The organism is Limnohabitans sp. DM1 (assembly GCF_001269385.1).
Classification (GTDB): Bacteria; Pseudomonadota; Gammaproteobacteria; order Burkholderiales; family Burkholderiaceae_C; genus Limnohabitans_A.
The window spans coordinates 113115-170785 of the sequence record NZ_CXOO01000014.1 but is presented as its reverse complement, the minus strand read 5'-3'; the positions used below and the strand labels follow the sequence as shown (position 1 = coordinate 170785).

Annotated in this window: 13 protein-coding genes (2 of these 13 cut by a window edge); 6 read left to right on the top strand and 7 right to left on the bottom strand. The window is 62.0% G+C overall.

Translation table 11 applies throughout. The features are described from left to right. Positions 1-10194 carry the 3' portion of an Ig-like domain-containing protein gene (locus AMM33_RS05590; protein ID WP_090139389.1) on the top strand. It extends 3162 nt beyond the left edge of the window, so only the last 10194 of its 13356 coding nucleotides appear in the window; its start codon lies beyond the left edge, outside the window; it ends in the stop codon at positions 10192-10194. A gap of 18 nt (positions 10195-10212) precedes the next feature. On the opposite strand, the gene AMM33_RS05585 is transcribed toward AMM33_RS05590, so the two are convergent. Continuing rightward, complete coding sequence (locus AMM33_RS05585; RefSeq protein WP_090139388.1) at positions 10213-11142, bottom strand: LysR family transcriptional regulator; 930 nt, start codon at positions 11140-11142, stop codon at positions 10213-10215. Between the two features lie 132 nt (positions 11143-11274). On the opposite strand from AMM33_RS05585, the gene AMM33_RS05580 reads away from it, so the two are divergent. Beyond that, positions 11275-11988 carry a pirin family protein gene (locus AMM33_RS05580; protein WP_090139387.1) on the top strand — a complete coding sequence of 238 codons (714 nt, stop codon included), beginning with the start codon at positions 11275-11277 and terminating at the stop codon, positions 11986-11988. 40 nt (positions 11989-12028) lie between these two features. Then, positions 12029-12562, top strand: coding sequence for a flavodoxin family protein (locus AMM33_RS05575; protein WP_090139571.1), 534 nt, complete (start codon positions 12029-12031; stop codon positions 12560-12562). A gap of 18 nt (positions 12563-12580) precedes the next feature. Here the strand turns inward: AMM33_RS05575 and AMM33_RS05570 are convergent, their stop codons facing one another. Continuing rightward, positions 12581-14185 carry a trypsin-like serine peptidase gene (locus AMM33_RS05570; RefSeq protein ID WP_090139386.1) on the bottom strand — a complete coding sequence of 535 codons (1605 nt, stop codon included), beginning with the start codon at positions 14183-14185 and terminating at the stop codon, positions 12581-12583. Between the two features lie 137 nt (positions 14186-14322). Here AMM33_RS05570 and AMM33_RS05565 point away from each other — a divergent pair, with 137 nt between their 5' ends. Together AMM33_RS05565 and AMM33_RS05560 are read left to right on the top strand one after the other, a co-directional pair. Continuing rightward, on the top strand, positions 14323-15018 hold the full coding sequence (locus AMM33_RS05565; protein ID WP_090139385.1) for a DUF599 domain-containing protein: 696 nt from the start codon (positions 14323-14325) through the stop codon (positions 15016-15018). Between the two features lie 308 nt (positions 15019-15326). After that, the gene (locus AMM33_RS05560; protein ID WP_194945258.1) at positions 15327-47450 is read left to right on the top strand and encodes an Ig-like domain-containing protein; all 32124 of its coding nucleotides are present in this window, start codon (positions 15327-15329) and stop codon (positions 47448-47450) included. 119 nt (positions 47451-47569) lie between these two features. Here the strand turns inward: AMM33_RS05560 and AMM33_RS05555 are convergent, their stop codons facing one another. Genes AMM33_RS05555 through AMM33_RS05535 form a run of 5 tightly spaced genes read right to left on the bottom strand, consistent with a single transcriptional unit; the run spans position 47570 to position 56700 of the window. Continuing rightward, a complete protein-coding gene (locus AMM33_RS05555) occupies positions 47570-51724 on the bottom strand; it encodes an O-linked N-acetylglucosamine transferase family protein (protein ID WP_194945257.1) in 4155 nt (1384 codons plus the stop codon). 29 nt (positions 51725-51753) lie between these two features. Next, positions 51754-52977 carry a glycosyltransferase family 4 protein gene (locus AMM33_RS05550; protein ID WP_090139382.1) on the bottom strand — a complete coding sequence of 408 codons (1224 nt, stop codon included), beginning with the start codon at positions 52975-52977 and terminating at the stop codon, positions 51754-51756. Positions 52978-53004: 27 nt separating this feature from the next. After that, entirely contained in the window at positions 53005-53736 is a 732-nt protein-coding gene (locus AMM33_RS05545) for a class I SAM-dependent methyltransferase (RefSeq protein ID WP_090139381.1), read from the bottom strand. Continuing rightward, positions 53733-54539, bottom strand: a complete 807-nt coding sequence (locus tag AMM33_RS05540; RefSeq protein WP_194945256.1) for a glycosyltransferase — start codon at positions 54537-54539, stop codon at positions 53733-53735. The genes AMM33_RS05545 and AMM33_RS05540 overlap by 4 nt, the downstream gene beginning before the upstream one ends. After that, entirely contained in the window at positions 54532-56700 is a 2169-nt protein-coding gene (locus AMM33_RS05535) for a glycosyltransferase family 4 protein (RefSeq protein ID WP_090139379.1), read from the bottom strand. Before AMM33_RS05535 ends, AMM33_RS05540 begins: the two co-directional genes overlap by 8 nt. A gap of 186 nt (positions 56701-56886) precedes the next feature. Here AMM33_RS05535 and dnaE point away from each other — a divergent pair, with 186 nt between their 5' ends. Continuing rightward, a protein-coding gene (gene dnaE / locus AMM33_RS05530; RefSeq protein WP_090139378.1) for a DNA polymerase III subunit alpha crosses the window boundary here: on the top strand, positions 56887-57671 show its 5' portion. The gene runs 2782 nt beyond the window's last position; the window shows 785 of its 3567 coding nt (coding positions 1-785); its start codon is at positions 56887-56889; its stop codon lies off the right edge, out of view.

The window sequence follows — 57671 nt, the reverse complement described above, 5'->3', positions numbered from 1 at the left end:
GGCGTCAACGTCAGCGGCAAGGGTGAAGCCTTGGCCGATCTCGCGCTGGTGTTCAAGGATGCGGGCAACCAAGACTTGTTCACTGCCACGGGCAGGGTCGATGCACAAGGCAATTGGTCGGTGACCCTGAGCGCCGCACAGATTGGCCTGCTGGGACAAGGCACGGTGCGTGTCGAGGTCACGCAGACTGATGCAGCGGGCAACAGGTCTGCGGTGCAAACGCACGACTTTTTTGTGGACACCGTACCGCCCGATGCGCCCGCTTCGGGCCGGCTCCAAGCTGCGCAGGAATTGAACGCCCAAAGCGAGCTCGAAGGCGGCCTCCAATGGCAAGAGTTGGCAGATGGCACCACAGTGGCCGTGGCCTTGCCTGCCAATTTGGGGGCAGACGGTGTGGTGGTCTTGACCTGGGGCAACCAGGTGCTGCGTTACCAGGTCACGCCGGACGATTTGGCGGCCGGTGTGGCCCAAGTGGCGGTGCCAGCGCAAGTCATTGTGGCGGCGGGGGACAACGTCGTTTTGAGTGTGAGCGCCGTGTTTGAAGATTCGGTGGGCAACCTCGGCCCTTGGACGGGCAGTCAGGTTCAACCCTTGCAGGTGCTCAGTGGCCTGGCGGTCAGTTTTTCCGAGCGCCCACCGGGTTTGGATCCATTGGTCGATGACTATGGCCGCATCATGGGTGGCACTTATTACACCCGGAAGACACAAGATTTTCGGGTGCAGCTGTCAGGCGCAGCGGGCAGCATTGTGGTCATTTATGAAGACACCAATGGCAACGCACAGTTTGACAACGATGAGCGTTTGGCCCGTGTGCAGCTGGACAGTTCAGGCCAGGGTCTGGCCATTCTCGCTTTGACCGAGGGGCGCCATCGGCTGCAGAGTTTTGCCACCTTGCAAGGGGTGGAAAACCCCACGTTTCAAACCGAGCTGCTGGTGGTGGTGGATACCGCCGTGCCTGCACAGCCCCGCGTGACGAGCTATGAGGACAAGATCAACGCTTCCAAGCGTGACGCCGGTGTCTTGGTCAGTGGAACTGCCGAGGCCCATGCCGAGTTGAAGATCAGCCTGTTCAACACGCGCACCGGTGTTGCAGGTCAGACCTTTACCGTGTTGGCCGACCGTGAGGGGCAGTGGTCAAGCCGCATCTCGCTGGGACAATGGGCAGAAGTGGGCGATGGCCCCTTGCAGCTGTCGCTCACGCAAACCGACCTGGCGGGCAACACCAGTGCGGCCCAGGCGGTGTCCATTTCTCTGGACACCACCGTCTTGGCGCCTACGCTCCACAGCGTGTCGACCAATGACTGGGTCAACGCCCAGGAAATCAGCGATGGCATGGTCTCGCTCAGCGGCGGCGCTGAAGCCCTGGCTTGGGTATCGGTCACGGCGGTGGGCTCATTGGGCACCTATGGCACATCCGTGCAGGCCGATGCCAATGGCTTTTGGTCCCTGCCCTTGAGCCCCACCGTGTTGCGCACCCAATTGGGCGAAGGAACGGTGGCCGTGAGTGCCAGCCAGACCGATGCGGCGGGCAATGTGTCCGAGTCGGTGAGCCACATTTTCAAAATTGACACCCAGGTGGATGCGCCTGTGCTGGACGCCATCAGTGGCAACAACAGGGTCAACGCTGTCGAGGCTGACCAAGGCGTGCAGCTGACCGGCTCAGGAGAGCCCGGCGCCACGGTGGTGGTGGTGTGCACCTTGGGCACTCAGTCCCTGGCCCCCCACACGGCGGTGGTGGGCAGTGGCGGCCGCTGGCAATTGAGCCTGAGCAGCGAAGCCTTTGAAACTTTGGGCGACGGCAAATGGGATGTGTCGGTGTCGGAAATTGATCAGGCTGGCAATGTCTCGACGGCCACCGTGGGCGCTCTGACGGTGGACCGCAGCCCCATTGCAGGTTCGGTTCGCGTCAACCCGCTGAGCACCGACGATGTGGTGAGCTTTGCCGAACAAGGCAGTCAGCTGGTGATCACGGGCACCGGCCCCATGGGCACGCAGGTGTCTTTAAGTTTGCAAGGCAGTTTGGGCAGTGTGAAGCTGCAATCCTTGGCGGTGGTCGATGCCCAGGGCCAATGGCAAGCCACGCTCACAAGTGTGCAGATGCGCGCCATTTTGGGCAGCGGCACCGTGCAGGTTCAGGCCTGGGCGGTAGACCCGGTGAGCGACCGATCCACCGCCGTCAATACTGTGGTGGAACGCAGCTTTGAGCTTGAAGCCGCTGTGCCTGCGCCCACCCTGAATCAGACGGGGGGTGATGGTTTCATCAATGCCGTGGAAGCGGCCAAAGGCGCTGTCGTCTTCGGCACGGGCGTGGCGGGCCACTTTGTCACCCTGAGCTTGACCGGGACAGCAGGCAGCATCACCCGCGAGGTGCAGGTGGGGCAAGACAACAGCTGGCAAATCAGTCTGGCTTTTGCGGACGTGCAGTCCCTGGGTCAAGGGGCTGTTCAGGTGCAGGCGATTCAGCGCAATGGTTTGAGCGCTTCAGCCATCAGCTCTGTGGCCGCTGCGCAGCAGTTCATCATCGACACCGAGTTCCCCAGTGCTGCGCTGCCCAGCGATCAAAGCGCTGCCGAAAGATACAACACCAGTCATGAACTGGTCGCTGGCGTCACCCCTGAAGAGGCCGCCGCAGGCGTCAAGGTGGCCGTGCCTTTGCCTGCCAATGCCCGTGCGGGTGACACCCTGGAGTTGTTCTGGGGCGATCAGCGGGTGGTGCATGTGCTCACGGCCGCACAACTGGCGGCCTTCTCCGGCAATGATGCCCGGCTGATGGTCATCACCGTGCCGGGTAACACCATTGCCCGCCAGGGCGATGGCACGGTCGATGTGCGCGTGCGGGTCACCGACCTGGCGGGCAACGTGGGTGAGCCATTTGCGCTGGTCTCGGGTGTGGCGGTGGATGCGCCGCCTTTGGCGCCGCAACTGGATACCGTGATGACCGATGGTTATGTGAACCTGGCGGAATTCAACGCAGACCAGGCCACACTTGGCAGTATCTCGATTTCCGGCACCTCATCGGTCGATGGGGATGTGACCGTGGTATTGAGTCGCACCGGGACGTCCAACAAAACCACCCTCCCAGTAGTGAAAGCAGTTGGCGGCATATGGACCGTGTATGTCAGCCACACTGATCTCAATACGCTCGGAGAAGGCACCATTGACATTGCCGCTCAACTAAAGGATGCGGGAAATGTCCAGTCAGCATGGAGCAACGGCAGCTTTGTGTTCGACAAAACCTTGCCCGAATTGGTGACCAGTGCAAATGCCCAAGCCGCTGACGCCCAAAATGCCAGGGGAGAGTTGGCCGGTGGTTTGATTGTCATGCCCGACAACCGCAACCTGACCGAAGCCACCGATGGCACCGTGGTGCATGTGGGCTTGGCGGCAGATGCGCAATCTGGCGATGAAGTCCTCTTGTACTGGGGCAGCGCCACGGGCAGCGGCGGTGTCGAAGTGCGCACCCGCCTGACGCAAAACGATGTGAACCAGGGCTTTGTGGCGGTGACCGTGGCCGAATCGGTCATCACCCAAGTGGGCGATTCCAGCAGCCTGCGCGTGGAGGCGCGGTCGGTGGACCGGGCGGGTAACGAGGGTGCGCGCTTTTTGGTTTGGCAGGGCACGGTCGATGCCTTGCCAGAGGCGCCCACGATTGTGGCCGTGTCTGCCGATGGGCAAGTCAATCTGCTGGAAAGCAAGGCCAATGTGCTCATCGAAGGTGCTGCCACTTTGGGTCAAGTCGTCACGGTCAAGATTTTGGTGGGGAATGTCACCAAGTTTGAGAAGACTGCGACCACCTCTGAGCGCAATGGTCAGCCCCACTGGTCGGTGTCCTTGACGCCCTCTGAGCTGGACACATTGGGCCAGGGCACAGTCGATATCCAGGCCTTTCAGACGGACCGCACAGGCAACCCTTCCCGCTTGGCCAGCAGCCGTTTTGTGATCGACACCGTGCCGCCAGCAGCGCCGACCGTGGATGCGGTCACGGCCGACAACCGCGTCAGCTACGCCGAGTCACAGGCCGGGGTGAGGGTCAGCGGTGCGGGAGAGCCGGGGGCTTCGGTCAGTTGGGTGCTGAAAGACGGATCCGGTCACCTCGTCAGCAAAACCAGCATTCCGGTCAACCCGCAAGGCGTCTGGTCGGTGCCTGTGCTGGCGGCCGATTTTGCGCAGCTGGTGCAGGGCACACTGACAGTGACCGTGCAGCAAACTGACGCAGCCGGCAACGTGTCGCCACCCACGGCAAAGACCTTCACCTACGTGTCCGAGCCCGTGAGCATGCCCACCATCACCAGTGTCAGTGGCGTCAGTGGCAGTGATATTTATTTCAATGCCCAGGATCAAATCACTTCGGACGGTGAATTGGTGGTGAGCGGCTCGGGCGTATCGGGCCATCAGTTGCGTCTGGATGTGCGCGTGGCCGGTGTGTCTTATGACATTCCTGCCGTGACTGTAGGCGCCAATGGCAGCTGGACAGTCACCCTGAAGGCTGAAGACTTGAGCCGCATCGGTCAAGGCGTGACGCAAATCCAGGCGGTGCAGATCAATGCGGCAGGGGATGAATCCTTGCCCCAGCTTTTTGACACATTTGTCATCGACACGGTTTTGCCTCAGCTCAATGTGGCGCAGCTGTCTGCCAATGGCCTCAACGGCAACGCCAAAGAAGGGGATGTCATCACCGTGACGGTGCAACTGTCCGAGACGGTGAACGTGGCCTTGAACGGTGCTGCCTTGCCCAAAGTGGGTCTGGTATTGGGTAGCCAGACGGTTTACGCCGAGTACAACGCCTCCGCCAGCCAGCTGGCGGGCGGCAACCGGGCGGTGTTCACCTACACCGTTCAGCCGGGCGATACCGACAGTGCGGGCGGTGTGGCCCTGATGACCTCTGCCGCTCAGGTGGCCGTGGACTGGAACGGTGCGGTGGTTCAGGACGCTGCAGGCAATGCTGCGGGGTCCGTGATTGCCCAGGTCCTGTCCAACACGGTGCTTGTGGACACCTTGGCGCCCAGTGCGCCCAGCATCGACAGCTTGGTGACGCCCTCGGGTGGGGCCGCAGGCGCGGTGGCCGCTTCTTCTTTGGGGGGCGACTACATCAACAAAGTGGAGGCCAACCAGAATCAGGTGGTGGTCAAGGTCAATCTGACTGGCACCGGGGCTTTGGTGGGGGACAGCTTGGTGCTGTCTTGGGGTAGCCAGCAACTCAGCCCGAAAGCCTTGTCAGACGCCGAAATCACGCAGGGGTTTGCTTCGGTCACGGTGCCTGCCAGCGCCATTGGCAATGTGGAGGGCAACATCGCCATCACCGCCAAACTGGTGGATGCCGCAGGCAACGTTTCGCCCAATTCTTCTTTTCTTGAGGTGAAGGTGGACACCATCGCTCCCCCGGCCTTGTCCATAGACGCGGTGCTGGCAGACGACCGGGTGTCCGCTGCAGAAGCGCAAACATTGCTGGCCTTGGGGGCCGGCGTGTCTTCGGCGCTGGATGTGAAGGGCGCGGGGGTGGTGGCAGGGGCCACGCTGCATGTGGTGATTCGCCAGGCGGACCCGGCCAGCGACATCGTGTTGACTCCGGTGATCAGCGGCGCCTCATGGTCCATCAAGGCGGGCGACTTGGGACAGGCCCTGGCTAAGCTGGAAGATGGTTCCTGGGACTTGGTGGTGTACCAGACCGATGCCGCAGGCAACGACAGCGCGCAAACGGTGCGCAGTGTGTTGCTGGACCGCGATGAGCCCGCAGCGCCCACCATCTTGAGCCTGCCCCAGGCGGGCGACGGCTGGATCAATCTGGCCGATGCCACCCAAGGGGTGACCGTGAACGTGTCCCTGGCAGGAACGCGGGCCAAGGCGGGTGATGCCTTGGTGGTGACGGGCTTTCTCGCCGAGCATCGCGTGATCTTGAAAACGGCGGATTTGGTGGCGCAAACGATGGCCGTGGTGGTGCCCAAGGCATTGATGCTGCAAACGGCGGGGGCAGCGCCCCAGAAACTGAACATCGCGACCTCCATTGAGGATTCCGGGGGCAACAAATCCCAGCCCTCCAATGTCATCGCGGTCGAGCTCGACACCATCATTGCGTCGCCGGTGGTGGTGGCGACAACCTTTGCAGATGGCATCAATTCGGTGGAGGCCAGTTTGGCCACGGGGCAGGTGTTCACGGGCTCGGGTGTCGAAGCGCGCGCTTCGGTGGTCGTGGTCATGCAGGGCGCTTTGGGCGACAGCCTGCGGTTTCCCACCACAGGACGGGACGATGGCAAGTTTGGCATCACCGTCATGCCTTCGGATTTCCGCATCCTGGGCTCGGGCACGGTGGCCTACACCGTGATCCAGACCGACAAGGCGGGCAACGTGTCGACCGCGACCACGGGCTCCTTCAATGTGGCGCTGACCTTGTCGCCCCCAAGCCTTTTTGACCTGACAGGCGACAACCTGATCAATGCAGTCGAAGCCGCGAGCACCCAAACGGTGTCTGGCTTGGCCATGCCCGGGGCACAGGTCAAGGTTCGATTTAGGGATGCCGTGACCCAAGCTGAGTCTGTGCCCGAGAAGACCGTGACGGCAACATCGACAGGGGCCTGGTCTGTGTCATTGACCGTGCAAGAAATCCAAAACCTGTCGCCTTCTGGCACCGCCACCATTTTGGTCACGGCGCAACAGGTTTTCAATGATCAGGAGTCTGACCCCACCAGCTTGAGTTTCCTGATCGATCGTGTTCCTCCTGCGGTCTCGGGTGCGGTCACCTTGTTTGATGCGAACCTGGATGGCGCCAAAAACGATGGCCTGGTGCTGACCTTCACTGAACCTGTGCGTTTCAGTGCATTGAATGCCTTGACGAATTTCACCTTGCCTTCCGGGCGCACCTGGGGCACCGGGGCGCGCATTGAGGCCAGTCAATCGCAAACCCTCAATGGCGCTGAATACACCTCCACCCTGAAGATTTTCCTGGGCACAGGGGCCAATCTGGTGGCGGGAGATACCCTCACATTGGCCAGAGCCCAGGTGATGGATGTGGTGGGTAATTTGGCGTCCGCCAATGCTGTGTTCACCTTGCCCAGTCTGACGATTCCAGACACGCCCATCCCACCGGTGACGATTGCCAGGGACAACCGCATCAATGCCACCGAGTTGACCCAAACCACGGCGGTGGCGTTCACCCATGCTGCCGCCACAGCGGGGACGCAGTTGGTGGTGTATCTGGACGGTGCTGAGATCCAGCGTGTGAACATGAGCACCAATGCCACCAGCACATCGGTTTCCCTGACTGCGGCACAGTGGGGGGCGTTGTCGGGTCAGAAGTCTTTGGTGGCTCAAATTGTCAACCCGGCCACCGGCGCCACAGGCGCCTATTCCGCGCCCAAACCCATTGCGCTGGATTTCGCGGTGGAGAGCGCCGTGCAATTGGCGGTGACCTCCGACACGGGCACGGTCGGCGTGTTTGACAGCGGGGACAAGGTCAGCCTGGTCTTCAAAGAGGCTGTGAGTCTGACCACAGCCGCCTTGCCCGCAGGACTGAAAGCAAGCGGCCTTGCGGCGGTGGACGGCATCAAGCAAGTGGGCGATACCAACACCTATGCCACGACCTGGCAGGTGACGCTGGGTGCGGGTACGACTTTGCAGGCCGGTCAGCTTGTGAACCTCAGTGCCGTGCGGGACATGGCGGGCAACACGGCCAACCTCAGCACCACCGTCAGGGCGGATGTGTTCACGCCCAACCCCACGCTGGTGATTGACACCGTGGCGAGTAACAACGTGTTGGACGCCAGCAAAAAGGCGGCCGGTGTGGCGGTGAACATTCAGTTGACGGGCGCCCAGGCAGGAGATGTCATTCAATTGACCATGGATGGCGAGGTGGTGGGCACCACCACGGTTCAGACCACGGGCCAGAACAGCGCGTCCTTTAACTTGTCAGCGAGCAACTGGGGTGGAGATGGTGAGCGTGTGCTGCACGCCAATCTGCTGCGTGCAGGGCAAACCACCAGTTCATTGAACCGCTCGGTGTATGTGGCTGCAGATCAAAAGCACTGGTCAACCGTCTATGCCGACACTTTGTGGTTTGACCCGGACACCTTGATGAGCGTCAAGGATGGCAGTCAGGTCACGACCTGGACATCCAGCGACGGGACCGTGACCGTGGTGCCACGCATGGGATCTGTGCCTAAGCTCACAGATGCTTCGGGGCATGTGGCTTTGTATTTCAATGGTGGATCGTCTTTGTATACGACGCAAAAGACGGCGGCCCCCCGACTGGATGTGACGGGTTATTCGGACTTTTCCGTGCTCAAATTGTTGGGCTACCCCCCAGCTTGGGGTTACACCATGAGTCGTGAATTGGACGGTGCTGTCAACGGGACGGTTTATGGATTCAGGCACCATTTTGGTGGTGTCCAAACATCCTTGTCTTCCCACTTTTCGGGCAAGGGTGTGAATGTGGTTTCCAATGCTGCGACCGTGAGTTCTTGGATGGTCATGAATGGATTCAACGACACCACAGCGGGTTCAGTGGCCGTCAACAACAGGGTTTTGAGTTCGACCGCCAACACCACCATGATGTCGACTGCAAGCAAGTTTGCCTTGGGGGATGCAGGGACGCTGGCCATTGGCGCCTCTGGTGGCCAGTCCTCGGGCGGCAGAGAATTCGTCACGGGTGTGATGGGCGACCAAATCGCGTTCAACTATGCCTTGACTGCGGCCATGAGGGGCGAGGTCTCGACCTATTTGGCCGCCAAATACCAAAGCGTGGGACGACTGGTGGCGGCCACAGGGACGGCGCAGACCTATGATTTGTCCCTCAGTCAGAATGCCACGCCCATTCTGGATGATCTGTTGCAACTCAACGCTTCCGATTGGGGCGCTGGCAAGGACCGTGTGATCACGTCTGGCGCAGACTATGTCAACACCAGCGCGGGTGATGACACCATTGAAATCAAGGATGCCTTGTTCCGCCACATTGATGGCGGCAAGGGCTTTGACACCTTGGTCTGGTCGAATGCCTACAGTGGCAGCTCCAAACTTAATTTGTCGGATTTTGTGTCCAATTTCCGGGGGGACTCGGGAACTTCGGCGGACAACACCCGTGTCAATGCGGCTGGCTATCACCATTTGCTGGGCATTGAGCGTCTCGATTTGACGCAGTCTGCCCTGGCTGCGGGGGCTTCGGGCAAGCAAGTGCTGACCATAGCGGCGGCAGATGTTGGCCAATTGTCTGAAACCAATTCCCTGGAGGCCGTGTTGGGTGGCCAGGATGTTTTGCTGACGAATGGCTTCACAAGCAGGGTGGCAGGCAATTTCCTGATCAATGGCGTTCACTTTGACACGCGTTATCTCAGCAGCGTCAACGGTGAAGATGTGAGCTTGTATGTCAAGGGCGGCTCGGGCGATCCCGATCCGGCTGATGTGACCCTGTTGGGCAGTGCGTTTCAGCTTAATTTTTCTGCAGCCATGTATGGGGCTGCGCCAGTGGTCGGTGATTTTTCGATCAAGGCCTGGTCCAATGCATCACTGCCTGGTCTTGTCTCGGTCGAGTCGGTCAATGTCAGGCAAGGCTTGTATTTCGGCTTCAACGCCGAGGTCGCTCAAGCGATGCGCATCGACTATTCAGGCACGCTGCTCGACGAAACCGGGCGAGGCTTCTTGCATCGAAGCTGGGGCTTGGGAACAGATGGTAACGATACCCTGGATGCCAGCTCCTGGACGGTGGCTGCGGCCATTTTGGGTGGAGGCGGCAACGACGCCATCACCGGGACGGCCAATGCCGATTTGCTGATTGGCGGGCTGGGGGCCGACCGCTTGACAGGCGGTCAGGGCGCAGACCGGTTTGTGTATAAAACCGTTTACCAAGGCGTGGGCGGTGCCGGGGGCTTGGGTGGTCTCACCGGGGATGTCATCACCGACTTCAACACTTCCTTGGGCAAAGATGCCGATGTGCTGGACATGTCGGACCTGTTCGCCAGCAGTTTGGGCGCTACGGGGCAAGCCGTAAGCGATGCCGGCAAACTCATCCAAGGCGGCTACATCGATTTGGTCAAAACCAATGCCGGCAAGGACTTGCAGGTCTTTGTGGACCGTGACGGCGGCGGTGCCATGGGTTTGCTGGTCACGCTGCAAAACGTGGACAGCTACATGACCGTTCCGGGCGAAACCACCGAGCAGCTGCTGCAACGCTTGTTGACCGAGGGGCGCATGCAGGTCACACACGCCTGATGGCGGGCCTTCCGGGGCTTATGGGGCGTCCAGCAAGGCCTGGCGTGTGGCCGGTTTGTCCAGTTGCTCGGTCCACCACAGCAGGGCGTGGCCTGCGGGGCTCAGGCGGCTGTCGCGCCAGGCGGCATGCACCGTGCTGGTGCGCGGTCGGTCGGTGCGCTTGACCACCAGCTGGCCTTGCTGCACAGGCGCCTGGGCCAGGCTTTGCGGCAAAAAACCGACCCCCAAACCGCGCAGCTGTGCCGCCAGCTTGCTGGGCATATCGGGCACGGTGAACACGTCCTGACCGCCTTGCAGGCCAATCGTCATGCCGCTGCCGCGCTGCACCGAATCGGCCACGGCCACCATGCGGTGCTGCACCAGCTGCGCATCGCTCAGGGGTTCGGGGGCTGCGGCCAGCGGGTGGTGAGGCGCCACGGCAAACACAAAGGGCACTTCACCCAAGATGCGGTGCTGAATATCGGCGCTCAAGTGCTGTTCGATGACCACGCCCAAGGCCAGATCGGCCTGACCTGAAGTCAAGGCCGCCATCGTGCCTGACAGGGTTTCGTGGCGCACGCGCAAGCGGGTGGGGCTGTTCAGGCCCAGAAATGCCGCACACAAATCCATGACCACCGTGCGCGAGATGATGCTGTCCACCGCAATCGTCAGCACCGCCTCCCAGCCCGTGGCCACGCGCTTGACCCGGTTGGCCACGGCGTCCATGTCTTGCAGCAGGCGACCCGCCTCGCGCAGCAACTCTTGGCCCGCAGCCGTGGGGCGTGCCTGGCGCGAGCTGCGGTCAAACAGCAGCACATCCAGCGCATCTTCCAGTTGCCGCACCCGATAGGTCAGGGCGCTGGGCACCAGGTTCAGGTCACGCGCAGCCGCTGCAAAGCTGCCTCTGTCTTCAATGGTTTGCAGCATGTGCAGCGTCTCGGGCGTGAGCCAATCGCGTGGAGTTTGCATGGTGGTGGCCTGATCGTTGAAATGGTTTGAATGATGCCAGCAAAGCGCAGCAACGATTCGGGCCGGGGTGAGGGTTAAAGTTCGGGCGTCGTTTGCAGCCCTTGCCGCAAACCGCTGACCAGGAGAAAACCCATGCTCACCCTGCGCAAATCTGCCGAACGCGGCTATGCCGACCACGGCTGGCTCAAGTCGTTTCACAGCTTTTCTTTTGCCAACTACTTCGACCCGGCCCATGTGGGCTTTGGCAACCTGCGCGTCATCAACGAAGACCGCATCGCGCCCGGCACCGGCTTTGGCACACACGGCCACCGCGACATGGAAATCATCAGCTACGTGCTGTCGGGCAATCTGGCCCACCAGGACAGCATGGGCAATGTCAAGGGCATTCCGCCGGGCGACGTGCAGCGCATGAGCGCGGGCTCTGGCGTGCGCCACAGCGAGTTCAACCATGCCCAGGGCGAGCAGACGCACTTTTTGCAAATCTGGATCGAGCCGAACGTGACGGGCATTGACCCTGGCTACGAGCAAAAAACCGTGCCGGGCAACGCCAAACGCGGACAACTGGCTTTGGTGGCCGCACCCCCCGCCGACCCGCAAGCGGCCGAGCACACGGTGCAAATTCATGCCGATGCCCGCATGTACGCGGGTCTGTTTGAAGGCGCAGAAACAGCCCATTTGAGTTTGGACCCGGCGCGCAAGGCCTATGTGTTTTTGGTGCGTGGCCGCCTGCAGGCCAATGGCCAGTCGCTCCAGGCTGGTGACGCGGCCCTGCTGCAAGGCGAGTCGGCTTTGAGCCTGAGCCAAGGCGAGGATGCCGAAGTGCTGGTGTTCGATCTGGCCCCCTGATTTTTTTCAACCTTTTTTTCATCGCTTCCAGGAGTTTTTCATGACCCAAACCGTTGTTGTTTTCCATTCCGGCTACGGCCACACCCAGCGCGTGGCCCAGTTTGTGGCCCAAGGCGCGAACGCCCAAAGCATCGCCATCGACGCCGACGGCAACATCTCAGACGCCGATTGGGCAGCCTTGGACGCGGCCGACGCCATCATCTTTGGCTCGCCCACCTATATGGGCATGGCCTCGTGGCAGTTCAAGAAGTTTGCCGACGCCTCGTCCAGGCGCTGGTTCACCAGCGCCTGGAAAGACAAGGTCGCGGGCGGCTTCACCATCTCGGCCAGCCCCAGCGGTGACAAGCTGTCGACCATCCAGTACTTCATCACCTTGGCCATGCAGCAAGGCATGGTCTGGGTCGGTCAGCCGTCCATGAACGACGGCAGCATCAACCGCATCGGCTCCAACTCCGGTGTGATGGCGCAAGTGGGCCCCACCAGCCCCGCCGAAGACATCCCCCAAGGCGATCTGGACACCGCCAAAGCCTACGGCGAGCGCGTGGCTGCGGTGGCGGCCAAGCTGCGCGCCTGATTGCGCCTTTCCAGCCCTTTAAGGGATGGCCTGCGCCCAGACGCGGCCTGTATTGCCTGCCCGGTCACTGACTTTGATGCACAGGTGAACCGGCGCGTCCAGCACCAAGGGCACCCGGAAATAGGGCGTGAATGCCGAGTTGGGCAAGGCCCTGCAACCGGCCTCGGTGGCTGAGGTCGCGGTGTCGTAGCCCGAGATTTCGGGGGGCTTGAACGACAAGCTCACCCGGCGGGCTTGGCCATCCAGTGGGGCCACTTCCACGATGGGCGCAGCGGAAGGGGCGCTGTTGTCCACCTCGATCGGATGCACTGTCAGGCGCTGGCCTTCGCGCACGCAAGCCAGGTGCACGCCTTCTTGTGTGGGCAAAAACGGCAAACGGTTGGCCTGGTAAGTCTGGTAGCCCGTGTCGGTGTTGCAACGGTCCAGGCCCGCCGTGATGAACTTCACTTGCGTGGCGGCGCTGCTGGGGCCCTCCAATTGCCAGCGTCTGCTGCTGCTGGGGGGTTGCATGGGGCTGAACAGGCCTTGCGGCAGCAACGCCGGGCCGGATGCCAAGGGCAGGGGGCACACCCCGGCTTGCGGTGCCCATTGGCCTTGCACAAAGCAGGCGGCCAAGCCGTCAATGGGCACGGCGTAGCTGGTTTGAGCCCGGGGCCGGGTGCCTTGGGCGCTGATCTCGCAGGGCGAGCCCAGGTAACAGTTGCGGGTCTCGGACATGCCCACGGTGGTGGTGTTGATCACGCCCACGGCTTTGCGGCTGACGGGGTCAAAAACGGGTGAGCCGGACATGCCCGGGTAAATCTGGGCGCAGTCGTTCGATTGCAGTTGTGACCAGACCCAGACAAACTCGGTCACGTCCACTCGCGGGCCTTGTTGGCAGGCCACTTGGCGCAAAAATTCACTGCTGGGTGCGCCGATCACCTGAATCGGGCTGCCGCTGGCCAGCGGGCTGCCGTGAATCTGAATGGGCTCAATCCCCTGCGCCCTCAGTTGGCCCACGGTGGCGTTGAGCCTCAACACCGCCAGGTCGGTCTGGTTCATGCTGCTGTAGGTGATTTCCGAAACTTGAACGGTTTTCTGGGCTGCTTGTGTGCTGGCGGTGTAGAAAAACACCAAGCGGTCTGAGGTGGCGGCGCGGTCGCGCCACACGGCATAAGGTGTGTCGGGATCCGAAAAGTTTTGCGCGCAGTGCCCGTTGGTCAATGCGTAGGCCGGTGCGGCGTCGTTGCGCAGGTCCAGCACAAAAGCGGTGCAGTCAGACTGACCGTGGTAGCGGGCCACCCCGGTTTGGTCGGTGAGGGTGATGGGCTTGCCGGTGGTTTGGCCACCCGTTTGACCGCCCGTTTGACCGCCCGTTTGGCCGCCCGTTTGACCGCCCGTTTGACCGCCCGTTTGGCCGCCCGTTTGACCACCCGTTTGACCACCCGTTTGACCACCCGTTTGACCACCCGTTTGACCACCCGTTTGACCGCCAGTTTGGCCACCCGTTTGACCGCCAGTTTGGCCACCGGTCTGGCTACCGGTTTGACCACCGGTTTGACCACCGGTTGGTTCTGGGGTGCCCGCGCCGCCGCCGCAGGCATTCAGGAGGGCCAGCAGGGCCAAGGGGGCAATGAATTTCATGGGCACATCATGAGGGAAAGAGCGTGATCGTAATTCAAAAGAAACCATTTGAATTCAAAAATTCCCCTGGCCCTTGCAGGCTGGTGTCGTGTGGTAGAGCTGGCGTCTTGAGCAGAACCCTTGTTACGATCAGGCGCATGAAAATCATCACCATGTTGCCCTGGCTCGATTGGCTGGCGCTGTTTTCTTTCTTCGGTTTGTGGGTGGGTTATGCCTGGCTTGCCAAGGTACGCGGCCTGCGCGACCAGAGCCTGATCGTCACCACCAACCGTTACCGTCAGATGTGGATGCTGCAGGCCACCGCACGCGACCCGCGCATGCTGGACGGCCTGATCACCCAGAACCTGTCGCAAACCCCGGCGTTTTTCTCGTCCACCACCATCATCATCATCGGCGGCTTGTTTGCCCTGCTGGGCACGACCGACAAGGCGGCAGAACTGGTGCGCGAGATTCCGTTTGCCCAAGCGACGCCCATGCTGGTATTTGAGTTCAAGGTGTTGGTGCTGGTGGGTATCTTTGTTTATGCGTTTTTTCGCTTCTCATGGTCCATGCGCCAGTACACCTTCGTGGCCTTGGTGATCGGGGCCATGCCACCGCCTGAGGAGTTCGATGCCGGGCGACAGGATCGTCAGTCGGTGGCGCAGCGGGCGGGCCACTTGGTGGGCGCTGCCGCAGAAACCTTCAACGATGGTTTGCGTGCGTATTACTTTTCGTTTGCAGCTATGGCCTGGTTTTTTTCGCCTTTGGCCTTGGTCTTGGCAACGGCCTTGGTGGTCCTGATTCTTTATGGCCGCGAGTTCCGCTCGGATGTGCTGCTTATCCTGAGGGACTGAGTTCTTGATGGTGCATGACTCTTTGTCATTGGCCTCTTGGTGCATTCAGCTTCGACGATGAGCAAAATCAGATGTCGAGTCCATTCATGGAGACCTTGCAGTGCACACCTGATTTTTGTAATTTTCCCTGAATAATTTTTTGTTTTTAGTTTTTTTGTAACTTTTTCACCAGGAGTACCCCAATTAGAGGTTTTTGATTTTCACGTTTTATTGAATAATTTTTAACAAAATTTTCATTTAATTCGAAAAAATTCAATAAAAAGTAAATTGTTTACTTTTGATTTAATTTTTTGAAAATCAAAAAAATCATGAAGTCAATCAAAATGTTGGATGCCCAAGGGCGCGTGGTTCAAAGTGCGGAGACGATCAACCGCAATGTGCGAGCCAGCAAGTCCAGCCCCGTCAGTCTTGACGCTGTAGCTTCAACCAAATTGATGGTGCTGACTTTGAGCGACAAGGTCTTGCCGGAAGTCTCGCCTCCTCAGAAGATCCATGTTCGGCGCGTTGCCAAAAATCTGGAATTGGTGCTGGATGGCGATTTCTCTGAAGGCGCAGATTTCATCATCAACAATTATTTTGATGTTTGCAAATCCAATGATTGCCGGATTTATGGTTACGACCAAGCCGGAAAGATCCTGGAGTACCAAGTGGTTGGGGGTGCTTCATCCAGTTCCTGGACTGCGGATTTGTACGGACAGGCGCAAGTGCATTCAGTGGCTTTGGTGCCTGGTGCCGTGGCTGCCGGAGGGGGGGGGATTTTTGGACTGTGGGGGCTGGTGGGCGCTGGCGGTTTGTTGGCTGCAGCAGGGCTGGCGTCCAAAGGCAAGTCTGAACCGGTAGCGCCAAGTGATACCAAGCGCCCGGATGCCACCATCACGATGGATAAGTCCGTGTTGAAGGTGGGTGACACAGCCACCGTCACCATCACATTCAGCGAAAAAGTCACAGGGTTCAGCAAAGACGATGTCATTGCGCAGCATGGCAGTCTGAGTGATTTTGTGTCTGATGAAACTGGGCTGGTCTGGAAGGCGACATTCACGCCAGAGGCTGGCTCCGACAATCGCGGTCTGAGCTTGAGTCTGCAATCGACTTACACCGATCAAGCAGGGAATGCGGGTTCTGCGGTTTCAACGACTTATGCCGTGGACACCAAAGTGCCCAGCTTCACGGTCAAACTCGATGCCTCCAGCGACAGTGGCGTTGTGGGTGATGCAGGCACCAACGATGACACGCCGACCATCAGCGGCACGGGCACGGCAGGTGACATCATCCGCGTGACCATGCCCGGCACACTCGAAGTGCTCAGCACCACCGTGGCGGCAGACGGCACATGGAGCGTCACGCCCACCCAGTCGATCGCCAGCGGCAGCGTGAGCGTGATCGCCACCGATTCGTCAGGCAACACCAGTTCAGCGAAAACTTTGCAAGTGACGATTGACCAGAGCATCTCTGTGCCTGTGGTGAGCCTGATCTGTGACAGCGGATTGAGTAAGACAGACAAGATCACCAACAGCAGCGCCTTGAGCATCCTGGCTGAGGACGGCGCTCAGTTTGAATACAGCACTGACGGCAGCAGCTGGGCGAGCACTTTCACCGCCGCAGAAGGGGTCAACACCGTCTATGTGCGCGCCATCGATGCCGCAGGCAACAAGGCCATCTCGCTGCCGCTGACGTTCAATTTGGACACCTTGGTCCCCGTGTATCAAGTGGCATTGAAATGTGACACCGCTGTGCCTACAGACAAGATCACGCAAGAAGCTTCTTTGATGTTGGCAGATGTCGAGACATCGTCTGCTTTGAGCTTCAGTTCAGATGGCGGTAAGACCTGGGTGAGCACATTTGTGCCGACCGAAGGTCACAACTTGGTGACTGTGCGTGTTGTGGATGTCGCGGGGAATGCGCGTCCCCAGGACTTTTCTTTCACGCTGGACAGCCAGCGCCCTTCTGCGCCCGTCATCAGTTTGGTCAATGACAGTGGATGGCGCGACAACGATCAGATCACGGTGGATGGGCGGATCAATATTGCTTTCGATGCGGGCACCACGGTGGAGTTAAGTCTGGATGGTCAGACTTGGGTCACCACGTTCACTGCACAAGAGGGGTTCAATACGGTCTCTGCCCGTGCCAGAGATGCCGCTGGCAACGTCAGTGAAACCAGCAGTCTGAATTTTTGGATGGACACCCAGGCGCCTGATGCTCCCCTTGTGAGTTTGGTCTGTGACACAGGCAGCGATATCCCTGATCGACTGACCTCTGAGGGTTTGTTGCGCCTCAATACGCAAGATGTTGACAGTCAAATCCAGTACAGCACCAATGGTGGCATTTGGACCACCACGTTCACTGCGCATGAAGGCTTGAATCAGGTCCAGATCCGGGTCGTGGACGGCGCAGGGAATGTGGGTGCTACGACCTTTTTTGACTTCACCCTCGACACGCAAGGCCCTGACGCGCCCACCGTGTTTTTGGCTTGTGATTCGGGCATCTCTGAAACCGACAACATCAGTCAAGAGGGCGCTTTGCGTGTGGGCTCTGTCGAGCCCGGCAGCATTTTGCAGTACAGCACCGATGGCATTGGGTGGGCATCCACGTTCGCTGCTGGTGAAGGTCTCAACACCGTCAAAGTCCGCAGTGTGGATGCGGCAGGCAATTCAGGCTTGGTCGAAACACTGGTGTTCACGGTCAATAATCACATCAGCCAGCCGCTGCTGACCTTGGCTTGTGATAGCGCAGTTATTGGGGACGGCTTGACCCATCAGGGTGAGTTGATCGTTTCAGGGGCTGACAGTGATGCGCGGCTTGAGTACAGCACCAACGGTACAGCCTGGTTCAACAGTTTCATTGCGGTCGAAGGTGAAAACACCGTGCAAGTGCGCGCCACCGACGCCGCAGGCAACGTGGCCACCTCTGAGGCCATGGTGTTCACGCTGGACAGCCAAATCCGCGCTTTCACCGTTGCTTTGAATTGCGACAGCGGGCAATCGGCAGACCTTGTCAGTCGTGAGGGCACGTTGTTGCTCGGTGATGTCGATGCTGATGCAGAAATCAGCTACAGCACCAACGGCAGCACCTGGACCAGCACCTACACCGCCACCGAAGGCCTGAACAACGTCAAAGTGCGCGTGATGGACGCCGCAGGCAACCAGCGCACCCAAGACTACAGCTTCACCCTGGACAGCACAGCGCCCACCCCGGCCGTGCTCACCCTGGTGTGTGACAGCGGCAGCCAAGGCGCAGACCAACTCACGAACAACGGCGCCATCAATGTGGTCGCCGAAGTCGGCGCCGCCCTCGAATACAGCACCAACGGCACCACCTGGGGCAGCACCTTTGCACCGGCCGAAGGCGCTAACACGGTGAGCGTGCGCGTCACCGACCCAGCAGGCAACGTCAGCGAGCCATCGAGCCTGAGCTTCACGCTGGACAGCGCAGCACCCACAGCGCCCACCGTGGGCCTGGTGTGCGACAGCGGCAGCATCACAGGCGCGGGCACCGACAAACTCACCAACACAGGCACCCTGAGCCTGAGCAGCGTGGAAGCGGGGGGCCAGCTCGAATACAGCATCAACGGCGTGAGCTGGGCGACCACCTTTGCAGCGGCAGAGGGCGTCAACAACGTGCAAGTGCGCGTGACGGACGCGGCAGGCAACATCGGAGCCGTGGCCACCTACAGCTTCACCCTGGACACACGGGCACCCGATGCGCCGGTCCTTGGATTGGTGTGCGACAGCGGCCCGTTGGGCACAGACAAGATCACCAGCGATGGCCGCTACAGCGTCAGCACCTCGGAAGTGGGCGGCACGCTGCAATACAGCACAGACGGCGCAGCTTGGGGCACCACCTTCACCGCAGCCGAAGGCAGCAACACCGTCAAGGCCCGGGTCATTGACGCCGCAGGCAACGCGGGCGCAGCCAGCACCCTGAGCTTCACGCTGGACACCGGCATCTCCAAGCCCACCGTGGCCCTGAGCTGCGACAGCGGAGTCAGCAGCAGCGACGGCATCACCCGCAATGGTGCGCTGAACCTGAACAGCGTGGACAGCGACGCGCAGGTGCAGTACAGCACCGACGGTCAAACCTGGACCAGCAGCTTCACGGCCGTGGAGGGCACCAACAGCGTGACCCTCAAGGTCACAGACGCAGCGGGCAATGTGGCCACCTCAGACATCCTGAGCTTCACGCTGAACGCCGCTGAAGCGGTGTTCACCGCACAACTGGACTTGTCCAGCAACAGTGGCAGCCCAACAGACCTGCTGACCCAGGACCTGACGCCCACGATCAGTGGCACCGGCACAGAGGGCGACATCATTCGGGTGACCATGCCCGGCACAGGCGAGATCCTGAGCACCACGGTGGCCGCAGATGGCAAGTGGAGCGTGACCGCTGGCACCGATGTGGCCAGCGGCACCGTCAGCGTGACCGCGACCAATCCAGCAGGCGTGGTCAGTGTAGCCAAAACCTTGGCCCTGCAAATCGACGCCAGCATCACCACCCCCGTGATCAGCCTGATCAGCGACAGCGGATCGAGCGCCACAGACAAAGTCACCAGCAACGGTGCCTTCGCCGTCAGCGCTGACAGCGACAGCCAGCTGGAATACAGCACCAACGGCACGACCTGGACCACCACCTTCAATGCGACAGAAGGCGCCAACACGGTGCAGGTGCGCGCCACCGACGCCGCAGGCAACGTGGCCACCTCCAGCGCCTTCAGTTTCACCCTGGACAGCCAAACCAGCGCCTTCACCGTGGCGCTCAGCTGCGACAGCGGCACGGCCAGCGACAAAGTCAGCCGAAATGGCGCTTTGGTCATCACCGGCGCAGAAGCCGGAGCCGACATCAGCTACAGCACCAACGGCAGCACCTGGACCAGCACCTACACGGCCGCCGAAGGCCTGAACAACGTCAAAGTGCGCGTCATGGACACCGCAGGCAACCAGCGCACCCAAGACTACAGCTTCACCCTGGACAGCACAGCGCCCACCCCAGCGGTGCTCACCCTGGTGTGCGACAGCGGCAGCCAAGGCGCTGATCAACTCACGAACAACGGCACGGTCAACGTGGCCGCCGAAGCCGGTGCCACGCTGGAATACAGCACCAACGGCACCACCTGGGGCAGCACCTTTGCACCGGCCGAAGGGGCCAACACGGTGAGCGTGCGCGTCACCGACCCAGCAGGCAACGTCAGCGAGCCATCGAACCTGAGCTTCACCCTGGACAGCGCAGCCCCCGTGGCCCCCACCGTGGGCCTGGTGTGCGACAGCGGCAGCATCACAGGCGCAGGCACAGACAAGATCAGCAACACAGGCACCCTGAGCCTCAGCAGCGTGGAAGCGGGCGGCCAGCTCGAATACAGCACCAACGGCGTGAACTGGGCCACCACCTTTGCAGCCGCAGAGGGCGCCAACAACGTCCAAGTGCGCGTGACGGATGCCGCAGGCAATGCCGGTGCTGTGGCCACCTACAGCTTCACGCTTGACACCCAAGCACCCGATGCGCCCGTATTGGGCCTGGTGTGCGACAGCGGCAGCTCCGGCACCGACAAAATCAGTCAAAACGGCAGCCTCACCGCCACAAGCCTGGAAGCGGGCGCCACGCTCCAATACAGCAGCAACGGCACAGCCTGGGGCAGCACCTTTGCCGCAGGAGAAGGCAGCAACACCGTTTACGCACGCGTGGTCGATGCCGCAGGCAACACCGGCGCGGCCAGCCAACTGGTGTTCACTGTGGACACGCAAATCGTCAAACCGATCCTGACCCTCGCCTCCGACACCGGCACCCCGGGCGATCTGGTCACCATCGACGCCAGCTTGAACGCCCCCGGCAGCGCCGCCGGCTCGGCCATAGAAGCCGGTGCCGTGGTCGAATACAGCACCAACGCCAGCAGCTGGACCAACACCTACAGCGCCATAGAAGGCAGCAACACCGTCTACGCACGGGTCCGGGATGCGGCGGGCAACATCGCCGTCTCCGACGTCCTCCGATTTGTGCTCAACACCAAAGCAGGCACCTTCACCGCGGGCCTGGACAACAACAGCAACAGCGGCGCCCTGACGGACCTGAGCACTTATTACGACACCCCCACCATCACCGGCAGCGGCTCAGAAGGCGACCGCATCAAAGTGACCATGCCCGGCACAGGCGAAGTGCTCACCACCGTGGTCGACAACAACGGCCTGTGGTCCGTCACGCCCACGCTGGCCATGGCCTCGGGCAATGTGCAAATCGAACGCACCCTGCAAGCGGGCAACAGCGTGGATGCCACCATCAACCTGGCGGTGGTCATCGACCAAACCGTGGCCTCACCCTCCGTCAGCTTGCTGTGCGACACCGGGCGCAGCCAAAGCGACAAGATCAGCACCCTAGGCAACCTGAACATCGGGCAGATCGAAACAGACGCCTTGGTCGAATACAGCACCGACGGCAGCACCTGGAGCAGCACCTTCACGGCGCAAGAAGGCGCCAACACCGTGCAAGTGCGTCAAACCGACAAAGCCAACAACACCAGCACCCCCACCGTGTTCAGCTTCACGGTGGACACCGGCAAACCCGTGCCCACCGTCAGCATCACGCCCATTGGCGGCGACGATGCCGTGGGCCCGGCCGATGCGGCCAACCTGCAAACCACCATCACCGGCGCTGCGCTGGGGGCCAGCGAAGGCGATGTGGTGCAAATTGCCGTGAACGGCAACACCTTCAGCGGCACCGTCAACGCCGTGGGCAGCTACAACATCAGCATCGACACGGCCGACCTGGTGGCCGACTCGGACAAAACACTGGAAGTGCTGCTCAACGCCAGCGATGCCGCAGGCAACCAAGCCAGCACCTCGGCCAGCCGCAGCTACAGCGTGGACACCTCGGCGCCGCAAGTGCAAAGCATCGCGCTGGACAAAACACTGCTCAAAGCAGGCGACAGCGCCACCGTCACCATCCGCTTCTCGGAAAAAGTCATCGCCTTTGATGTGGGCGATCTGGTGGCCGACAACGCCAGCCTGAGCGGCCTGGCCACAGCCGACGACGGCCTGACCTGGACGGCCACGCTGGTGGCCAACAGCAGCATCGAAGACACCAGCAACCTGGTGCAACTGTCGGCCACCTACACCGACAATGCAGGCAACGTGGGCACCGCAGGCGCAAGCAACAACTACAGCCTGGACACCAAAGCGCCCACAGCCACGATCAAACTGGCCGACGAAGCCCTGCAAGCGGGCGAGACCACCACGCTGACCATCACCTTCAGCGAGAAAGTGGTCAACTTCAGCAACGACGACGTCACCGTGGCCAACGGCAGTCTGGGCACCCTGAGCAGCGCAGACGGCATCGTCTGGACCGGCACCTACACGCCCAGCATCAACCTCGAAGACAGCACCAACGTCATCACGCTGGCCAACACCTACAGCGACCTGATCGGCAACGCCGGAGCCGTGGGCACCAGCGGCAACTACAGCGTGGACACCAAGGCCCCCTCGGCCACCGTCGCCCTCAAAGACGCCCAAGGTGCACCGATGACCAGCCTCACGGCCGGACAAAGCGCACAGCTGACCATCACCTTCAGCGAAGCGGTCAAAGACTTCAGCAACGCGGACGTCACAGCGCCCAACGGCACGCTCAGCACCCTGGCCAGCACCGACGGCGGCACCACCTGGACAGCCACGTTTACGCCCAACGCCAACGTGGAAGTGGCGGCCAACAGCATCAGCGTCAACCCCAATACCTACAGCGACCTGGCAGGCAACTCAGGCTCAGCCGCATCGAGTGCCAACTACGCTGTGGACACCCAAGGCCCCACCGCCAGCATCACCCTGAGCGACAGCGCGCTCACGGCAGGCGAGAGCGCACAAGTGACCATCGTCTTCAGCGAAAAAGTCACCGGCTTTGGCAACAACGATGTGACCGTGGAGAACGGCACGCTGAGCACCCTGGCCACCACCGACGAGGGCAAGACCTGGGTGGGCACCTTCACGCCCACAGCGGGAACGGCCGATGCCAGCAACGTCATGAGCGTGGCCAACAGCTACACCGACGTGGCGGGCAACCCAGGCGCCAGCACCAGCAGCGCCAACTACGCGATAGACCTCAAAGCGCCCACGGCCAGCATCGCCTTGAGCGACAACGCCCTCAAAGCAGGCGAGAGCGCCACCGTCACGATCACCTTCAGCGAGAAAGTCAAAGACTTCAGCAACGCGGACATCACAGCGCCCAATGGGGCTCTGAGCACATTCACCGCCAGCGCAGACGGCCTGATCTGGACAGCCACCTTCACACCAGCAGTGGACACCGAAGCGGCCAGCAACACGCTGAGCCTGAGCACGGCCTACAGCGACGAAGCGGGCAACACCGGCACCACAGCGCAGGCCAGCTATGCGGTAGACACCAAGGCACCGAGCTTCACGGTCAAACTCGACGACGCGAGCAACAGCGGCGCCAAGTCAGACCGCCTGACCCACGACGACACGCCCACCATCAGCGGCACGGGCACCAAGGATGACATCATCCAAGTGACCATGCCCGGCACCCTTGAAGTGCTGAGCACCACGGTGGCCGCAGACGGCAAGTGGAGCGTCACACCGACCCTGGTGATCGCCAGCGGCAACGTGATCGTGATCGCCACCGATCCAGCAGGCAACACCAGTGCAGCGCAAACACTGGCCCTGGTGATTGACAAAACAGTGGGCACACCGACGCTCGTGCTGGCGTGCGACAGCGGATCGAGTGCCACAGACCTGATCAGCCAAACCGGCCAGATCACGGTGGGCAACCTGGAGGCAGGCGCCACCATCGAATACAGCACCAACGGCACAACCTGGAGCAGCACCTTCACAGCCACCGACGGCGCCAACACGGTGAGCGTGCGCCAGACAGACACCGCCGGCAACGTAAGCGCAACCAGCACGCTGAGCTTTGAGCTGGACACCACCGCCCCAGTGCCAACAGTCACCATCAACGGCATTGGCGGCGACGACGCCCTGAGCCCTGCTGACGCCGTGCAAACCCAGACCGGCATCACCGGCAGCGTGAGCGACGCCCGCGAAGGCGATGTGGTCAAAGTACTGGTCAACGGCCAAACCTTCAGCGGCACCGTAGACGCTTTGGGCAACTACAGCGTGAGCGTGGCCACGGCTGATTTGATTGCTGACTCAGGCAGCGCCATCGAAGTCGTGCTCATGGCCAGCGATGCAGCAGGCAACACCCAGATGGCATCTGCCAACCGGGCCTACGCCGTGGACATCACCGTGCCCACGGTGCAAAGCATCGTGCTGGACAAGAGCGCCGTCAAACTGGGCGACAGCGCCACCGTCACCATCAGCTTCAGCGAGAAAGTCAAAGCCTTTGACCTGTCGGACCTGAGCGCTGACAACGCCACACTGAGCAACCTGGCCACAGCCGATGGCGGCCTGACCTGGACCGCCACACTCACCCCGACTGCCAACATCGAAGACACCAGCAATGTGGTCCAAGTGCTGGCCAACTACACCGATCTGTCGGACAACCCAGGCACAGCAGGGGCAAGCAACAACTACAGCGTCGAGACCAAAGCCCCGACAGCCACGATCAAACTGACCGACGAAGCCCTGCAAGCCGGTGAAACCACCACACTCACCATCACCTTCAGCGAGAAGGTGCAAGACTTTGGCAACGCGGATGTCACGGTGCAAAACGGCACCCTGGGCACCTTGGTCAGCGCAGACGGCATCGTCTGGACGGGCACCTACACGCCCAGCGTCAACCTTGAAGACACCACCAACGTCATCACGCTGGCCAACACCTACAGCGACCTGATCGGCAACGCCGGGACCGTGGGCACCAGCGGCAACTACAGCGTGGACACCAAGGCCCCCTCGGCCACCGTCAGCCTCCAAGACGCCCAAGGTGCACCGATGACCAGCCTCACGGCAGGTCAAAGCGCCCAGCTGAGCATCACCTTCAGCGAAGCGGTCAAAGACTTCAGCAACGCCGACGTGACAGCGCCCAACGGCACGCTCAGCACCCTGGCCAGCACCGACGGCGGCACCACCTGGACCGCGACGTTCACGCCCAGCGCCAATGTGGAAGTGGCGGCCAACAGCATCAGCGTCAACCCTGGCACCTACAGCGACCTCGCGAACAACGCAGGCGCAGCTGCAGCCAGCGCGAACTACGCGGTAGACACCCAAGGCCCGACGGCCAGCATCACGCTGAGCGACAACGCGCTCACGGCAGGCGAGAGCGCGCAAGTGACCATCGTCTTCAGCGAAAAAGTCACCGACTTTGACAACACCGACGTCACTGTAGAAAACGGCACGCTCAGCACCCTGGCCACCACAGACGGCGGCAAGACCTGGGTGGGCAGCTTCACGCCCACCGCAGGCACGGCAGATGCCAGCAACGTCATGAGCGTGGCCAACAGCTACACCGACGTGGCGGGCAACCCAGGCGCCAGCACCAGCAGCGCCAACTACGCGATAGACCTCAAAGCGCCCACGGCCAGCATCGCCTTGAGCGACAACGCCCTCAAAGCAGGCGAGAGCGCCACCGTCACGATCACCTTCAGCGAGAAAGTCAAAGACTTCAGCAACGCGGACATCACGGCGCCCAATGGGGCTCTGAGCACCTTCACCGCCAGCGCAGACGGCCTGATCTGGACAGCCACCTTCACACCAGCAGTGGACACCGAAGCGGCCAGCAACACGCTGAGCCTGAGCACGGCCTACACCGACGAAGCGGGCAATGCGGGCACGGTGGCCACGGCCACGTACGCCGTGGACACCAAGGCACCGAGCTTCACGGTCAAACTCGACGACGCGAGCAACAGCGGCGCCAAGTCAGACCGCCTGACCCACGACGACACGCCCACCATCAGCGGCACGGGCACCAAGGATGACATCATCCAAGTGACCATGCCCGGCACCCTTGAAGTGCTGAGCACCACGGTGGCCGCAGACGGCAAGTGGAGCGTCACACCGACCCTGGTGATCGCCAGCGGCAACGTGATCGTGATCGCCACCGATCCAGCAGGCAACACCAGTGCAGCGCAAACACTGGCCCTGGTGATTGACAAAACGGTGGGCACACCGACGCTCGTGCTGGCGTGCGACAGCGGATCGAGTGCCACAGACCTGATCAGCCAAACCGGCCAGATCACGGTGAGCAACCTGGAGGCAGGCGCCACCATCGAATACAGCACCAACGGCACAACGTGGAGCAGCACCTTCACAGCCACTGACGGCGCCAACACGGTGAGCGTGCGCCAGACCGACGCCGCAGGCAACGTGAGCGCGGCCAGTACATTGAACTTCACACTGGACACCACCGCCCCAGTGCCAACGGTCAGCATCAACGCCATTGGCGGCGACGACGCCCTGAGCCCCGCTGACGCCGTGCAAACCCACACCGCCATCACCGGCAGCGTGAGCGACGCCCGCGAAGGCGACGAGGTCAAAGTGCTGGTCAACGGCCAAACCTTTACAGGCACCGTGGACGCTTTGAGCAACTACAGCGTGAGCGTGGCCACAGCCGACCTGATTGCCGACTCCGGCAGCACCCTTGAAGTCGTGCTCATGGCCAGCGATGCGGCAGGCAACACCCAGATGGCATCGACCACCCGAGCCTATGCAGTGGACATCACCGTACCCACGGTGCAAAGCATCGTGCTGGACAAGAGCGCCCTCAAAGTGGGTGAAACCGCCACCGTCACCATCGGCTTCAGCGAGAAAGTCAAAGCCTTTGACCTGTCGGACCTGAGCGCTGACAACGCCACACTGAGCGGCCTGGCCACAGCCGACAGCGGTCTGACCTGGACAGCCACACTCACCGCGACTGCCAACATCGAAGACACCAGCAATGTGGTCAAAGTGCTGGCCAACTACACCGACCTGTCGGACAACCCAGGCACAGCAGGCGTAAGCAACAACTACAGCCTGGACACCAAAGCCCCCACAGCCACGATCAAACTGGCCGACGAAGCCTTGCAAGCGGGCGAGACCACCACACTGACCATCACCTTCAGCGAGAAAGTGGTCAACTTCAGCAACGACGACGTCACCGTGGCCAACGGCAGTCTGGGCACCCTGAGCAGCGCAGACGGCATCGTCTGGACCGGCACCTACACGCCCAGCATCAACCTCGAAGACAGCACCAACGTCATCACGCTGGCCAATAGCTACAGCGACCTGATCGGCAACGCCGGGACCGTGGGCACCAGCGGCAACTACAGCGTGGACACCAAGGCCCCCTCGGCCACCGTCAGCCTCCAAGACGCCCAAGGTGCACCGATGACCAGCCTCACGGCCGGTCAAAGCGCCCAGCTGACCATCACCTTCAGCGAAGCGGTCAAAGACTTCAGCAACGCCGACGTGACAGCGCCCAACGGCACGCTCAGCACCCTGGCCAGCACCGACGGCGGCACCACCTGGACCGCGACGTTCACGCCCAACGCCAACGTGGAAGTCGCCGCCAACAGCATCAGCGTCAACCCCGGTGCCTACAGCGACCTGGCCGCTAACGCAGGCTCAGCCGCATCGAGTGCCAACTACGCTGTGGACACCCAAGGTCCGACAGCCAGCATCACCCTGAGCGACAGCGCGCTCACGGCAGGCGAGAGCGCACAAGTGACCATCGTCTTCAGTGAAAAAGTCACCGGCTTTGGCAACAACGATGTGACCGTGGAGAACGGCACGCTGAGCACCCTGGCCACCACCGACGAGGGCAAGACCTGGGTGGGCACCTTCACGCCCACAGCGGGCACGGCCGATGCCAGCAACGTCATGAGCGTGGCCAACAGCTACACCGACGTGGCGGGCAACCCAGGCGCCAGCACCAGCAGCGCCAACTACGCGATTGACCTCAAAGCGCCCACGGCCAGCATTGCCCTGAGCGACAACGCCCTCAAAGCAGGCGAGAGCGCCACGGTGACCATCACCTTCAGCGAGAAAGTCAAAGACTTCAGCAACGCGGACATCACGGCGCCCAATGGGGCTCTGAGCACATTCACCGCCAGCGCAGACGGCCTGATCTGGACAGCCACCTTCACACCAGCAGTGGACACCGAAGCGGCCAGCAACACGCTGAGCCTGAGCACGGCCTACACCGACGAAGCGGGCAATGCGGGCACGGTGGCCACGGCCACGTACGCCGTGGACACCAAGGCACCGAGCTTCACGGTCAAACTCGACGACGCCAGCAACAGCGGCACGCTGACCGATCTGATGACCTCTGACGCCACACCCACCATCAGCGGTTCGGGTGTGGAGGGGGACCTCATCCGTGTCACGATGCCCGGCACATTGGAAGTGATCAGCACCACCGTGGCTGCAGACGGCACTTGGACGGTGACGCCCAATCTGGCCATCAGCACGGGCACGGTCAGTGTGGTGGCCATTGACGTGGCGGGCAACACCAGCACCGCGCAGACGCTGAATGTGGTCATTGATCAAGTGATCGCAGTGCCCACGCTCACCCTCACTTGCGACAGCGGATCGAGCAGCACCGACAACGCCAGCCGCTTTGGTGCCTTGACACTCGCCGGCCTTGAGGCTGGCGCACAAGTGGACTACAGCACCGATGGCCTGCAATGGACCACCACGTTCAATGCGGCAGAGGGCCTCAACCGTGTCACTGTCAGAGTGACCGACGGGGCAGGCAACAGTGCCCTGTCTGTGCCGCTCAATTTCACCCTGGACACGACAGTGGCTGCCTTTGCCGTAGCGCTTGCCTGTGACAGTGGTACAGCCAGCGATCTGATCACCCACACCCCGAACTTGATTCTGTCCGGGGTTGAAGCGGGTGCCCATGTGCAATACAGCACCGATGGCACGAGCTGGGCCAATGATTTCCAGGCCAGCGAAGGCGCCAACGCCATCACCGTGCGCGTGACGGACTCGGCAGGTAATCAGAGAACGCAAAACCTGGCTTTCCAGCTTCAGAGTGTCAAACCCAGCGCGCCCGTGATCACCCTGGTTTGTGATGGCGGCTTGAGCAGCAGTGACCTGATTTCAGCCAAAGGGGGCATCAATGTGTCCCATGGGACAGGCACGGTCCTGGCTTACAGCACCGATGGCAGCACCTGGGGCACCACCTTTGTGGCCACAGAAGGCGTCAACAAGGTGTATGCCCGGGCCACCGATACGGCAGGCAATGTCAGTGATGCCAGCAGCCTGAGCTTCACCCTGGACACCACGACACCCGCCGCTGTGCTCACCACCCTGGTCTGCGACAGCGGCAGCAGTGGCAGCGACCGACTCAGCAAGCAGGCCCTGCTGCAAAGCGTGACCAGCGAAAGCGGTGGGCAAATTGAATACAGCACCAATGGCAGCACCTGGCTGACCACGTTCAGCGCCATGGAAGGCGCCAATGCTGTACAAATTCGTGTGACGGACGCCGCAGGCAATGTGGGTGCGGTCAGCACCTTCAATTTCACCCTGGACACGCTGGCGCCCACGGTGCCCACTTTGGCGCTGGTCTGTGACAGCGGCAGTTCGGGCACCGACAAAATCAGCCAGAGCGGCAGCATTTTGGCCACGACCCTGGAGTCAGGTGCCACCCTCCAATACAGCGTGGACGGACTGGCTTGGGGCAGCACCTTTGCTGCAGGCGAGGGCAGCAATACCGTGCAGGCACGGGTGGTGGATGCCGCAGGCAACGCAGGCCCTGCCACTACCTTGAGCTTCACGGTGGACACGTTCATCAGCAAGCCTACGTTGACGCTGGTGTCAGACACAGGAACACCGGGTGACAAAGTCACGATAGATGGCTCGCTCAATGTGCCCGGCAGCGCAGGCGGCTCTGCCATTGAAAGCGGTGCTGTGGTCGAATACAGCACCAATGGCACCAGCTGGACAAACACCTACAGCGCGGCCGAAGGCAACAACACCGTGTATGCCCGTGTCACGGATCAGGCTGGCAACAGCGCCGTGTCGGACATGCTGACCTTTGTGCTCAACACCAAGGCGGGCACATTCACTGCGGGCCTGGACAACCTCAGCAACAGTGGTTCACTCAACGATCTGATCACCCGTCAGGACACGCCTGTCATCAGCGGCACGGGGGCTGTGGGCGACCGCATCCGCGTGACCATGCCCGGCACCAACGAGGTTCTGGATGCCGTGGTGGACATCAATGGTCTGTGGTCGGTCACGCCATCGCTGACGATTTCCTCGGGCAACGTTCTGGTGGCCCGGACACTGCAGGCGGGCAGCAGCGTGGACTCGACCGTCAGCCTGGCGGTGATCATCGACAAAATCGCGGCCTCGCCCACAGTCAGCCTGCTGTGCGACTCGGGCGCCAGCAGCAGCGACAAAATCACCACGGTGGGCAATCTGAACATCGGGCAGATTGAAAGTGATGCCGTGCTGGAGTACAGCACCGACGGCAGCACCTGGGGCAGCACCTTCACGGCGCAAGAAGGCCTGAACACCGTGCAGGTGCGTCAAACCGACAAGGCCGACAACATCAGCACACCCACGGTGTTCAGCTTCACGCTGGACACGCAAGTGCCCGTGCCCAGCATCACCGTGGCCGCCATTGGCGGCGACGACGCCGTGGGGCCTGCCGACGCCGCCAACCCGAGCACCACCATCACGGGTGTGGCCTTGCAGGCCAGCCAGGGCGATCTGGTGCAAGTGCAGGTCAATGGGCAAACCTACACCGGCACCGTGAACGCGGTGGGGGGCTACAACATCCAGATTGACACAGTGGACTTGGTGGACGATGCCGACAAGAAACTGGAAGTGTTCATCAACGCGACAGACGCTGCGGGCAATGCCGCCAGCGCGCAAGCCAGCCGCACTTACAGTGTGGACACATCGGCACCTTCTGTGCAAAGCGTCACCCTGGATAAAACCGTTCTCAAAGCCGCAGACACCGCCACGGTGACGGTGCGTTTTTCAGAAAAAGTGCAGGCCTTTGACTTGGGCGATATGTCGGCAGACAACGCCAGCTTGAGTGCATTGGCCAGCACGGACGGTGGCTTGACCTGGACCGCGACCCTGACGGCCAGCAGCATGATCGAAGACACCAGCAACCTGGTGCAGGTGTTCTCCAACTACACCGACCTGGCAGGCAATGCGGGTACCACCGGCAGCAGTGGCAACTACAGCCTGGACACCAAAGCGCCCACAGCGGTCATTGCGCTGGCCGATGAAGCCCTCAAAGCGGGCGAAACCACGACCTTGACCATCACCTTCAGTGAAAAGGTGCAAGGTTTTAGTAACGAAGACGTCACGGTGCAAAACGGCACCTTGGGCACGCTCTCCAGCGCCGATGGTGGCATCACCTGGATCGGCACTTACACCCCCAACGCCAACACTGAGGTGGCGCTCAACACGATTGCGCTGGCCAACACTTACAGCGATCTGATCGGCAATGCCGGCGTGGCCGTCACCAGTGGCAACTACAGCGTGGACACCAAAGCGCCCAGCGCCAGCATTGTCCTCAAAGACTTCACCAACACGGTGGTGACGAGTTTGACGGCTGGCCAAAGTGCGGCGGTGACGATCACCTTCAATGAAGCGGTCAAAGACTTCAGCAATGCCGATGTCAATGCCCCCAACGGACAGTTGAGCACGCTGGCCAGCACGGATGGCGGCGTCACCTGGACAGGCACCTTCACGCCGAACGCCAATGTCGAAGTGGCCGTCAACAGCCTGAGCATCAACCCAGGCGCCTACAGCGACCTGGCGGGCAATGCAGGCGGCGCGGCCTCCAGTGCCAACCACGCAGTGGACACGCAAGGCCCCACAGCCACCATCACCCTGAGTGACACCGATTTGCAAGCCAACGAGACAGCTGTCTTGACCATCACCTTCAATGAAAAAGTCAGCAACTTTGACAGCACCGATGTCAGGGTCGAAAACGGCACCCTGAGCACCCTGGCCACCACCGACGGTGGCCGTACCTGGGTAGGCACCTTCACCCCGGCCAATGCACAGGACAGCAGCAACGTGGTGCGCCTGTCCAACGGCTACACCGATGTGGCCGGAAACCAGGGCAGCAGCGCCGTCAGCGCCAACTATGCATTGGACCGACTCGCGCCCACAGCCACCATCAGCTTGAGCGACACCGCTTTGACGGCCGGTGAAAGTGCCACCGTGAGCATTGCCTTCAGCGAAGCCGTGCAAGGGTTCTCCAATGGCGATGTGAGCGCGCCCAACGGCACGCTCAGTACCTTCACTGCCAATGCGGACAGCACGGTCTGGACGGCCACCTTCACCCCCACGGCCAACTTCCTGGCCTTGAACAACACCCTGACACTGGCCAGCACTTACAGCGACCTGGCCAACAATGCAGGCACAGCGGCCAGCGCGCTCTACAGCGTGGACACCCGTGCGCCGTCGTTCACCTTCCAGCTCAATGACGCCAGCAACAGCGGTGCCACCAGCGACCGCATCACCAACGATGACACCCCCACGATCAGTGGCACGGGTGCGGCCGACGACATCATCGTGGTGACCTTCCCGGGCTCTGGAGAAGTGCTGTCCAGCACCGTGGGCGCCAACGGCCAGTGGTCCTTGACCCCCAGCTTGACCATGGCCAGCGGCTCGGTCAGTGTGCTGGCCAGGAACAGTGCCGGTGCGTCATCGCTGCCGCAAACACTGGCTTTGACCATCGACAAGTCCGTGGCCCAGCCCACCGTGGCGCTGGTCTGTGACAGCGGCGCCAGTGCCAGCGACCGGATCTCCCAAAGTGCTGAACTGGTGATCAGCGGCCTTGAAAATGGTGCCTCGGTCAGCTACAGCACCAATGGCACGGCATGGGCCAGCACCTTCACCGCCACCGAAGGCCTCAACACCGTGTGGGTGCGCCAGACCGATGTGGCGGGCAACGTGGCCACCTCGTCGGCCTTGACTTTCACCCTGGACACCACGGCACCTGCGCCCACATTGAGCATAGAACCCGTTTTTGGCGATGACGCCATCGGCCCGGTCGATGCGCAAGCCCTGAGCACCGCCGTGTCCGGTGATGTCACACAAGCGCGCGCAGGCGATCTTGTCAGTGTGTTCGTCAATGGCCGCACATTCACCGCCACGGTGGACTTGTCAGGGCATTACAGCGTGGACGTGACCACCACCGATTTGATCGCTGACACCGACCGAAGCCTGGATGTGGTGCTGAGCGCCAGCGATGCGGCAGGCAATCAGGCCAATGCCTCAGCCAGCCGTGCTTACACGGTGGACATCGTGGCACCCGTGGTGCAGAGCCTGAGCATCGACAAGAGCAGTCTCAAAGTGGGCGAAACCGCCACGGTGAGCATGGTGTTCAGTGAAAAAGTCACCGCTTTTGATGTCAGCGACATCACCGCAGCCAACGGCAGCCTGAGTCAGTTGCTCAGCAGCGATGGCGGCACCACCTGGAGCGCCGTGTTCACGCCCAGCATGAACATTGAAGACACCAGCAATGTGCTGCAGATCACGGCCACCTACACCGATCTGGCGGGCAATACGGGCAGCGGCCTGAGCAGCGCCAACTACAGCCTCGACACGAAGGCCCCCACGGCCATCATCCAACTGGCCAATGAAACCCTCAAAGCCGGGGACACCACGACACTGAGCATCCGCTTCAGTGAGGCGGTGCAAAACTTCAGCCAGGACGATGTGACGGTGCAAAACGGCAGCCTGGGCACCTTGTCAACTGCAGATGGTGGCTTGACCTGGACGGGCACCTACACGCCCCTGAGCAATTTGGAAGATGCCAGCAACGTCATCACCCTGGCCAACACCTACACCGACCTGGTGGGCAATGCCGGTCAAACAGGCACCAGTGGCAACTACAGCCTGGACACCAAGGCGCCCACCGCCACGATCTTGCTCAAGAGCGCAGGCCTGGCCATCACCAGTTTGACGGCAGGCCAAAGCGCGGATGTGACCATCACGTTCAGCGAAGCGGTCAAGGGGTTCAACAACGCCGATGTGTTGGCCCCCAACGGCACACTCAGCACCCTGACCAGCGCAGATGGTGGCATCACCTGGACGGGCACCTTCGCAGCCGACGCGGCCATCGAAGACGCGACCAACAACATCACCGTGGCACAGGCCAGCTATACCGACATGGCAGGCAATGCCGGGGCAGCGGCCGCCAGCGCCAACTACGCCATTGACACCCAGGGGCCAAGCGCCAGCATCAGCTTCAGCGATGTCGATTTGCTGGCCGGTGAAACCTCCACGGTCACCATCACCTTCACGGAAAAAGTCACCGGTTTCAGCAACGCCGATGTGACAGTGCAAAACGGCACCCTGAGCACGCTGACCAGCACCGACGGTGGCGGCACCTGGGTGGGCACTTTCATACCGGGGCAGGTGCAATCAGCGAGCAATGTGCTCAGCCTGGCCAACAGCTACACCGATCTGGCAGGCAACCAAGGCGCAGCCGCCACGAGCGCCAACTACGCCATTGACCGCCTCTCGCCCACAGCCAGCATCAGCTTGAGCAACACGGCCATCAAAGCCGGAGAGAGCGCCACGGTCACCATCACCTTCAGTGAGCGCGTCAGTGGCTTCAGCAATGCCGATGTGTCAGCGCCCAATGGCACGCTGAGCACCTTCACCGCCAGCGCCGACGGACTGAGCTGGGTGGCCACGTTCACGCCATCTGCCAACATCCAGGTGCCAGTCAACAGCTTGTCCCTGGCCAGCACCTACACCGATCTGGCTGGCAACGCCGGTACTGCGGCCAGTGCCAGCTATGCGGTGGACACCCGCGCGCCCAGCTTCACCGGACGTCTGGATGACAGCAGCAACACGGGCGCCAAGAGCGACCTGGTCACCAGTGACGACACCCCCACCATCACGGGCACCGGCTCCAATGGGGATGTGATCACGGTCACCATGCCAGGCACCGGCGAAGTGATGACAGCCACCGTCGGGGCCAATGGCCTGTGGTCGGTCACGCCCACTTTGGCCATCAGCAGCGGCAATATCAGCATCAGTGCCACCAGCACGGGAGGTGCCACCGCCGCCACGCAAACACTGGCCGTGGTCATTGACAAAACCATCGCCAACCCTGTGGTGGTGCTGGTCTGCGACAGCGGCATCAGCGCAGTTGACAAAATCACGCAGCAAGGCGCCATCAGCGTCACGGCCGAGGCCGGTGCAACGCTCGAATACAGCACCAACGGCATCTTGTGGTTGACCACCTTCACGGCCAACGAAGGCCTGAACACCCTGACCGTGCGCGCCACGGACGGTGCGGGCAATGCGGCGGTCTCCAGCCCCTTGAGTTTCACCCTGGACAGTTCGGTGGCTGATTACACCGTGGCCTTGCTGTGTGACAGTGGCCTGGCCACAGACAAGGTGACCAGCGCCTCCGGGCTGCAGACCACAGGTGTCGTGGCGGGCGATGCCATCAGCTACAGCCTCGATGGCGGCAGCACCTGGCTGGGCACGTTTGTGCCGGTGGAGGGTGGCAATGCCTTCCAGGTGCGTGTCAGCGATGCGGCAGGCAATGTGCGCATCAAGGACATGGCCTTCACGATGGACACTTTGAGGCCCGATCAACCCGTCATCTCGCTGGTGTGTGATGGGGGCTTGAACGGCAGCGATCGGATCACCGCGCAAGGCGCGATCAACGTGAGCCATGAAACGGGTGCCACAGTGATGTTCAGCACCGATGCGCTCACTTGGAGCACCACGTTTGCAGCCGCTGAAGGCGCCAACACGGTGTATGCCCGCGCCATGGATCTGGCAGGCAACTTGAGCGAGGTGGGTACTTTGGTGTTCCGTCTGGACACCACGGCACCATCCAATCCCACAGTGGCCCTGGCCTGTGACAGTGGCAGCTCTGCCAGCGACAAGCTGAGCTTGAATGGCAGCTTGCAAATCAGCACGGCCGAAACTGGCGGTTTCATCGAATACAGCACCAACGGCAGCGCCTGGGCCACCACGTTCGCGGCTTCTGAGGGCGCCAACACCGTGCGTGTGCGGGTCACCGACTTGGCCGGTCTGGTCTCGGGTGTCACCGAATGGGCCTTCACCCTGGACAGCCAGGCGCCCATTGCACCTGCTTTGGCCTTGATCTGTGACAGCGGCAGCTCGGGCACCGACAAAATCACCCACAGTGGTGCCATCCTGGCGACCACACTGGAAGCTGGCGGCAGCCTGCAATACAGCACCGATGGTGCCGCCTGGGCCGCCACTTTTGCCGCAGGCGAGGGCGTCAATACCGTCAAGGCACGGGTGGTGGATGCGGCGGGCAATGCCGGAGCAGTGTCTACGCTGACCTTTACGGTCGATCAACGGATCACCAAGCCCAGCTTGTCATTGATTTGCGACACGGGCACGCCCAGCGATCTGGTCACCACACAGGGGGGGCTGCAGGTCCTGGGTGCCGATGCGGGGGCCCTGATCGAATACAGCTCCAATGGCAGCAGTTGGATCAGCAGCTACAGCGCAGTCGAAGGCAGCAACACGGTCTATGTGCGCAGCACAGACGCAGCAGGCAACCAGGCCATTTCAGATCCCTTGAACTTCACCTTGAACACCAAGGGAGACACGTTCACGGCGGTTCTGGCCAACACCAGCAACAGCGGCACTTTGACCGATCTGACCACCAACGACGATACGCCCACCATCAGCGGCACGGGCAAGCCGGGCGATTCGGTCAAAGTGACCATGCCCGGCACGCTGGAAGAGCTCAACACCACGGTGGACATCAATGGCTTGTGGAGCGTCACACCCGTCAACCCGATCAGCTCGGGCCTGGTGGTGGTCAACTACACGGGCGCCACCAATGCCACGCAAAACCTCGCTGTGGTCATTGACAAGACCGTCGGCAACCCCAGCGTGAGCTTGCTGTGCGATTCGGGTGTGAGCAGCAGCGACAAGGTCACGACCATCGGGTCCATGAACGTCACGAGTGAATCCGGGGCTTTGCTGGAATACAGCACCAACGGCAACACCTGGAGCGTGACCTACACGGCCACCGAAGGCGACAACAGTGTGCAGGTAAGGCAAACCGATGTGGCGGGCAACATCAGCACACCGGTGGTGTTCAATTTCACGCTGGACACCACCAGTCCGGCGCCGGTCTTGACGGTGGGTGCCATCACCGGTGACAACGGCATCGGGCCGGTGGACGCCCAGGCAGCCCTCACGGCCGTGACAGGTGCCGTGACCCAGGCGCGCGCAGGGGATGCAGTCAGCGTCATGGTCAATGGCAAAACCGTGACGGGTGTGCTCAATGCGGTGGGGCATTTCAGTCTGAATGTGGACACGGCTGATTTGATTGCCGACCCTGACAAAACCGTGAATGTGCTGGTGATTGCCACCGATGCCGCAGGCAACAGCCGCAGCATCAGTCAAAGCCACACCTACACGGTGGACACGCTGGCACCCACGGTGCAGAGCATGGCCATCAGCAAGGCCTCCTTGAAGGCCGGAGAAACGGCCACCGTCACCATCGTCTTCAGTGAAAAAGTCACGGGTTTTGATTTGGGCGATGTGGCGGCCGAGAACGCCGTGCTGAGTAATCTGCTCAGCAGCGATGGCGGCCAAACCTGGACGGCCACCTTGACGCCCGCCAGCAATGTGACAGACACCAGCAACATCATCACCCTGGGCCCGGTTTACAGCGATCTGTCCGGCAATGGCGGCACGGGCAGCACCAGTGGCAACTACAGCCTGGACACCCAGGCGCCCACAGCCGTCATCACCTTGGGCAGCGAGTTTCTCAAAGCGGGCGAAAGCACCACCTTGACCGTCAAGTTCAGCGAGGCCGTGCAAGGCTTCAGCAACGAAGATGTGACGGTGGCCAATGGCAGTTTGGGCACTCTGACCAGCGCTGACGGGGGCACCACCTGGCAAGGCACTTTCACGCCCACGTCCAACGTGGAGGACGCCACCAACCTGGTGGCACTGGCCAACACCTACACCGACCTGGTGGGCAATGCGGGCAGCAGCAGCGTCAGCGGCAACTACATTCTGGACACCAAGGTGCCCAGCGCCCAAGTGACCCTCAAAGATGCCAGTGGCGCTGCCGTCACCCGATTGACCGCAGGACAAAACGCAACGCTGACACTCGTCTTCAGTGAGGCGGTGCAAAACTTTGACAACAGCGATGTGACAGCGCCCAACGGCACGCTGAGCACCCTGGCCAGCAGCGATGGCGGCATCACTTGGGTGGGCACCTTCACCGCCAACGCGGGCATCGAAGTGGCCAGCAACAGCATCACCGTGGCCGCAGCCGGTTACAAAGACCTGGCGGGCAACCTCGGGGGCACCGCCTCCAGTGTCAATTACGCCGTGGACACCCAGGGACCCACGGCCAGCATCAGCTTGTCCGATGTCAATTTGCAGGCGGGCGAAACTGCCCAGGTCACGATTGCTTTCAGTGAAAAAGTGACCGGCTTTGACAACAGCGATGTGCGTGTGCAAAACGGCACGCTCAGCACCCTGGTGTCCACAGACGGTGGACAAACCTGGCTGGGTACTTTCACGCCTGACGCGGTGCAAGTCGCGACCAATTCTGTTCACATCACCAATGGGTACAACGACTTGGCAGGCAACAACGGCCTGGTGGCCACCAGCGCCAACTACGCCATTGATCGGCTATCGCCCGCTGCTGTTGTGCGTCTGAGTGATGCGTCACTCAAGATGGGCGAAAGCGCGACGGTGACCATCACCTTCAGTGAAAAAGTGCTGGGTTTCAGCAACGCCGATGTCTCTGCGTCCAACGGCACGCTGGGCAGCTTCACCGCCAGTGCCGATGGCCTCGTGTGGACGGCCACATTCACCCCTGCCGCAGGTGTGGAAGCAGACAGCAACAGCGTTGTGCTGGCCAATACCTACACCGACGAGGCCGGAAATGCGGGCACGGTGGCCTCGGCCAGTTATGCGGTGGACACGCGTGCACCGGACTTCACCGTCAAGCTCGACGATGCCAGCAACAGCGGCAATCTGAGCGACCTGATCACCCGCATCGACATCCCCACCCTGAGCGGCACAGGCTTCAAAGGCGACACCATCGTGGTCACCATGCCCGCCACGGGCGAGGTGCTGAGCACCACCGTGGACGCCAGCGGCGCCTGGTCGGTCACGGCCAGCCTGGCCATGAGCAGCGGCACCATCAGCGTGGTCGCCATGGACCCGGCAGGCAACACCAGCGCTGCCCAAACACTGGCCGTGGTGATTGACAAAACCATCGCCACGCCCACCTTGAGCCTGGCGTGCGACAGCGGCGCCAGCAGCAGCGACAGAATCACCAGCTTGGCCAGTTTGAGCCTGGGCAATGTGGAAAGCGGCGCCAGCGTCACCTTCAGCACCGATGGCAACACCTGGAGCACCACCTTTGCGGCGGCCGAAGGCGCCAACACCGTGATGCTCCGGGTCACCGACGGCGCGGGCAACGTGGCCAGCGCCATGCCGCTGAGCTTCACGCTGGACACGGCGGTGTCGAACTTCACTGTCGCTTTGGCCTGTGACAGCGGCGCGAGCGCTGCCGATGCCATCACCCAAAGCGCGATCCTGGCTTTGACAGGGGTGGAAGCGGGTGCAAGCGTGGAATACAGCACCAACGCCAGCACCTGGGCGAGCACCTTCACCGCTGTGGAAGGCTCGAACACCCTGAGCGTGCGCGTCACCGATGCGGCGGGCAACCAGCGCAGCCAATCGCTGGCCTTCACGCTCGACACCACGGCCGCTGCGGCGCCTGTGATCGCGCTGGTGTGTGACAGTGGCCTGTCCGCCACTGACCAGATCAGCCAGCTGGGCGCGGTCAATGCCAGCAGCGCAGCGGGCACTGCGGTGCAGTACAGCACCAACGGCAGCACCTGGGCATCGACCTTCACGGCCGTGGAGGGCGTGAACACCTTGCAGGTGCGTGCCGTCGATGCGGCAGGCAACCTCAGCCCAATCAGCAGCTTGAGCTTCACGCTGGACAATTCCGCGCCACTGGCGCCCACCGTCAGCCTCAGCTGCGACAGTGGCGCCAGCAGTTCGGACAAGCTGAGCACATCCGGCAGCTTGCAAGTGAGCACCCCCGAGACGGCCAGCCTGATCGAATACAGCACCAATGGCAGCACCTGGGCCACCACCTTCAGCGCGGCAGAAGGCGTCAACGCCGTCAAGGTGCGCATCACCGATGCGGCCGGCCTGGTGGGCGCGATCACCGATTACAGCTTCACCCTGGACACCACCGGCCCTGACGCGCCCTCGGTCGGACTGGTCTGCGACAGCGGCAGCCTGGGCACGGACAAGATCAGCAATGTGGGCACCGTGGCGGCCAGCTCTTTGGAGGCGGGCGCCACCTTGCAATACAGCACCGACGGCAGCACCTGGAGCACCACGTTTGCGGCCGGAGAAGGGTCGAACACCTTGCGTGTGCGGGCCATCGACAGCGCAGGCAATGTGGGCACGCCTGCAACGCTCAATTTCACGCTGGACACCCTGGTCACCAAGCCCACCCTGGTTCTGGCCTGCGACAGCGGCACCTCGGGCGACAACATCAGCAACAACGGCGCCATCTCCGTGGTGGGTGCCAGCGTGGGCGATGTCCTGGAGTTCAGCACCGATGGCAGCATCTGGATGGGCACATTCTCTGCCGTTCAGGGCAGCAACAGCGTGCGCATAAGGGCCAGCGACGCGGCGGGCAACCGTGTGGTGTCCGATGTCCTGAACTTCACGCTGGACAACACAGCCCCCAGCCCCACAGTGACTTTGAGCTGCGACTCGGGCACCAGCGGGATTGACCAATACACCAATGCAGGCACCATCACCGTGGCCGGATACGCGGCGGGTGAAGTGCTGTCCTATTCCACCGATGGTGGCGCGAGTTTCTCCAGCACCTTCTTTGCGGTGGACGGCCTCAACACGGTCACGGTGCGGGCCATTGACGGCGCTGGCAACGTGGGCTTGAGCAACAGCCTGAGTTTCACGCTCGATACGGCGCTCAACAGTCCCAAATTGAGTTTGACCTCGGACACAGGCTCCAGCAGCACCGACCGGGTGACCTCGAATGTGGCCCTGTCCCTCAGTTTTGACCCCGGCACCGATGCGCTGGCCGATGTGCGCACTTTTTACAAAGTGACCCTGGCCAATGGCACGCCGGTGCGCGATTGGGCGGCCAGCTACGTGCAGCCCACACTGGACGCGGATTACACCGTCAGTGTCAAAGTGGTGGACAAAGCCGGTAACGAGCGCACCGATGCGCTGGACTTCACGCGCTTGACCCTGAATCCCACCACGCCCACCTTGAGCCTGAAAACCGACAGCGGCCGCAGTGCGCTGTTCATGTCGGACCGCATCACCAATGACGGTTTGGTCAAGTATTCACAGACCTACGCCTCAGGCGTGACAGTCACCTACCAGTTCAGTACCGATGGCGGGGGCAGCTGGAGTGCGCCCACCGCCACGTTCTCGCCCATCACCGATGGGGCTTATCAAGTTCGTGCCATCGCCACTGACCAAGTGGGCAACTTCAGCACCAGCACGCCCTTGACGTTCACGCTGGACACCACCGGCCCTGCGGCCCCCACCGTGTCGCTGTTGTGCGATGCCGGGGTGGATGGCGATTTGCTGACCAATGACGGTCGAATCTCGGTCTCGGGCGTGGAGGCCAATGGCATCGTCCAATACAGTACCAATGGGGGCAATACCTGGACCACAACCTTCAGTGCCACAGAGGGCATCAACGCCGTGCAAGTGCGTGCGGTCGATGTGGCCAACAACAACGGGACAGACCGTGTATTCAGCTTCCTGCTGGACCTGAGTACACAAGCACCAACTCTGGCGCTGACCTGTGACAGCGGCTCCAGCAGCAGCGACAAAATCACCAAGGATGGCCGCATCAGTGTGGACAACGTCGAAAGCGGTGGCACGGTGTCCTACAACCTGAACGGTGCAGGCTGGTCAGACAGCTTTGCTGTGCCAACGACCGACGGGCAACATACTTTGCAGGCCCGTGTGACGGACCCGTTTGGCAACGTCAGTGTGACCACCAGCCTGACATTCACCCTCGACAGCACCACCTCTTTGGCAGAAAGCTTTTTCAGCAGCAGTTTGCTCAATTACGCCGTGCTCAACGGGGTCGCCACGGGGGGCGCGGTGGTGGGCTCTGCCATCAATGTTTCAGCCACGATCAACGAAGTCGTGCAGGCGGGCTCCTTCATTCGTTTGGCATTGGACACGGGTGCTGTGGTCACCCTGACGGCAGCAACGGAGGGTCGACTGCTGGAGGGCACCTACACCGTGGGCCCCAATGAGTCGACCGCCGACCTGACGATCAACAGCATCCTGGGTGCACGCCTGACCGATCTGGCTGGCAACGTGATCACCGATGTATCGATTCCGCTGGGGTTTAACCTGGGCGACAACAACAACATCGTGGTGCGCTGGGGCATGTCGGGCACCGAACAGGGCGATCTGTTCAATGGCTTGGTCCGCGGTGTGGGCTTGAATGACGATTTTGACGGTCTGGCTGGAAGCGACACCATCAGCTACAGCAGCGCGACCCTTGCCGTGACCATCAACTTGCAAACGGGCGTGGCCTCCGGCACCAATGTGGCCGCCAACAGCGACAGCCTGGTCTCGATTGAGAACGCGGTAGGGGGCTTGGGCGCTGACGTGATTTTTGGCAGCGCAGAGGCCAACATCATTGACGGTGGTGCGGGCACCGACAGCGTGTCTGCGGGCGCTGGCGACGACACGCTCATCAGCGGCGCAGGCGCCGACACGATCGATGGCGGCACGGGCGATGATTGGTTCATCTTCGATGGCGCTGCGACGGCAGGCGCCAGTGGCACCTTGACCGGTGGCGCCATGGCCTCGTTTGCTGATGGCGTGGGTTCGACCGACTCCCTGATGAACATCGAACACATGCTGGGCACCGCTTTTGCCGATGCCCTGGGCGGTGACAGTGGCACCAACAGCATCATTGGCGGGGCCGGGAACGACACCCTGTGGGGTGGCGCAGGCAACGACAGTTTGCGCGGCGATGACGGCAACGACTCCCTGGCCGGTGGCTCGGGCGATGACACCTTGGTGGGTGGCTCGGGCAACGACACCTTCTTTGGTGACGCGGGCATTGATCTGGTTGACTACGACGCTGACCTGAGCGCGGTCAACGTCGATTTGTTCACCTCACTGGGCACAGACGGCTATGGCAACCAAGACTCCTTGGTGGGTGTTGAAAACCTGCAGGGCAGCAAGTTCAATGACTCCCTGATCGGGGACAGCGCCAACAACCTGCTCATGGGCGGTGCGGGCAATGACTACCTGTGGGGCCGTGCGGGCGCAGACACCTTGCAAGGTGGTGCTGGTGACGACACCCTGGCCAGCAGCGGCGGCGCCTTGCTGGAGGGCGGCGACGGCAGTGATTGGGTCAACTACGCCCAGGTGGCGGTGGGGGTCTCGGTGGATTTGACCGCCGGTCGCGCCAGTGTGGGAGCGGCCACAGACTTGATCAGCCAAGTCGAAAACGCCTATGGCTCCATTTTGAGTGATCGCATCGTGGGTGATGGCCAAGACAACATCCTGGTGGGTGGTCAAGGCAATGACACCATTTTGGGGGGCTTGGGCAACGACACCATCTACACCCTGGGCAGCGACAGCACCACGCTGATCGACGGCGGCCTGGGCGATGACTTCATGAACATCAGCGCTGCGGGGGTGATCACCGCAGGTGACGGCAATGACACCATCACGTTTGAGCAATTGGGCGGAGATTTCTCGGGCATCAATTTGCAGGGCGGCGCTGGCACCGACAAATTGCAGTTGATCGGCAGCGGACAGATCTTTGACCTGACGGTGGCCGATACCGTCACGGGCGGGCGTGTTCTGGGGGCTTTGACCAGTGTTGAAGTGATCGACATCGGCAGCGGCCTCAATCAGCTCAAGCTGGGCACGGACATGGCCAACGTGGAAATGATCACGGGCCAAAATGGTGCGGCCGCTTTCTTGCGCATTGACGGTGTCAATGGCAAGGTCTTCCTGCCCGATGGCTGGGACATTCTGGACGCCAATGCCGACCTGGCCGCTGACACGATGCAGATTGAAGGCAGCAGCTATCTGCTCTACACCAACAGAGGCAGCACGGGCGGCAACGACACCGTGGCGGTGCAAAACGGCGTGAGTGCGGTGTACCTGTCGCAACTGTCATCGGCCAGCACCTTCTGGATGGGCACACCTGGCCCCGACTTTGCGACCGGACGGGGGGGCAACGACACCATGAACGGCGCGGGTGGCGACGACACCTTGCGCGGCGGCGCTGGCAACGACTCCATCAACGGCGCTGCGGGCAATGACTGGGCCGACTTCACGCCCAATTCGGGCGACGTCACGGGTGCCGTCACGGTCAACCTGGTGGCCGGTACGGTGCAGGGGGCCACGGGCAATGATTCGCTGTTCAGCATCGAAAACGTGCTGGGCGCAGGGGGCAACGATTCCTTGGTGGGCGACAGCCTGGGCAACTGGCTCAGTGGTGCCGCAGGACAGGACACCTTGAGTGGTGGCTTGGGGGACGACACCCTGACCGGTGGTGCGGGTAACGACACCCTGATCGGCGGGGCGGGCAACGACTGGGCCGACTACAGCCAGGCCGCTTCTGGTGTGACCGTGTCTTTGGGGGTTTCTTTGGGCACCATGGGCACGTCCTTGGGTGTGGGCTCGGTGGCCATTGCCGGCAACGGCAGTGTCTGGGGCGCAGAGGGCACCGACATTCTGACCGGCATTGAAAACGTGTACGGGGGCTTTGGCGCCGATTTACTGGTGGGTGACACGGTGGCCAACTTCTTGCAAGGTGGCGCAGGCCGCGACACCTTAAGAGCCGTGGCTGGCAACGACACCTTGTGGGGCGGTGCGGGCGATGACAGCCTGGTGGGCGGATCGGGCGCTGACGCCTTTGTGCTCGAGGTGGGCAACGACACCTATGTGGGTGGCGAAACCGTCAGCCCAGGCCCGGCGGACACGCTGGACCTGCGCGCTTTCAGCGGCAATATCACGGCCCTGGCCACCCCAGTCAACAACGTGGCCAGCGTCACGGTCAATGGCGGCCAGACTTATGGCACGGATGAAGTCCGCTACATGGATGTGTGGCTGTTTGGCAATGGCAATGTCACGTTCCACACTTTTGTGGGCGCAGCTGGAACGACCACTGGCACCTGGGCCGAAACCATCAGCACAGGCTCGGGGAATGACTCCATCTGGTCAGGGGGCGGTGCCGATTCGATTGTTTCTGGGGCGGGTAATGACACGATTTCCCCAGGCGCCAATGCCACTGCCGACGAGGCCGATACGGTCGATGGGGGTGCAGGGGTGGATTGGTTGCTTTATCAATCGGGCAACGCCATCTGGGTGAGTCTGGACGGTGGGTCCGCCAGTTTCCAGCAGGTGTCCATCAGTGGTGCCACCCTCGGCGCGGATTATGTGCGCGGTTTTGAACACATCTGGACAGGCTCTGCCGCAGACAGGGTATGGGGGTCTGCGGCTTCGGAAAGCATCATCGCCGGCAGTGGCGCCGACACCATTTGGGGGGGCGGCGGCAGCGACTACATTGATGCCGCAGGCACGGATGCCCTCTCGGATACCATCTTTGCGGGCATGGGCAACGACACGATTTACACCGGCGGCGGAGCATCAGAATTTGTGAGCGTATCCGGGGGGGACAACTACATCCACATGGGGGACCTGGCCAGCAACAGTTATACGTCCTATCAAAGTGACACCGTGTATGCCGGTGCTGGCAACGACACGATCGTGAACTTCATGGGTTCACCCTACTACGGGACCTGGGGCAGCACCGGCATCACCCACATTGATGCAGGCAACGGCAACAACTGGATTCAGGCCGGGTCGGGTACTTTTGGCGCAGAGCGGGTGATCACCGGCAGTGGTAACGACTACATTGACGTGGGCAAAACGGGTGAGTCAGCAACCGCGACGGACACGGTCAGCTCCGGTGCGGGCAACGACACGGTGTATGTGGGTAATGGCTTCGAGAGTTCCAGTTATGTGCAGTCCGTGAACGCCGGCGCCGGCGATGACCAGGTATATGCCTCGGGTGTGGGTTTCAACTACATGTTCGGTGACGCAGGCCATGACACGCTGGTAGGCGGCAGTGGCACCAACACCTTGTTGGGCGGCGACGGCAACGACTCACTGGTGGGTGGGGTCAGTGTGGACAGCATCATGGGGGATGCCGGTAACGACACCCTGATCGGTGGTGCCGGTGCAGATTTTCTGTGGGGGGGGGACGGCAACGACGACATCAGGACCGATGGCGTCAGTGCCAGCGTTTTTGGCGGTCTGGGCAATGACACCATCCTGAGCACCGGCACCAGCAAATACCTGCAAGGCGACGCTGGTGACGACTATTTTGTGCAAACCGGTGGCGCAGTCAGCGTGATTTCTGCGGGCTTGGGCAACGACACCATTTTCACCACGGGCAGCTCGTCGGTGGAAACCATTTATGGTGGCTATGGCAACGACTTCATCGATGCGCGCAACGGGGGCTCGACCAACGGGGATCGCTTGTTTGGCGATGAGTTCTTGGTGGAAACGATCGGTGGCAATGACACCATCTACAGCTCGGACGGCGCCAGCACGGTGTTTGGCGGCGGGGGAGACGACCTCATCACCACCGGGTTTTCGGCTGACTCTGTCAACGGTCACACCGGCAACGACACCCTCATCACCAATGCCGGTAACGACACGGTGCTTGGCGGCTTTGGCAATGACCTGATTTTCGGTGGCGCTGGCAATGACTCGATTTTTGCCAACGAGGACATGGACACGGTGTATGGCGGCGACGGCAATGACAGCATAAATGGGGGTATTGGCGATGACTGGCTGGACGGCGGCGCGGGCGACGACAGCCTGGTTGGCGGTGAAGGCGCGGTGGGCACCATTTTTGGCAACGACACCATCGTGATGGGCGCTGGCACCAACTATGCTTTTGGCGAGTTGGGCTCGGATGTGTTCATCTTCAATTTCGATTGGCAAAACGATGCGAATGCCGACACCGTCAGCGGGGGCGCGGGCATGGACATGGTCAAGTTCGATGGCGCCGGTCTGGTGCTGGACTTGACGCTGAGCATGCACGCCACCGCCAACTGGTTGAACGTGGAACGGATTGACTTGACCGGCACCGGCAACAACACCTTGAAGATGGCCGCCACAGACATTGTGGATTTGTCGGATTTGACGCTGGGTAACGCCGCCAGCAGCAACTTCAGCTTGCGGCCTTTCCTGATGATTGACGGCAACAGCGGCGATGCCATGGACTTGAGTGACTTGGGTTCGGGCATGACCTTGGCCAAAATTGTCTCTGGCACGCTCAGCTATGACTTCAACGGCAACACCGTGATCGATGCGGCCGAGTCTGCTGCGATCCAAAATACCGGCAGGGTCACATTCACCACGCCCCAGACGGGTCTTCAGACGTACAACGTTTACAACGTGCTCAACGCCACTTCGGTGTCACAGGGCATGCTCTTGATAGACACGGACATTTCGATCACCGGCGCGGTGCTGCCGGTGTGATGGGGGCCTGTGCCGAAGTCGACAAACGTTGGAGATAAAGCCACTGACCTGCGAATGCACGGAATTTGTAGGTCGGCGGCTTCAGCCCCGGCATGGCCCCTGCGCCGGAGCCCACCGTATCACACGTCGAAGGACTCGGGCGGGAGGCCTTGTTGTTGACGCTGGTCCATGCGCAGATAGGCCGCCTCCATGCGGGCGGCCAGGCGTTGGCCGTCAAACAGCTCGGCGCGGTGGGGGCTTTTGAGCACGCGCTGGCGCAAGGCGGCCAGTTGCCCGGGTTGTTGGCACAGGGCCAGGGCTTGGGCGCGGTATTCGGTCAGGTCGTGCGTGATCAGCTCGGGCAGGCCCAGCGTGCTGAGCAAGCTGGCACCCACGCGTGAGGCAAAGCTGCGTCCGCGCAGGGTCAGCACCGGCAAGCCCACCCACAAGGCGTCGCTGGCCGTGGTGTGGGCGTTGTAGGGGGCCGTGTCCAAAAACAGGTCGGCCAGGCGGTAGCGCGACAGGTGCATGGGCAGCGGGGCATAGCCTGCAAAGACCAGCCGTTCAGGCGCAATGCCCCGCGCTTGCGCCACTTGCCGCAGGGTGTCTTGCACTTGCCGGTTTTTGTCAAACAGCCACAGCACGGCTTGGGGCAAGTCGTGCAACAAGCCCAGCCAGGTGTCAAACACTTCGGGCTTGATCTTGAAGGTGCTGTTGAAGCAGCACAGCACCAGGGCATCGGCGGGCAGTCCTGCGGTTTGCCGACTGAAGCCGGGGCTGGCCACGGCTCTTTGGGTGTCGTTGGCCTGGTAGCAGCCGGGCAGGCGCACGACTTTTTCGCTGTAATGCGCCAGGTCTTCGGCTTGGATGACGTGGGTGTCGGCCACCACATAGTCCATCCACGGTGAACCCAGCGTGCCCGGAAAGCCGATGTAGCTGACCTGAAGGGGCGCGGCACGCCAGGCAAAAATCTGCGGCCGTCCTTGCCGGGTGTGGCCTTTGAGGTCCACGGCAATGTCGATGCCGTGCGTGCGCGCCAGCTCGGCAATTTGGCGTGCGCCCAGGTGATGGACTTGGTGAAAGTGTTCGATGCCGCGCACCAGGCGCTGGCGGTAAGCATGGTCTTTGGCATCAGGCCCAAAGCTGTAGGCAAACACCTCAAAGCGCTGGCGGTCATGTGATTCGAGCATCTGGGCCATCAGGTAGCTGGTGGCGTGGTCGTGCAGATCGGCCGAAAAATACCCGATGCGCAGGCGCTGGCCCGCAGGGCGGGGCGCTTGGCTTGCAGGGGGCCAGGGTATGGGTGTGATGTTTTGGCCGATTTGCGCCGATTCGAGTTCGCCCACCCGCCGTTGCAGCGCGGGGTCATCGCTCACGATGGTCATCAAAAACGGGTTGACCGGCACATCGCTGTGCTCGGCGGCGTGCAGCACCTGCGCCAAACGGGGGGTGTGGTGCTGCCAGTCGCCCACGCAGCGTTCGGCACGCATGAGGGCCGACAGGGCATGCACATTGTCCGGCGCAATGCGCAGGGTCTGCACATAGGCGTCTTTGGCCTCTTGGTCTTTGCCCAGCGAGGTGCAGCTGTGGCCGTATTGCAGCCAGGCGTCAAAGTTGTCCGGCTCTGCTTGCGCGGCTTGGAGGAACAAGTCCATGGCTTGCTGTGTTTGGCCCAGCTGTTCAGCGCCGTGTGCCTGCAAAAGCAGCACGTCGGCGGGCGGCGTGCCCGGCAACTTCAGCAGGCTTTGCCACCAGGGCAGGGCGGCGCTCAGGCGCCCCAACTCATCGAGGGTGATGGCGATGTTGGACAGGTAATAGGGGTTGGCAGGCTCCAGCTGGTGGGCGCGTTCGAAGTCGGCCAGGGCTTGGCTGGTGGGCAGGCCGTTTTCGCGCCCCAGCAGGCCGCGCAGGTTCAAGGCGTCAGCGGCATCGGGGGCCAGGCGCAGCGCCTCTTGCACGCTGGCTGTGGCGGGCACGGCTTGTTGCAGTGCCCAAAGCACCGAGGCTTGCTGGGTCCAGGCCTGTGCCTCAGAGGGTTGGCGCTTCACCCATTGCTGGCACACGGCCAAGGCCGCCTCGAGCTGGCCCATGCTGCGCAGGCAGCGCACATGTTTGAGCGGGTATTGGCTGTCTTGGGGGGCCTGCGTTTCCAGATGCGCCAGGTGCTGGCAAGCGGCGGCGACATCGCCCGACTGCTCCAGCGTCAGCGCCAGTTCATAGCGCAGGCGCTCATGCGTGGGGTCCAGCTGGTGGGCGCGCTGCAAGTCGGCCAGGCCTTGGGCGCGCAGGGCCGCGTCGGGCAGGCGCAAAGCGGTGTGGGCACGGGCCCGCCACAGGGCCGACTCTTGCGGGCGGGCCTTGAGCGCCGCATCAAACACGGCCAAAGCCAGCTGCGGCGGCCCCGAGGCCAGTAGCCCCAAGCTCAGGGTTTGCAGCTGGCTGGCCGTGGCTTGCGCCAGGTCGGTGGTCGCAGGCCGGGCTGGGGCCTGGGCTTGGGATGGCACAGGCGCTGAGCGGCTGGGTTCGCTGGCGGCAATGTCCATGGCCGCTGGGGCCAAGCCCGCTTGCCAGCGTTGCCACATGGCGCTGTAAGCGGCTTGCAGGTGGTGGCAAGTCAGGGCGGCGTCAAACAGCGGCAAGTGGGTGCGCTGCGTGTGCAGGTGGTCTTTGAGGCGCTGCAAACGGGCCGGGTCACGGGCCAGGTCAATGGCGCGCTGCACATACAAATCTGGCTGGTCCACAGCCAGCTCTTGCACCAGCGGGGCGCCGCCGGGCACTTGGCAGCCGTGCAGCAGCGAATAGGCGACGCGGCTGGAGAAGCTGCGCCCATAGCGGCTGAGCACGGGCAGGCCCATCCACAAGGCGTCGGCGGCGGTGGTGTGGGCGTTGACCGGAAAGGTGTCCAGAAACAGGTCGGCCCCGGCGTGCCTGGCCAGGTGCTCGGGCGTGGGCACTCGCGGGGCAAACAGCAAGCGGGCCGGGTCCACGCCCTGCTCGCGGGCTTGCTGGCGCAAATTGTTTTTGACCCAGTCATTGGCTTCGAGCAGCCACAGCACGCTGCCCGGTGTGGCCTGCAAGACCTGCATCCACTGGGCAAACAGCTCGGGGGTGATTTTGTAGCTGTTGTTGAAGCAGGCAAACACAAAGCCCTGTGTGCCGCTGCCGCGCTCGGGCAGGCCCAGCGCCTGGCGGCTGGTGGGTGGGGGCGCCACTTCGCGGGTGGGGTCGTTGGCCTGGTAGCTGTGCGGCAGGCGCACCAGGTGTTCGCTGTAGTGCACGCTGTCTTCGGGTGCGATGACATGTGCGTCGGCAATCAGGTAGTCCATATAGGATGCCCCCGAAGAGCCGGGGTAGCCCAGATAACTGACCTGAAGGGGGCAGGGCCGGTGCGCAAAAATGCCCAAGCGGTAATGGCTGGCAAAGCCCTTGATGTCCATGCAGATGTCGATTTGCTGGGCATGCAGCCACTGCGCCACCTGTTCGTCGCTCAGCGTGGAGATGTCGATGAAATGCTCGACCGCGTTGCGGATGCGTTGGTGCATGGCGTCTTGCAGCGGGCTCCACGACAAGGCAAAGATTTCAAACCGGCTTGTGTCATGCAAGGCCAGAACCTGGGCCAGCAGCACCGCCGTGGCGTGGTTGCAAAAGTCGTTGGACACATAGGCCACTTTGATGCGCGTATTTGTCCAGCGTTGGCCTTGCCACAAGGCTTGGGGTTTGGCGGGGTGGCGGTCGGCCACCAGGGTGCGGGCGCTGGTCAGGTGTTCGGCCGGATCGTCGCTGAAGCCTAAAAACTCAAACGGAAACGCTGCCGTGTGTCCGGCGTTCAGGGCCTGCTGCAAGGCCCGGGTTTGCGCGGCATCGTCGCGCCAGTCGGCCATCAGGCGGCGGGTGTAGGCCAGCCGCCCCATCACATAGGGGGCCAAGTGGGCTTGCCCGGCCGCGGCTTGCAGCCAGCGCTGCAGATGCTCGGCGGCCTGCTCATAACGCTGGGTGCGGTGCAGGAGTCCGGCCAGGTTTTCCAGCGCGTCAGCATGCAGGGGCTGGTGTTGCAGGGCTTGCCCAAAATAAGCCATGGCTTCTTCATGGCGTCCCATGCGCGAGAGCACGGCCCCCAGGGCGTTGAGGATTTCGGGGCTGCTCGGGGCCAGTTGACGGGCTTGCTCGAAGGTGGCGAGCGCCTGCGATCCATCGAGGCGTTTGTCGGCGTGCAGTTGCGCACCCAGCGCGAACAGGGCCTGGGCCTTGGCGAGGTCGGCGGGGCCCAAAGCAGGCAAAGGGGACGAAGAAGCCATAGGGAAAACAGGAGCCTGGGGTGGGGTTGTCATGTGGGCATGGGCATGCCGGTGATGATCTGGTGGTGGCGCGGCAGGCAAACCTTTTGATAGTCGTAGTGCTTGACCACATGCGCACGCGCAGCGCGGCGGATGTCTTTGACATCTTTCGGCCGGGCCAGCACATCACACACCTGGCGGGCAATGGCTTCGGGGTCAAAAAAGTCCACCAGCAGGCCGTTTTGACCATGGGTGATGACTTCTTGCACCGGCGGCGTGGCCGAGCCCACCACGCAGCAGCCCAGGCTCATGGCTTCGAGCATGGACCAGGACAGCACAAAGGGCACCGTCAGGTACACATGCACGGCCGAGACGCGCAGCATGTTGACCATGGTGGTGTAGGGCACCTGGCCGACAAAGTGCACCCGCGACAGGTCGATCTTGTCTTGCACCTCACGCAGGAACTGGGCCTTGTACCCCCCGCCTGTGGGCGGCGCCGGGCCATAGCTGACTTCGCTGCCGCCCAGCAAAATGACGCGGGCATTGGGGCGTTCGGACAAGATGTGGGGCAAGGACCGCATGAAGCTGTGGTAGCCGCGCATGGGTTCGAGGTTGCGGTTGATGAAGGTGATGATTTCATCGCCCATCTGGGCCTTGATGTTGTCGCGGCCCAGCTGTATCCAGGCGTCATCGCGGGGCGTGAGGCGGTGGGTTTCGATGCCGTCATGACAGACTTCGATGCGCTGGCGCAAAAACGCCGGGAACTGGCTGGCCTGCCATTCGGTGGGCGAGAGCCCCACGTCGGAGTCGACCAGCGACGAGGTCAGGTGCAAATTGCGCACATGGCAGCGCATCACGGCGTCCGGGGCGGCGGCAAATTCGGGGTCAAAGTCCACATCGCTGCCTTTGCCGTTGTAGAAATACTCGCAAAAACTGGTGATGCGGGCGTGCGGCGCCACCTGGCGCACCAGCATCATCTCGCCCCAACCGGCGTGGCCCACGATCACATCGGGTGTGAAGCCGTTTTTCATGAGTTGGCTCAGGGTGCGCGCCACCGCTTCGCCCCGGATGACGGCCGCCTCGGTCGAGGGCAGCCAGGGGTGGATGCCTTTGCTGGACCCCCGGGCGTTGTCATAGCTGACGTTGGGGATGCCCTGGATGGTGGTTTCTTTGCGGCTGGAGATGGCCATGACCTCGTGGCCCAGCTTGGCCATGGAGGGTGCCAGCGCCCGGTATTGGCCGGGAAAGTTCTGATGGATAAAGAGGATTTTCATCGTCGGCACGGGCGGCGGCTTGCGCGCTCAACCCAGTTTGGATTTGAGGAACTTGGCGTCCATGAAGGCCGGGTTGCTGATCGGGCCTTCAAAGCCGGTGGCCAGGCTCATGGGTGGGTTTTTGCGGCGTTTTTCCATGACGATGACCGAGTCAAACACCGAGATCGAATACAGGTGATTGCACAGGTAGTTTTTGGCAATGGCCTCATCGCTTTGGTGGTACCAGCCGTGCATGTCGTCGATCATGCCTTTGACAAACTCGTGAAAGGTGCCGGGTTTTTTCAGGCCCCCGCCGAGCTTGGACAGGTAGCTGCTGTGGGTGTCTTCACAGATGTAGAGCCCCCCATCGCTGAGCGCCGGAAACAGCTCGATGAAGGTGGTGATTTGCTGCTCCATGGTGTGGCCGCCGTCATCGAGCACGATGTCCAGCTGCGGGTGTTTTTGCTTGAAGCCCGCCCAAAAGTCCCGGCTCGCCTGGTCACCGATCCAGACTTCCAGGCCTTCTTTTTCGAGCGCTTTGCAACGTGGGTCGATGTCCAGCCCGATGTAGTGGAAGCTACCCTGCGTGAAGTATTGGTTCCACATCTGGGCGCTGCCGCCGTTCTGGATGCCGATCTCCAGGAACTTCAGGTTTTCCTGCTGGCGGTAGGGCGCCAGGCACCGGTGATAGATCTCAAAGTAATGCGTCCATTTGTGAATGGCCCGCTGGTTGTTGTTGATGAAGTAGTTCAACAAGGGGTTGTCGGCAAGGGGCTTCATGGGGTGCTCTTGTCTGCGGCCAGTGTGTTCGGGGCTGCGGGGTTGGGGTCGGCTTTGTCCGCTTTCTGGCTGGCTTGGGGCCAATGCATTTGACGGTAGATTTTGTAAGCGGCCTTCCAGGCGTCCGAGCGGTAGTCGCCCGCGCTGTAATGGGTGATGGCAATCGGCCAGACCCCCAGACGCAAACCGGCGCGGTGCGCGAGCAGGCAAAAGTCCAGGTCGTAGAGGTGAAAAGCCAGCTCCGGGGCAAACTGCACATGGGCTTCTTGCAAGGTGCCTGCACGCGCAGCGATGAAGACGCCGTCCAGCAAGCGGGCGGCCGCACGCGTGGGGCCATACAGGCTGAAGCCGTTGGTGTGTTTGGGGGTGATGTGGTTGAGCCCGCCCAGCAGTTTGTGCGGCAAGTCCCAGGTGCCCATTTTTTCAGCAAAGGCCCAGGCGCCCTGGCCGGGCTTGACCCCTTGGTTGCCCGCCACGCCGACCACATCGAACACGGCCAAGGCTTCCAGCAGGCGCTCAACCAAGCAGAAATCATCGAGTCTGACGTCGTCGTGCACGAACACCAGCAGGCTGTCGGGGCGGCTTAAGGCAATGGCCTTGTTGTAGTGGGTGGCCAGGGGGCTGAGGTTGTGGCTGGCCAGCTCCAGCCGAAATGCTACGCCCCGGCGCTGCAATTCGGTCAGGGACAGGCCCAGGGGCGCTTGTGTCCAGAAATCTGCTGTGCTCAGGCGTGTGGCGCAGACAAACACCAGCTCACCAGCGGGCTTTTCGGGAACCCCCAAGGCGGGGAATGTGTCAGCCACGGGGCACCTCCTGGGCTTGGGTGTGAAGGGGCGCAGGGCTCAAGGCGACAGCCCAGTCGCCTGTGGGCAGTTGGCCGTTTTGCGCCACTTGCAGCAAAGCCGCATGCAAGCGGGCCGAGTCAGCGGGCCAGCTCCTGTCTTCGCAGGCGTTCATTGCCGTGAATGCGGCCAGCAGGTCGTGGCGTATGGCCAGCGCGTGCTGCGAGAGTTTGACCAGCGCGAATCGCGCAAAGGCATCGTGCAGGCGTTCGATCAGCCAGAAGTCATGCAGCGTCTCTTGGGGCGCGAGCAGCACCGCATGCCCGCCGCACTGCTGAATCTGGTGCAGCTGTTCTTGCAAGGTGCCGGGCGTCAGGTTCAGCACGCAGCGCTTGTCAGCCAGCAGCCTTTGGATGTCCCCTTGCGCGGCATGCTGTTTGTCGCCTGCGATCAGGTGCACGCTGCGCAAAGCGCTCTCTGGTGCCGGTGGCTGCGTGCTGGCCTGCCCGATTTTGATCAGCCAGGCCGCCAGGCGCAGGCTTTGGGGGCGGCTCAGTTGCTGGGTCTGGCCCCAGTGCTGGATGCTTTGAGGCAGCTCCGGGTGCAGCGCCTGTGTGCCTTTGGCTACCTGATCGGGGCTTGCAATCCAGTGCTGGGCCAGAAAGCTCCACATGCTCCACTGGCGTGCGCTTTGCGCGGCGGACGCTGCCGCCTTGCCGGTGTACACGCCAGTAGCCGGTGCCCGGTACAGGGGGGTGTCGGGTGTCAGGCGCTGGGTGGGGTAGTGGCGAAACAGGTCAGCCGGGCTCAGTTGCGCCGCATGCAGGCGGGGCAGTCTGGGGCCTCGGTGCTGCGCCAGGCGGGCTGTTTGTTCGGTCCACAGGGCGTCGTACTGCGCCACCACGCCAGCCCAGTCGTACTGCTGGCGCACATGCGCTTGACCGGCGGCGCCCATTTGCTGGCGCAGATCGGGCCGGGTGACCAGGGTTTGCAGGGCCTGCACGGTCAGCTCCACGTCCACCGCCGTCACGGCTTGCATGTGGCCGATGTAATGGTCGTAATTGAGCTGCTCGCTGGCAAAGCGCTGCTCAATGCGGTCAAGCCCCGATGGCCCCGGCATTTGGGTGGGGATCAAAAAGCCATGCTGGCCGTGCTGCAAGGTTTCGCGGTAACCGTCCCAGTCACTCAGGATGCAAGGCAGCCCTGCCGCCATGGCTTCGATGGGGGTCAGCCCGAAGGTTTCCTGAATGTTGTCCGACAGCGAGCAAAACACGTCGGCCGCAGCCAGGCTGCGCTGGAGGGCGTGGGGCTTGCGGCCGTCCAGGCGCTGCACCTGCACGTTGTGCTGCAAGGCCACTTCATTGAAGGCTTTTTCAGTGGCTTCGTTGGCAAACCAGCCGCATTCCAGAATGCGGATGCGTTGGCCGGTGCGCACCGCTACCTCGGCCGCAGCGCGGTACAGGGCCACCGGGTTGGCCTTGGCATGAAAGCTCAGGCGCCCCACAAACAAGACCACCAGATCCTGCGGCGAAAAACCCAGCGTGGTGCGGGCCGCCAGCCGGTCCGCAGGGCTGAAGGCAAAGTCCTGGGTGTGCACGCCCAGGGGAATGATGGGCAGGCCGGGCAATTCGGGCTGGCGCTCAAACCTGCCAAAGCGGCGCTGCAACACGGCTTTTTCCACCCGCCAGATGCGCTCCACCGCCGTGCGCACCGACTGCGAGGTGCAGATCAGGGCATCGCTTGGGCGGGTCGGGGTGCGCACATAGTCGGCCAGTTGCTGCATGACATGGGCCGAGCTGATGGTGTGGGTCACGCCGCTGAACACCAGGTGGTCCAGGCGCCAGGCGCTGCGCTGACTCAGTTGCAGATTGGCCAGCGGGGCGGGCATGTGCAGCACATCCAGCGCGGCCCACTGAGCAGGGGCGTTCAGGTCCAGACAGGGCACAGGGGCGGGCGCGGCTTCTTTGGCAGTGAGCGACTTGACCACCGCCTGCACCGCTTCGCGGGGTTTTCCGGCAGGGGTGACCAGGGTGATGCGTTCACGCAGATCGGGGTTTTGCAGGCAGGCTTTGAGGAAGCCATGCCCTGCAGACTGCCTGCCCATCAGCTTGGGGGTGTCCATGGACACGGCATCTTCGGTCATGATCAAACCGATGCGCGGCTTTTTTTGATTTTTGGGCATTTGAAAAATTTGAAAATGAATTCAAAAGCGGATACGAAAGCGGGTATGGGTGTCGTATCTGTCAGAACATTGTCTCATTGAAAATGGGTAGAGCCAGATGCGGATCGACTAGGCCAGCTTGAGTCTGCGGGAGTCTGACTATCGGCGCCGCCTGGACCAGGGCGACGGCATCTAAAATGGCCTGCTATGTTTGTTCACCTGCGCCTTCACTCCGAATTTTCCGTCGTTGACTCCACCTGCCGCATTGACGAAGTGCTCAAGGCGGCGGCCAAAGACGGCCAGCCCGCTTTGGGCCTGACCGACCTGAATAACCTGTTTGGCGGGGTCAAGTTCTACAAGGAAGGCCGGGGCAAAGGCGTCAAGCCGGTTCTGGGTGCAGAAATCAACCTTGAAGGCCTGGGCGGGGACCTGGGGGTCATCAGCCGTGTGGCCTTGCTGGTGCAAAACCACCAGGGTTACCTGAACATTTGCGAACTGCTGGCTCGGGCCTGGACCCAAAACGTGGTCAAAAACGTGGCAGTGGTCAAGCTGGCCTGGCTCAAGGAGCTGGCCGAAGGCCTGATTCTCATGTCTGGCGCGCAGGCCGGCCCCGTGGGGCAGGCCCTGGTGCAAGGCGACAGCGACAAGGCCGCCGATGTGGCGCTGCAATTGGCGTCCATTTTTCCGCACCGTTTTTATCTGGAACTGCAGCGCGCAGGCCGCCCCGAAGACGAGCCGCAAGTGGCAGGCGCGGTGGCTTTGGCGGCCCGCTTGCATTTGCCCGTGGTGGCCACGCACCCGGTGCAGTTTTTGTCGACCGAAGACTACGAAGCCCACGAGGCGCGGGTGTGCATTTCCGAGGGCGAAATCCTGGCCAACCCGCGCCGGGTACGGCGGTTCACCCGGGATCAGTATTTCAAGTCCTCGCAAGAGATGTGCGACTTGTTTGCCGATGTGCCCAGCGCCATTGCCAACACGCTGGAAATTGCCAA

Coding starts and splice junctions, on each gene's coding strand:
- AMM33_RS05570 (WP_090139386.1), bottom strand. CDS start 14,185: ATGAAATTCATTGCCCCCTTGGCCCTGCTGGCCCTCCTGAATGCCTGC.
- AMM33_RS05545 (WP_090139381.1), bottom strand. CDS start 53,736: ATGAAGCCCCTTGCCGACAACCCCTTGTTGAACTACTTCATCAACAAC.
- AMM33_RS05555 (WP_194945257.1), bottom strand. CDS start 51,724: ATGGCTTCTTCGTCCCCTTTGCCTGCTTTGGGCCCCGCCGACCTCGCC.
- AMM33_RS05565 (WP_090139385.1), top strand. CDS start 14,323: ATGAAAATCATCACCATGTTGCCCTGGCTCGATTGGCTGGCGCTGTTT.
- AMM33_RS05585 (WP_090139388.1), bottom strand. CDS start 11,142: ATGCAAACTCCACGCGATTGGCTCACGCCCGAGACGCTGCACATGCTG.
- AMM33_RS05575 (WP_090139571.1), top strand. CDS start 12,029: ATGACCCAAACCGTTGTTGTTTTCCATTCCGGCTACGGCCACACCCAG.
- AMM33_RS05550 (WP_090139382.1), bottom strand. CDS start 52,977: ATGAAAATCCTCTTTATCCATCAGAACTTTCCCGGCCAATACCGGGCG.
- AMM33_RS05535 (WP_090139379.1), bottom strand. CDS start 56,700: ATGCCCAAAAATCAAAAAAAGCCGCGCATCGGTTTGATCATGACCGAA.
- AMM33_RS05560 (WP_194945258.1), top strand. CDS start 15,327: ATGAAGTCAATCAAAATGTTGGATGCCCAAGGGCGCGTGGTTCAAAGT.
- AMM33_RS05580 (WP_090139387.1), top strand. CDS start 11,275: ATGCTCACCCTGCGCAAATCTGCCGAACGCGGCTATGCCGACCACGGC.